Source organism: Nocardia alni (assembly GCF_019038435.1).
GTDB classification, from domain to species: domain Bacteria; phylum Actinomycetota; class Actinomycetes; order Mycobacteriales; family Mycobacteriaceae; genus Nocardia; species Nocardia alni.
Window position 1 is genome coordinate 1 of record NZ_JAGPOX010000035.1, and the last position, 57,671, is coordinate 57,671.

Here is a 57,671-nt window from a genome sequence, read left to right on the forward strand (position 1 = left end):
CTGCGCTGCCCCCTACCCACCCCCTATTACGTTGTGACACACAAACTTTCCGGTCGCGTGTCGGAGCGTCGATTTTCCCGTTGATGTGCGGGAATGCCGGACCGTGATCGGTGATGGATCGTCACTCGGGATGATCTGTCACGGTGTCAAGCGGGCAGGGCGGCGGTGCGAATGGCGTTGACAGCAGCCCGTATTCGCGTGGCTACCGCGTCGGGGTCGGAAGCGTCGAGTTTGCCGTCCAGGTGCAGGAAGGCCAGGCCGTGGACCAGAGCCCAGACGGCTGTCGACAGCGGGTCCACGGCGGAGTCGGGGGCCACCTGATGGACCAGGTTCGCGACGTATTCGCGGATCGCGGTGGTCGCGGCCTGGCGTTCGGGGCTGGTGGGGTCGCAGGGTTCGGAGAACATCGCGCGGAACAGGGCGGGATGGTCGAGCGCGAAGCGGACGTAAGCGATCGCTACGTCGGATACGTCGTTCGAGTTGGTCGGGGTCGGATGGGCCTCGGCCAGATATCCGGTCAATTCCCGGTAACCCTCGGCCGCGACCGCGGAGACCAGAGCGTCGCGGTCGGCGTAGTGGCGGTAGGGGGCGGTGGGCGATACGCCCGCCCGACGCGCGACGGCGCGCAGGGACAGGGCGGCGCTGCCGTTCTCCTCCAGCAGCTCCCGTGCGGCGCGGACACAGGCCGCGCGCAGGTCACCGTGGTGGTACGTATCACCCGGCTTCGGCATGACCCAACCCTCACCTATGTCGCCACTCGTACGCCTCACCGATGTAAGCGCCGTATACACCCTAACTCGGCAGCGCAGGCCGGCTGCGCCCGGCGAACTGTTCGCGCCGTCGCGTCTGCGCCCGGCCACCCCGCACGCAGGGGGCGGGATGCGGCGCAGGCTCAACGCGTGGGCGAAGCGCCTGCGCGAGCGAGTGTTCCGGCGATCGCCGTGGTGAGCGAATCCTGGAGGGTTTCAGCGAAGTCCATATGCATCGGCGCCAGGCTGGGGTCGGCCTGGTAGGCGGCGAGGACGCTGGCGGAATGGTGCGTGTGCCCCCACAGGGCGCCGGTGAGTATCAGGGCCGTGGCGCACAAGCGCCATGCGGCCTCGGCGTCCAGTTCCGGCAGGTGGCTGCCGACCAGCCCGGCCAGTGTGGTGTTGTTGTCGAACATCGCGCGCTTGTAGGCGGCGACGACCTCGACGGAGATCTTCTGCCCCAGGACGCCGGCCTGTGAGCTGAGCAGGTCGCACAGCATCCGCTCCGGCACGAGCGAGCGGGTGAGGGTCGCGGCGATCCGGTCACCACGCTCGCCGGGCGCGGCGGCGGGGTCGATCTCGTCGGTCAGCCGGCCGGACAGCTCGGCCAGCCATCGCTTCATGGCGCGATCGAGGAGTTCCAGCAGGATTGCTTCGCGGGACTCGAAGTAGCGCAACACATTCGACTTGGCCAGGCAGGCCCGCCGACTCAATTCGTTGAGACTGACCTCGGCCGCGGGCATGGACTCGAGCATCGTGGAGGCGGTGTCCAGAATCGTCCGGCGCCGAATCTCCCGTTGCTCCTCGCTGCGCGCGCGCTGAAAAGGCATGGGTTCATATTACAGACCAACGGTCTCTTGACAGCAGACCGCCGGTCTCTTACGGTGGCAGATACAAGAGACCGATGGTCTGTAATTAGGAGGAACCGTGAGCGAACAGTGGACCAGCGATGACATCCCCGGCCAGCAGGGGCGGCTCGCCGTGGTCACCGGCGCGAACACCGGGCTGGGATTCGAGACCGCCCGGCTGCTCGCCGAGCACGGCGCGTCGGTGGTGCTGGCGGTGCGGAACATCGAGAAGGGAAAGAGCGCCCTGGCCCGCATCGCCGACGCCGTCCCCGGCGCCGACGTCACGCTCCAGCAACTCGATCTGGGCTCGCTGGACTCCGTCCGTGCCGCGGCGGACGCGCTGCGCGCCGATCATCCGAGGATTGATCTGCTGATCAACAACGCCGGAGTGATGTACCCGCCGAAGCAGGCGACCCAGGACGGGTTCGAGTTGCAGTTCGGCACAAACCATTTGGGGCACTTCGCCCTCACCGGACTACTGCTCGACCATATCCTGCCGGTGCCGGGCTCGCGGGTGGTGACGGTCAGTAGCGTCGGGCACCGCATCCTGGCCCGGATCAACTTCGAGGATCTCCAGTTCGAGAGGTCCTACAGCCGCGTTCGCGCGTACGGCCAATCCAAGCTGGCGAATCTGATGTTCACCTACGAATTGCAGCGTCGACTGTCCGGCAAGGACTCCACCATCGCGGTCGCCGCCCACCCCGGCGCCTCCGACACCGAACTGATGCGCAACATGCCCGCGTTCGTCGCCCCCTTCACGCCGCTGATCGGCCAGAGCCCGGCGATGGGCGCCCTGCCCACGCTGCGCGCCGCCACCGACCCCGCCGCGGTCGGCGGCCAATACTACGGCCCCAACGGTCTTTTCGAGAGCAGGGGCTACCCTACGGTGGTCAAGTCCAGCCGTCGGTCCCACGACGAATCCATCCAGCGACGCCTCTGGACGGTCTCGGAAGAACTGACCGGGGTCACCTTTCCGGTCTGATCGTGGGTGGCGGCCCGGTCAGGCGATGCCGTAGTCCTTGATCTTGCGGTACATCGTCGCCCGGGAGATGCCCAGGGCACGCGCTGCGGCCGGTTTGTCCCCGTCGCTGTCCTGCAGACTGCGGACAATCGCGTCGCGTTCGAGTGCCTCCAGGCGGGTGAGGGTGCGCCGCGCCAGTGAATGGCATTCCGGCGGTAGTTTTTCCGCGGGGATCGTCCCGGATCGCTGGCGAGTCAGGGTGTCGGACAGCACTTGTCGGAGCTGGGCGACGTTGCCCGGCCACGGCAGGCGGGTCAGCTGGCGGAATGCGGTGGGCGACAGACGCACATCGGCATTGCGGGTGAGTTCGCGCAGCAGATGGGGTACCAGGTCGTCCAGATCGTCGATCCGATACCGCAGGGCGGGCACGGTCACGGTATGCATGAAGAAGGGCAGCAGCAGCGCCTCGGCAGCAGAGGCGTGGGTGGCCGAATTCATGGTGGCCGCGATCCAGCCTCGGCCCGCGCAGGACTGCAGCACCGCCGAAATCGGCTCGACGATCGATGCGGGCAGCCGATCGATATCGGCGAGCACGATATCGAAGTCGTCCGCCGCGGTCGCCGCGGTCAGCGCGGCGAGAATATCCTCGGGAGAGGTGCGGCGCCCGGCGCGCAGCACCGGCACCGTCCGGTCGGGCCGCGTGTGGTGTGCGACCATTTCGGCAAGTTTCGCACGGCCCGAACCGATTTCGCCATCGAGTGCCACCCACGCCCGGTCGCCGCAGCAGCGCTCGACCTGCTGGCAGCTGCGCCGCCAGGAGCTGCTGTGCCCGGCCAGGCCCGTGATCGGTGGGGCGTCCCGATGAACGGCGCCGTGCAACGCCGACTCGGCGACCAGGCCGACGTGGACGATCGCATCGATCCGATTGGGGCGCACACTGATCTGCTCGGCCATCGCGACCTTCGCGGTCCGCCCGCTCGGCAGCACGCAGACCGCCGCGCCCGTGCGCCCCAGTCGGCGCAGATCCGACGCGTGCTCCAGCAGTACATTCTGATCACCGGCATCCAGAGCCCGCCGCAGATACCGGTTCATCAGCATGATGTCGTCGCCGACCGCGATCACGCCTGCCGGATAGCGGCGGCATTGGCGCAGATACGCTTCCAGCAGCGCGGCCTCGGTCTCGGTGGCCAGCGCGCCCATCCGATCCTCGATCTGGCTGCCCGCCGTGCGAGCCAGGGCCAGTAGCAGCGGATCGGAACCGGTTGCCCAGCAGGTCAAGTCGAGCACACCGGCGACCTTGCCCGAGATCGGATCGCGGATCGGCGTTCCGGCACAGGCGAGTTGGCCCAGTGAGTCGAGGTAGTGCTCGCCGCCATGAATGAAGGTGGGCCGCCCGGTCTCCAGCGCGGTGCCGATACCGTTGGTGCCCACGAACTGTTCGGCGTAGCTGTAGCCGCGCGCCAACTGCACCTCGTCCAGCGCACGCATCATCACCGGTTCGGAGGCGACCCGTTCGAGCACCAGACCGTCGGCGGAGCTGAGGATGACGCTGACGGTGTGCGCGGCCAGATCCTCGGCCAGCTTGCGCACCACCGGCATCCCGGCGATCGCCAGCGGGGAGCCCGGATCGGGTTCGCGCAGGAAGTTCAGATCGACCCGGTCCGGATGCACGCGCAGGTCCATGGACCGATGCCACGAATCCAGGACGGTGGCGCCGACAACCGGTTCATCGGTGGACCCCTCTGCCAGGAACTGTGCACGGGCCTGACGGACCCGGACACTGCGATCGACTGCGCTCATCACCGTTCACCTCGTACTTACTCCCGTGTGACAGACGCTACGCCGTCTCAGTGTGAGACAGGTCTCATCCTGAGACGCGCAGGCGACCATGATTCCGGTGTCATGAATCACAGCCCGGATGAACCGGCCTGGAGGAGGACACCTTGAGCAGACAGAGTCTGAGCAAAGCCCACAAGAAGATCACCGAACTGTCCTGGGAACCGACCTTCGCGACGCCCGCCACGCGATTCGGTACCGACTACAGCTTCGACAAGGCGCCCAAGAAGGATCCGCTCAAGCAGATCCTGCGCTCCTACTTCCCGATGGAAGAGGAAAAGGACAACCGCGTTTTCGGCGCGATGGACGGCGCGATTCGCGGCAATATGTTCCGTCAGGTGCAGCAGCGCTGGATGGAATGGCAGAAGCTGTTCCTATCGATCATCCCGTTCCCGGAGATCTCCGCGGCACGGGCGATGCCCATGGCCATCGACGCGGTGCCGAATCCGCAGATCCACAACGGCCTGGCCGTGCAGATGATCGACGAGGTCCGGCACTCCACGATTCAGATGAACCTCAAGCGGCTCTACATGAATCACTACATCGACCCGGCCGGATTCGATATCAGCGAGAAGGGCTTCGCCAACAACTACGCCGGAACCATCGGCCGTCAGTTCGGCGAGGGATTCATCACCGGCGACGCCATCACCGCGGCCAACATCTATCTGACCGTGGTCGCCGAAACCGCCTTCACCAACACCCTTTTCGTGGCCATGCCCTCGGAGGCCGCGGCCAACGGCGACTATCTGCTGCCGACGGTGTTCCACTCGGTGCAGTCCGACGAATCGCGGCACATCTCCAATGGCTATTCGATCCTGCTGATGGCCCTGGCCGACGAGCGCAACCGCCAACTGCTGGAACGGGATCTGCGCTACGCGTGGTGGAACAACCACTGTGTGGTCGACGCCGCGATCGGCACCTTCATCGAGTACGGCACCAAGGACCGCCGCAAGGACCGCGACAGCTACGCCGAGATGTGGCGACGCTGGATCTACGACGACTATTACCGCAGCTACCTGATCCCGCTGGAGAAGTACGGGCTGAAGATTCCGCACGATCTGGTGGAGGAGGCGTGGAACCGCATCGTGCACAAGGGCTATGTGCACGAGGTCGCGCAGTTCTTCGCCACCGGCTGGCCGGTCAACTACTGGCGCATCGACCCGATGACCGACACGGACTTCGAATGGTTCGAGGAGAAGTACCCCGGCTGGTACAACAAATACGGCAAGTGGTGGGAAAACTACAACCGGCTGCGCTACCCCGGTAAGAACAAGCCGATCGCGTTCGAGGATGTGGACTACCAGTATCCGCACCGGTGCTGGACGTGCATGGTGCCGTGCCTGATTCGCCCGGACATGGTCACCGAGAAGGTCGACGGCCAGTGGCGTACCTACTGCTCGGAAACCTGCGCCTGGACCGACATCAAGGCCTTCCGCCCCGAGTACGAGGGCAGGCCGACACCGAATATGGGGCGGCTGACCGGATTCCGGGAATGGGAGACCCTGCACCACAACGAGGATCTCGCCGACATCATCGCCAAGCTCGGCTATGTGCGCGACGACGGCAAGACGCTCATCCCGCAGCCGCATCTGGATCTGGACGACGAGAAGAAGCTGTGGACGCTGGACGACGTGCGCGGCATCACCTTCCAGAGCCCGAACGTGCTGCTGAACGAGATGTCGGACGCCGAGCGGGCGGCGCATATCGCCGCCTACACCGCCGGTGGCCCCGGCGGGCGGCCCGCCCGGACACCCGCCTGAAAGACGGCCGGACCGCCTCCGGCCTGCCCGGTGGCGGCAGCGAGACGCACGCACGCCCCGCCACCGGGCCCCGCAGAAACGAGAGTCCCATGGGTGACACCCACCGCATCCGATTCGATCCGGTCGACCTCGAAATCGACGTGGACGAACAGGAGACTGTCCTGGATGCCGCTTTCCGGCAGGGCATTTCGCTGATGCACGGCTGCCGTGAGGGGCAGTGCTCGGCCTGTAAGTCGTTCCTGCTCGACGGCGACGTGCAGATGGACCGCTATTCCACCTTCGCGCTGGCCGACTACGAGAGCGAGGAAGGCTATGTGCTGCTGTGCAAGACGCACGTCTACAGCGATTGCACCATAGAGCTGATCAACTTCGACGAGGACGAGCTGCACAATGCCGTTCCGCTGCAACAGGTCCGGACTCGAATCACGGCGCTGACCCGGTTGACGCCCGACATCGTCTCGCTCGAGCTCACGCCGGTCGAGCCCGGGAACTACACCTTCAAACCCGGCCAGTACTCCGAGGTGCTGATTCCCGGTACCGACGAGCACCGGTCGTTCTCCATGGCGACGACCCCCTCGGCAGACGGCATCGAGTTCATCATCAAATGCTATGCGGGCGGACGCTTCTCAGCGCTGCTGACCGATGGTCTCGGCGTCGGGGACGAGCTGACGCTGCGCGGCCCGTACGGGTCGTTCACCATCAAACCCGGCCAGGTTCGCGACATCGTCTGCATCGGCGGCGGCGCGGGGATGGCGCCGATCCTGTCGCTGCTGCGACACCTGGCCGAGACCGGCAGCACGCGGGCCGTGCGGTTCTACTACGGGGCGCGCACCGCGGGCGACCTGTTCTACCTGCCCGAGATCATCGAGCTCGGAGGCAGTCTGCCCGAATTCCGCTTCGTGCCCGCGCTGTCGCAGGACACCACCGCCGACTGGCCCCGGATGGGGGTCATCGAGGGCGATTTCGGCTTCGTCACCGACGTGGTCGGCCGGCGCGAGACCGACCTGGAGGACACCGACGTCTATCTGTGCGGCCCACCGCCCATGGTCGACGCCGCACTCGCGCTGCTGGACGGCAAAGGCGTTGCCCGCGAACGCATCCATTTCGACAAGTTCACCACCGCGGTCACCGAACACTGAAAGTGAGTACCGACAGATGAGCGCATCCACCGCCGAACACGCGGCCCAGCCCAAAGCGCCACGCAGCTTCCCCAAGCCGCAGTTCACCGACGCCGAGGCCGGCGCGCTGGAGTTCCCGAGCTCGAACAGCCGCTCCTACAACTACTTCCAGCCCGCCAAGCTGCGGGCCACCACCTACGAGGACGTCACCTTCGACGTGCAGCCCGATCCGGACCGGCACCTCACGCAGGGCTGGATCTACGGATTCGCCGACGGCCCGGGCGGCTACCCGCAGGAGTGGACCGCCCTGAAGGCCACGGACTGGCATCGCTTCCGCGACCCGAACGAGGAGTGGGAGCAGACGATCTACCGCAACAACGCCAATGTGGTGCGGCAGACCCAGCAGAATCTCGACAACGCCAAACTGGCCTCGGCCTACGAGTCCTGGGCGCCGAGCTGGGTGCGGTTCATCGAACGCCATCTGGGCGCCTGGATGCATGCGGAGAACGGCCTGGGCCTGCATGTGTTCACCGCCGTGCAGCGCTCCGGTCCGACCAACATGATCAATAACGCGGTCGCGGTGAACAGCGCGCACAAGCTGCGTTTCGCCCAGGATCTGGCGCTGTACAATCTGGACCTCAGCGAATCGCTGTCCGGCTTCGACGGTTCGGTGCACCGCACGGTGTGGCACGAGGATCCGGTGTGGCAGGGCGTGCGCCGCAACGTCGAACTGCTCACCGCCGCAGGCGATTGGGCCGAGGCGGTCTTCGCCACCAACATCGTCTACGAACAGTTGGTGGGCGTGCTGTTCCGCAGCCACCTGGTGATGCAGATCTCCGCCCGCAACGGCGATTACGTGACCCCCGCACTGGTCGGCTCCGGCGAACACGACTACAACCGCGACCTGGCCTACACCCGGGCGCTGTTCACCCAGCTCGCCCACGACGACCGGCACGGCCCGCACAACCGGGAGGTCATGCACCGGTGGCTGGCCACCTGGGCGCCGCTGAGCCTGGCCGCGGCCCGTGAGCTGCAACCGATCTGGTCGCAGCCGCAGGAGCGCACGGTGCCGTTCGCGCAGTCGTTCGAGGCCGCGAAGGCCGGACTGCGCTCCGTGCTGGCCGATCTCGGCCTGGAATTCGATCTCGATCAGCAGAAGGAGTCCTGATGAGCGCCGGCGCAATGCAATTCGGTGTGGGTGTCGGATCGTCGAATATGTGCGGCGTCACCCTCATGAACAACCAGAACGGCTACGTCGTCGCGGAGGTGATGGGCGCCAAGGACGACGTCACGATCACCGAATATCCGTCGATGATCCGCGTCGACGGCGGCAACGTCCTGGTCTTCGATTTCGGCGAGATCACCGACGCGCTCGGCACACCGTTCGACCTGACCGACTTCGAGGAGATCATGTCCACCCACTACGGGCGGATGGTGCACTTCGACGACCGGACCATGCTGTTCGCCAACCCCGAGGACGCCGCCGAATACATCGATTTCGACCTGAAACCGGTCCAGTAGAACAACTCCAGAGATCAACGGAGACATCATGTACGAGAAGGACGGCGAGCGCTACTTCATCGTCGACGCGCACATCGCGCTGTGGGACGCGCGCCCGGCCAACCAGCGCAACATCCACGGCAAGCAGTTCATCGACTGCTTCTACGACTACCACCGCAATCTGAGCCCCGAATCGGAGCTGTGGCCGTACGAGGACTACCTGTACTACGGCCGCGAACGGCTGATGCGGGACCTGTTCGAGAACGGCCACGTGGACCACGCGATCTTCCAGCCCGCCCGGCTGAGCGAGTTCTACCACACCGGTTTCGGCCAGACCGAGGAGGCTTTCGCACTGGCGCAGGCACATCCGGACAAACTGACCTACAACCACAACTGGGATCCCCGCTACGGCGAGGAGGGACTCGCGCAGCTGCGCCGCGACGCCGAACGGTTCGGGCTCAAGGGCGTGAAGCTGTACACCGCCGAGTGGCACGGTGATTCGCGTGGCTACAAGCTCGACGATCCATGGACCTACCGTTATCTGGATGCTTGTCAGGAGCTGGGCATCACCAATATCCACGTCCACAAGGGCCCGACGATCCGTCCGCTGGACCGTGATTCGTTCGACGTCGCCGATGTCGACAAGGTCGCCACCGATTTCACGGAGCTGAACTTCATCGTCGAACACTGCGGTCTGCCCCGGCTGGAGGACTTCTGCTGGATCGCCACGCAGGAGCCCAACGTGCACGCCGGATTGGCGGTCGCGATGCCGTTCATCCACACGCGGCCACGGTATTTCGCGCAGATCATCGGCGAGCTGCTGTACTGGCTGGACGAGGATCGCATCCAGTTCTCCAGCGATTACGCGCTGTGGACGCCGAAGTGGCTGGTGGAGCGGTTCGTCGACTTCCAGATCCCGGAGGACATGACCGAATACACGCCGCTGACCGTGGCGCAGAAGAAGAAGATCCTGGGGCTCAATGCCGCTCGGATGTACGACATCGCGGTGCCCGCCGGGCTCGAGCTCGCGGACTCGGTGCCGGCATGATCGGATCAGAGCCGCTCGGGCACTGCGGACCAGACGCCGTCGCCGCCCGGGTCTGGGCGGCACTCGATACCGTGCACGACCCGGAACTGGGAGAATCGCTGGTGGTGCTGCGATTCGTCTCCGACGTCCGGGTCGATGAGGACGGGCGGGCATGGGTTCGGCTGCGGCTGCCGACATACTTCTGCGCGCCGAATTTCGCGTATCTGATGGTCGCCGATGCCCGCGACGCGGTAGGTTCGGCCGAGGGCGTCACGGCTGTCAGCATCGAATTGGTCGACCATTTCGCGGCACAGGAGATCAATGCCGGGGTCGCGGCCGCCACCGGCTTCGTCGGCAGTTTCCCGCACGAGGCCGCCGGCGAACTCGAAGAGTTGCGCACACGATTCCAGCGCAAGGTCTACCTCGCCGCGCTGGACCGCTCGATCCGCGCTCTGGGAGATCTGCCCGACACACCGGAGAGATTGCGGCTCGGCGATATTCCCGCCGGACCGGCACGGGATTCGCTGTGCCGCCGCCGGATCGCGATCGGGCTGGGCGCGGAGCCCGGCGATCGGCTGCTCGTCGACGAGTCCGGCGAACCGATCGCGGCAGCGGACGCCTCGACATACGTCCGCTTCGCCCACACCGTGCGGGTGAGCGTGGAGGGCAACGCACATTTCTGCCGCGGGCTGCTCGCCACGAGGTACGGCGCTACCGCGGTGAATACGGAACCGATGGGAGCACAACGATGAAGGCCGTGCGATTACCGGCGTACGAATCCAAGCCGGAACTGGTCGATGTACCCGACCCCCGCCTCGAGGGCCCGTTCGACGTGATCGTCCGGATCGGCGGCGCGGGCGTGTGCCGCACCGACCTGCACATCATCGAAGGCCAATGGGAGGCCAAAAGTGGTGTGACACTGCCCTATACGATCGGACACGAGAATGCCGGCTGGGTCGAGTCGGTAGGGTCCGCGGTCACCAATGTGGCCGTGGGTGATCCGGTGATCCTGCACCCGCTGATCACCTGCGGGCTGTGCCGGGCCTGCCGGGCCGGTGACGATGTGCATTGCGCGAGTTCGCAATTCCCTGGCATCGACACCGACGGTGGCTACGCCGAATACCTGCGCACCTCCGCGCGCGCGGTGGTCCGGCTGGACCGCACCCTGGCGCCCGCGGACGTGGCGGCCCTGGCGGACGCGGGGCTCACCGCGTACCACGCGGTGGCTAAGGCGGCTCGCCGGCTGCGGCCCGGCGATACCGCCGTGCTGATCGGCGCGGGCGGCCTCGGCCACATCGGCATTCAGGTGTTCACGGCGCTGTCCCCCGCGACGACCATCGTCGTGGACCGCTCCCCTGCCGCATTGGAGCTGGCGCGCACGATCGGCGCACGCCACACGGTGCTCGCCGACGGTACCGAGGTGGCGGCAGTGCGCGAACTGACCGGCGGCCAGGGCGCGGAGGCGGTGCTGGACTTCGTCGGCGAGGGCGGCGCGCTCGAGGCCGGTGTCGGCATGCTGCGCCGCGCGGGGAACTACTACGTCATCGGCTACGGCGGCGTGCTGTCTGTCCCGACCATCGACATCATCTCCGCCGAAATCAATTTCATCGGCAACCTGGTCGGCTCCTACAACGATCTGGTCGAGCTGATGGCGCTCGCGGCGCAGGACAAGGTGCGCCTGCACACCACGAAATACCCCCTCGCCGACTTCGATTCGGCGCTGCGCGATCTGGACGCCGGACAGGTCCGGGGCCGGGCGATCCTGGTCCCCTGATCGGGCCCGGCGACAAACACTGACGACAAGGTGCGTGCGACATGGCAAAAGAACTACGTTTCCGCGGCGAGGCCCGCGGTCTCCTCGAGGCGGGGGTCAACGCGTTGGCCGACGCGGTCAAGGTCACCCTGGGTCCCCGAGGCCGTAATGCGGTGCTGGAGAAACTCACCGGCGCCCCGACCATCACCAACGACGGTGTCACCATCGCCAAGGAGATCCAACTGCGCGATCCCTTCGCGAATATGGGCGCCCAGCTGGTGAAGGAGGTCGCCACCAAGACGAACGGTGTCGCGGGCGACGGCACGACCACCGCGACCGTGCTCGCGCAGGCGATGGTCCGGGAGGGGTTGCGCGCGGTGGAGGGCGGGGCGAATCCCGTTGCGCTCAAACGCGGCATCGAGCGGGCGACCGCCGCGGTCGTCGAGGTGCTGCGCGAGCGTGCGCGCCCGATCACCGGACTCGACGATCTGCGGCATGTCGCGATGTTGTCGGCCAACAACGACACCGAGATCGGCGACGTCATCGCCTCGGCCCTGGACCGGGTCGGCGTGAACGGCGTCGTCACCGTGGAGGAATGGCCGCAGCTCGGTCTGGAACTGAGCTACGTCGACGGCATCGAAATCGACCACGGTTATCTGTCACCGTATTTCGTGACCGACAAGGACCGGATGGAGGCGGTGCTCGACGACGCCTACGTGCTGCTCACCAACCAGAAGATCGCCACGGTGCAGACGCTGATGCCGGTACTCGAACAGGTACAGCGGACGGGGCGGCCACTGCTGGTGCTGTGCGAGAACATGGACGGTCCGGCGCTGAACATGCTGGTGACCAATACGGTTCACGACACCTTCCGCTCCGCGGTGGTGCGCGCGCCCGGTTTCGGCCATCGCCGGGTCGCCGAGCTCGAGGATCTGGCGGTCCTGCTCGGCGGTCGCGTGGTCAGCGACGAATCCGGCCTGGCGTTGGAGAACGTCCGCCTGGAGCACCTCGGGCGGGCGCGGAAGGTCACCGTCACCGAAGGCGCCACCACGCTCGTCGGCGGCGCGGGCACAGCGCAGGAGGCGCAGACCCGAATCGCCCAACTGCACAGGGAATTGGCACGCGCGGAGAACGAGCACGACAGGGACGGCTTGCAGCTGCGTATCGCCCGCCTGTCCGGCCGGGTGGCTGTGGTGCACGTCGGCGCGGCCACGGACGTGGAGCTGCGTGAAAAGCTGCACCGGGTCGAGGATTCGCTGTCCGCCACCCGCGCCGCGATCGAGGAGGGCGTAGTCGCGGGCGGTGGCACGGCGCTGCTGCAGGCACAGCCGGCGCTGGATCTGCTGGAGCTCACCGGCGATGCGGCCGAGGGCCGGGAGATCGTGCGGCGCGCGGTGGAGGAGCCGTTGCGCTGGATCGCGATCAACGCCGGATTCGATGGTGACGCGGCGGTCGTCAAGGTCGCGGAACTGCCTGTGGGACATGGCTTCAACGCGGTCACCGACGTCTACGGCGATATGTTCGCCGCCGGAGTGATCGATCCGCTGAAGGTCACCCGCTCGGCCCTGCAGAGCGCCGCGTCCATAGCAGCTCTGCTGCTGACCACCGAAACGCTCGTCGTCGAGGAGGTCGTGGTCAATCCCGGCTCGGTCATCGCCCCGGGCTTCGGCGACCTCGCCGAGGGCATGGTCCGTCCCTCGAACATCTACTGACTCGCACCGCCGGGCTGTGTGGCGGCAGCCCGGCACCGAGACGAACCCGGTCTACTCCCGCCAAGGGAGGATCTCGTGCGCCTTCGGGCCCTTCGACCGAGCCCAGGAGATCGCCGTTCACGTGCACCCGCATGCTCAGCTCGTACGACGAGCCCCGGCGGCGATCGGCGAGTTCGTCGGCGGTGACGAACAGGCTGCACTGTGATCACCGCACGACCAGCGACGGTCAGCAGCCCGCCATACAGGATCATCCCCCACGTCCATGCCCACCCGTGATCACCGCCACGACCACGAGGGCCCGAGCGCCGCCGGGGAGCTATCGGCCGGCCAGGAACCGATCGATCTGCGCCGCGGTCGGAGCCGTCGCCGGGCCGGACAGCCGCACTGCCAATGATGCCGCGGCGTTCGCGCGCTCGGCGGCTGTCGTCAGGTCCGCGCCCGCGAGCAGGGCCGCGGCGAGTACACCGCAGTGCGCGTCACCGGCACCATTAGTGTCTACCGGATCAACCGGAAATCCTTGAATCGCTTCAATTCTGCCGTCGCGGGCGAGCACGCAACCTGCCGCGCCATCCCGCACGACTACGGCCGGGCCGATCCGCCGAGGCGACGTCTCATTCCGCGGCCGTACCGCACTCGATTCCGCCAGGACCGCTTCCTTCTGGGCCTCGGTACCTTTCACGATGCTCGGATTCCCGGACACACTCGCGGCCGCCGCGCTCAGTTCCTCTGGCTCAGCGCCTTTCTCCGCTGACACGGCACCGATCCGCCGCATCAACGCGGTGGCGGCCGCCGCGAGGTCATTGTTGCCGCTCAGCGTACGAGCCTCTGCCGCATTGCAACTCAGCAGATCCGTACGGGCCAGCACGGTGGTCAGCGCCGCATCGTCGATCCGTCCCGCCAGCGGACCCGGATCGAACAAAACCGTGCCGCGCACGCCGGGCAGCCAGGCCAGCAGTGCGGCTCGGTTCGCCTCGTGCATCAGGCTGTATCCGCTGACGTACACCAGATCCTCTGGCGTGGTAACGATCTCGACGAGACGTTCGGGCGACAGCATGCCTTCCGCTCCGGTGCCGGTGACGAACGTGCGCTCCCCACTGTCGTCGACCAGCACCACACAGACGCCCGTGTCGACCCCGTCCAGCGGCGGCTGTGCGACGGTGATCCCCTCCTCGCGCAACGCCTCCCGTGCCTGATCGCCGAATCGGCCGGTACCGTGCGCGCCGGCGTAGACCACCCGCGCACCCGAACGCGCGGCGGCGGACATGACATTGAATCCACCGCCCGCCCACAGCCGCGCGTCTCGCGCCAGCACATCGCCGCCCGGTGAGGGCAGCTCGTCCACCGGCATGACCAGATCGATGATCACCTGACCGGTGTGCACGAGTCGGCCGCGCGGTGGATTCACGCCCGCACCTCGCTCGGGCTCGACGACACATCCTCGACCTCACCGGCCGCCTTCCGCCGGATCCCGCCGAACGCGGCGTACAACCCGGCCGCCAGGATGAAGGTGATCACCCAGCCCAGCCCGTTCTTCCCCAGCCAGCTGTCGGCGAACACCCCGCTGAACCAATGGTCCGAACTCGTTCCCGCCGTGGTGAACTGGTAACCGACCACAATCGCAACCGCCCACGAGATCAGCGCCTGCCAGCGCACGCCGCCAAGATACCAGTACCGGCCGCCGCGGCCCATGTCCATCAGCGCCGCGCTGTCATATCGCGTGCGCCGCAGCATATCCGTGACGAATACGCCCACCCAGGCGGTGATCGGCACCGCGAGCATGCTGATGAACGCGATGAACGGTCCGTAGAAGTTCCCGGCGACGAGCATGAAGTAGATCGAGCCGGCCGTGGTCACCACCACGTCGACCAGCACCGCGTACACCCGCGGAATACGCACGCCGAGAGTCAGTGTGGTGAGCCCGGCCGAATACACCGACAGGTGGTTGGACAGCAGCAGCCCGCCGAACGCCGCGATCAGGTATGGCACCGCCATCCACGCGGGCAGCATCGCGCGGATCGCGGCCACCGGATCGTCGGCGCTCGCCAGCGACGGATCGCCCGCCGCCAGCAGGCTGCCCAGCGAAATCAGCAGCACCAGCGGAATACCCGCGCCCGCGGCGGCCGAGGCGACCAGGGCGCCCGCGCGCACCTTCGGCGACTGATAGCGGGACATGTCCGCCGAGGCGTTGGCCCAGCCGATGCCGGTCCCCGCGGCGATCGTGCCGATCCCCGCGATCATCGCGCCCACCGGGGCGGGCGCCGCCGATCCGACCGCATGCCAGTCCACCCGGGTCACCAGCGTGATCCCGACGACGATATTCAACGCACCGAAAACCCATGTGGCCCAGCGTTGTACGGCCACCAGCACACGATGTCCCATACCCGACACCACGACGGTGAACGCGACGAACACCAGGATGCACGCGATGGTCAGCACCGGCGTCGCCTTCGCCTCCGACCGCGTGCCGAAAAGGATGGCGCACAACGACAACAGCGCGAACGCGGCGGTTGTCGTATTCACCGTCTCCCAGCCCAGCCGGGAAATCAACGACACCACGGTCGGTCCCGCATTACCCCGCACGCCGAAAACCGCACGGGACAGCGTCAATCCGGGCGCCCCACCCCGACGGCCGGCGATGGAGACCACGCCGACGATCGCGAACGACCCGACCGATCCGACCAGCGCCACGATCACCGCCTGCCAGAAGGCCAGCTTCTGAAAGGCGACCAGTGTCGCGCCCAGCGGCAGCGCGAGAATCCCGATATTGGCGGCGAACCATACCCAGAACAGCTGCATCGGCCGGCCATGCCGCTCGTTGTCCGGAACAGGTTCGATGCCACGGGTTTCCAGCGCGCCCTCGGCGGGCGCGGAGGCGACGACGGTGTCGCTCATGATGTCTCCTTAAACGGCCGCTGCGCGCAGCTCGAGCAGCCCGTCCACGACGGGTTCCAATGCCAGGTCGTTCACCTCGCGCACCCGCGCGATCAGGCCGGAGGGCAGTCCGGACACACCATGCTGGGCCCCGAGGATCGCCCCGCACATGGCCGCGATCGTGTCGGTATCCCCGCCCAGGCTCGCGGCCAGGGTCAACGCCTCCACCGGCCGGTCGCCCAGCGCCTCGGCCAGCGCGAACGCCGCGACGACGGATTCCTGCGCGGCGACCGAGGTGCCGATGACCTGCACGATCGCATCGGCGAGCACCGGCCTGTCCATGCCCCGTACCCATTCGCGAGCCCACCGGATGCGCGCGGCGATCTCGCCGCCCGCACTCCAGTTCCCGCGCAGGGCGCCGGCGACGGCGGCGCGTTCGGCATGATCCAACGCGGTGGACAGGTCCGCTCCGTCGATTCCGGCCGACACCGCGCCCGCGACCGCCGCGGCCCCGGCGATGCCGAGGCTCGTGTTATGCGTCAGGGAGCTGGCACCGACGACGGCGTCGACCAGGACGCCGAGGCCGGGCGGCGTGGCGATGGCGACGGGGGTGACCCGCATGGCCGCGCCGTTGGTCGTGCCGAATTTGCCCGCCTCCTGCGGCGGCACACCGGACTGCAGTAGTTCCAGGGCGCGCTTGGTGGACGGGCCGAGCAGATCCAGCAGCCCGCGCTGGATCATTCCGGCCTCCCAGTCCAGCAACGCCTTGGCGAAGATGTCCGGTTCGATGCGTCCGCCGCCGTCGATGAGCAGATGGGCGACCAGGACGGCCTGTTCGGTGTCGTCGGTGATCGTTCCGGCCGGAAGTCCGGGGGAGATCGGCTGGACGGCGGCGGCGTCCACCAGCGTGCGGACCTGCCCGTACCAGTCGGCGATCCGCTCGCGCGACATCGACTGGGTGGGCATGCCCAGCGCGTCGCCCAGGGCCAGGCCCCAGAACGCGCCGAGCGCGCGGTCGCGGGTATTCATCACGCCCCTCCGAAGGTGAGGTGGAACCGGAACCGGGCCGGATCCAGCAGGCTGACGACATGCTCGACCAGCGCGCCGTGCGCGTCCGTGCTGGTGCGGGTGGCGTGCAGGAAGACCTCGCCCGCGCGCCGCTCGAGCAGGACAGCGGTCTCGGCGGACAGGGCCTGCGTGCCGATCCACTGCTCACCGCCCTCGGCGCGCAGCCCGGCAGCCGCGAGGGTCGCGGTGAGCGAATCGTTCACCAGGCCACGCTCGGGCAGATCGGCCAGCACAGCGGTCGCGGGGATGAGCGAAACCTCGTAGGAGACCGGGCATTTCGCCGAATCACGTCGGCGTCGGCGCACCGCGACGAAGCCGTCGACGGCGAACCGCTCGGACAGCTCCGGATCGCTCACCCGCTCGATGCCGAGCAGTTCGGTGCTGACGGCGAAGCCGGAACCGGCCAGCGCCCGGGCCCAGCCGACCGACTGTTCGAGCTGTTTGCCATCGAAGGTGACGAACGAGCCGACGCCCGTCTGCGTCGCGATGAGCTCGCGGCGCTGCAATTCCGACAACGCGCCGCGCACCGTGCCGCGGCTGACCCGGTACCGCTGCGCCAGTTCGATCTCCCCCGGCAGCTGATCGCCGTGGCACAGGCGGCCCGATTGAATCTGCTGCTCGAGATCGGCCACCAGCCGATCCCGCTTACCTAACCGAACCTGTCCAGCCCTGTTCATACCTGTACAGTACGTCTATTCGGACTCAGCACACAAGTGGCAACAGGTTCGATCACGTCATGCCCGATGTAGCACGGGTCACTCCGGCACACCGACATCAGCGCGATTCCAGGAGTGACGGGTCGGACGTCGTACGCCTGAGCTGCTCGACCGACCTGGTCAACGCCTCAGCATGACCACTCGGGCCTGGGCCTGAACGTGGCCGATCACACCGGCGGACGCATCGGCTCCACGCCGAGTTCGGTCGAGTACTTCTCGTTCAGCTCCCCCCAGCCGTAGTTCATCGCTTCCGCGCCGACGATCGGTCCGATGGGAGATCCGGCGATCAGGAGGGCGGCGACGTCGAGGCAGATGTGCCACCCGGCCGCCATCATCGCCGCCGAGGCGCGGTCGGTCAGGTAGTGGGTGAGACGAAGGGTTGTGCCGTCGGCGGATTCGCTCAGCGCCCAGCGCAATTTCTCGGTACCCCAGGCGTATTCGAGGACATGCGGACGATCGGCGCGCGAAACCTCGCCCGGCAGCTCCATTTTCGTCTCGCCATCGCCCATGGTGAAGGTGACCGGACCGAGGGCGGTAAGGGAGCGATCGGCGGTGAAGGGCGCCCACTCCCGCAGCTCTTCCGGTTCGGTGAGCGCGGACCATATCGAGTCGAGCCCCTGCGGGAATTCCCGCGTGAACACCAGGGACCACTGTCCCCCATCGTCCACGAGTTCGACCGGATGTAGTGGACTGGGCCGATAGGTGCGACTGGTCATGAGGACGAATCCTTCCTGTCGAGGTGACGCCCGAGGGCGTCCAGATGGTTGTGCCACAGCCGCAGATACGGCGACAGCCAGCCGTCCAGCTCCCCGAACGGACCCGGCGCGAGCCGATAGATGCGACGCTGGGCCGCCACCTCACACGTGACGAACCCAGCCTCCCGCAACACCTTCAGATGCTTGGAGACCGTCGGCTGCGACACAGCCAGCCGGTCCACCAACTCACCCACGGTCGCGTCGCCACCACGCAACTGGTCGAGTATCCGCCGCCGCTGCGGCTCGGCGACCACGGTGAACGGATCGGCTGCCATACGCTCAATATACACACCCGCGTATATACGCACAACGGAATATAGTCAGCTGACGGAATCACCGTTCTCGGCGGCGGGCCATGAGACCGCTCAGAGCGGCGGTGTCGGTGGCGAGCGAGCCGCCGGAGTACGCCAGCGCGGCCAGCGATCGCTCGCCCGCTGCGGGGTTTCCCGAACCGCAGGCATCGGTCACCACGATCGGCAGATAGCCGAGATCCATGGCGTGACGCACGGTGGGCTCGATGCCGACCTCCAGCGCGATGCCCGCGATGGCGAAGGTGTCGATTCCGCAGTCGCGCAACGCGATATCGAGCGGAGTCGCCGTGAAGGCCGACATCGTGATCTTGTCGAAGGCCACCTCGTCCGGGCCCGGGGTCAGTTCCGGCGCCAGTTGGTATTGCGGTGACCCCTGCGGGAAGGGGGCGTGCAGCCGGCCGGGATCGTCCACCCGCTGCCACAGCATGGCCGTGCGCAGCTGCGATACACCCGCCAGCGCCATCGGGAGCGACATGTGCCGGGTGTAGAAAACGCGAAAGCCGTTGGCTCGTGCGGCCTCTCGCAGGCGTACGCAGGCGTCGACGACTTCGTCCCCGTCCGGGATCTGCCTCACGATCCCGACCTGCATGTCGTAGATCAACAGCGCCATGCGCGCCGGATCGCACGCGTCCTGGACCGTTTGCGCGATGTCGAGCCCGTTGGCATGCCGCATCACTTCGTCCTGTCGTAGGGCTCGGCCACGTCGACCGACTGATCCATCAGCGCCTCGATGGGCAGCGGCGCGGTCACCGGCACGTAGGTCCACTCCAGAAATCCCTTTTTCGTCAACGGAAAATCGTTGACGTAGCGCTGCGCCTCCGCGACGCTGTCGACCTCGAAGACGATCACGACACCCGGCTCGTCGGCACGCGCGTAGTTCTCCCGCACGATGCCCGCCTTCCAGAGCCGCCACACGTTGGCGACCTCCTGCGGCAGGTACGGGGTGATCGTCTCCATCGTCACGCCGGGCTTGAAACGATCGAACGTGATGACCTTCATCGGAATCGGACTCCATCTCCAGATATGCGATAAGTACGACATCTATCGAATCGGGATGATTACAGTGATACAAGAACGCACTTTTTGGTGAGTACCGGAGGCGAGCGGTGTCAGCGAAGCGTTACTTCTGCCCGGTGGAGGTCACCGTCGACCTCATCGGCGGCAAATGGAAGCCGGTAATCCTGGCCCACCTCAAGGAGGGAGTACGGCGATACGGCGAGCTACGTCGGCTGATGCCCTCCACCAGCGAGAAGATGCTCGTCCAACAACTGCGCGAGCTGGAATCCAGCGGCCTGGTCCGCCGCACGGTGTTCGAGACGGTGCCGCCCCAGGTGGAATACGACCTCACCGAGGATGGCTGGAGCCTGACCCCCGTCCTGACCGCCCTCTACGAGTGGGGCGAAAAGCGTTCCGCCCGAGAAGGAATCACCTTCAACTGACCGCCCCGGCCGGGACCCACACCTGTCCGCACGTTGACAGGATCTGAACGACCGCAACGTCAAGGCCGGACACTGCTCGATTCATACCCGAAAACGACCACGATCACATGAACCCACCCCCCGGTCGATCCGTATACACATCAGGCTACGACTTGTCTTTTTGCAGGTAAAACACCTTGACCTGCAAATACGCGGCAATTACGTAGTAAACTGGACCCCCTTCGGGGGCAAAGGAGGCTTCGCAATGTCATACCTGTCAGCTTCTCTGATCGCCACCACCGCAGCCCTGGGCCTCGCCCTGGCCGGCCCGGTAGCCCACGCCGACCCCCTCGGCGCCCCAGGCACCTCCTGCGGCCAAGACAAGGTCGTCACCGACAACCACACCTGCCAAGCATTCAACGCATCCTGCACCGGCTACGACATGATGCTGATCGGAAGAGTAGACCACCAGGGCCACTGCGTAATCCCCGGCGTCAACGGCACCCGCCCCTGACCTACGATCCCACATCTCGACCGAAGGGTCGACGAGACGCTCCGATCGGGTTGCAGCACAGATCATTCGGCGAGCAAAACGCACGGGGTGGTGAAGTCGTCCTACGCTTCTCGGACGCTTCACCACCCCGTGCGGGCCGTATGCACACGATTACATCGCATGCCGGTTACTGGCTGGGTTGCGGGACGTTGATGTGGCAGTCGGCGACCTTCGGGTTCATGCCCAGGTAGTTCAGTGGGCCGGCGATGATCGTTACCGCGATGGTTCCGGTGCTGGCGCAATTGGTGGGGGCGCTGTCGTAATAGTGGCGTTGCCAGCCGGCGATTGCGCCGATTATCAGCCATATCAATATCAGGGCCGAGACTATCCTGGCGATGGGGGATCTGACGTCGTACATGCGGCGGTTCTCTGCGTATGTTCTCATTTCAATCACTTCCGGAAGGTGTCTTTGACCTTTTCAGCCGTATCCTTCAGGTTGGCTTTTACCTGGTCGGCCTTGCCTTCGTACTGCTTACTCCGGTTTTTGGTGATCTTGCCGAATTGTTCCTTGGCCTGACCGGTGAGTTTGTCGGCCTTGTTCTTGGCCTTGGCTGTGAAGCCCACTGCGGTCACCTTTCGCTATTACCCGGCTGCTGGGCGCTGCCGGTTGTACCTGCAATAGCCCGCTTTCCGGTTCCCAAACACCGTCCACGCGATCCGAAGATCAGCAATGGAGAGTCGAGCTATCTTTCGCCTGCGATAGCCGAGATTTTCCGGCGGGCGGCCTCGAGGGCGTGCGTCTCGTTCGCGTACAGCAGGCCGTAGGTGAAACCGTTCTCGTCGCGGGCCGCGCTTGTCGCGGTCGCGGTTCGCCACAGGAATTCGCTCGATACGACGCTGTCGTTGTAGTCACCGAGTATGCGCTGGATCTTCTTGTAGTACTTGATGTTCGACTTCGCACGGATTCGCTTGCCGAACGGCTCGAGCAGTTCGGCGGCGTAGCGGGCGCGCTTGGCGGCCTTGCGCGCGCGGTGCATCGACTCGTGCCGTTGGTTGCGCAATGCGGTCACGAGCCTGCGGTCGGCCTTGGACGCGGCCCGCCGCGCCCGCCGCGCCCGCCGCACGAGCCGGCGCCCGCTGACCCGTCGTTCGAACGGCGGCTGCGTTTTCCAGGTCAGCAGGGTCGCGAGCAGTCGCAGGTAGCGCGGCGAGTCCATGGCCTCGGCGAGTGCGTTGCGGCTCGGAAGTTGCCGGGCCAGCAGGGTTGCGTCAATGCGCGCCACGACGGGGCCCAAGACGAGTTCGGGTGGTAGGTCGCGGATTTCGGCGGCCAGCCGGCGACGTTGTACATGACAATCACGCACGTCTCCGAGAAGTGCCGCATACCATTTCAATTCGTTGTCGATCTCGCCGATGACAGAGCGGTCCAGCAGTTTTCCGAATACGCGCAGCGTGCTGCGAAGTCGCCGGGTCGCGACACGGGTGTCGTGAATCGGCTCGTCACCCCGGCGCAGCGCGAGATCCCCGGCGAAGATCAGGTCGATCTGCCTGGTCATGTAGTCGTACAGGGCGCGCTCGGCCCCGGAGACGACGACCGGCGGCCCGGACGGCTCCGGCAGCGCACGCGACAGTTTGGAGGGATACGGCGAGTGACGGGCGCCCGCCGCGGCGAGCCTGTGCCTGAGTTTCGCCGGAACCTTGTCGGTGTGCGGGCCGAGTTCGACTTCGATCTCACGCCAGACGAGCATTTCATCGGGCTGATCGACCGGTATCGTGTCCACGCTGTCGTCATCCACCTCGACGATCACCCGACCGTCCGAATCGAGCACCCGGTGCCGGCGGCGCACCATGTGAATTGTGGCGACAGGCCCCAGCGGCTTGCCCAGCGCGACGCCGTTGACGATCGCGCCGAGTTCGTCCGGCAGCGCGTCCGACAGCCCGGCGGTGACCTCGACCCGGCCGTCACGGGCGGGGATCTTCAGTTGCCAGCCGCTTTCGTCGTCACCCTCACGGCGACGCAAAGTCAGATCGTGGGCGAACAGGTCCCGCTCGGAGGTGTCGAAGTAGGTGCTGGTCAGCTCGACAGGAATCTCCTCGATGCGGCTGTCCGCGACGAGATCGTCGAGCCTCGGGAGAGTGAAGGCGAAGTCGACTTCCCATTTGCTCTCACGTTCGAGTACATCCTTCATCGTCAGCGCATTCCCCGCATACCGCCGGTCAAACAGGGGACTCCGCCCGTTCACGCGACCAGGTCCGACCGCAAGGTATCGTTTGGAGTGGTTCGATCCTCTCCAGCAATCAGCCGGTGATCGCACCGCCGGCGAGAGGAGGACGTTTTGGGGTCACGCGATGCGGCCTTCGACACGATCGTGGCGACGACCGACTATCCGGTCTGTATCGTGACGACCGTGGCCGGGCAGGACATGGCCGGGTGCCTGGTAGGTTTCGCTGGACAGATGTCCATCGAGCCTCGCCGATTCCTGGTCGCGCTGTCCAAGAGCAATTACACCTATTCCGTCGCGCAACGAGCCGAGCACCTCGCTGTTCATCTGCCCGATAAGGACAATCTCGCGCTCGCGGAGCTGTTCGGCCGCGAGACCGGATCCGCCGTCGACAAGTTCGCCCATTGCGAATGGCGCGTCGGACCGCACGGCCTGCCCATCCTGACCGCCGCCGCGGCTTGGTTCACCGGCGCGATCCTGCAACGCCACGACTTCGGCGATCACGAGGGGACGCTGCTCGAGCTCACCGCCGCGGGGACGCCCGACCCGTCGGTCACCGGCCTGCGCTACCACGACGTCGCCGATCTCTCACCGGGCCATTCCGCGTGAGCGGACAGTAAGTCGGGCCGCCACAGCGAATACTCAGCGAACATACAGCGCTCGGTCGCTGTGTTCACTCTGTTCCGCGGCCCCTGTCACTGTCCCGGAGCAGAGAGTTCAAGATCGGTCCGATCTGGGCGGCGCCCCGTGGGTTGAGCATTCCAGCGTGGCGTTCATCGACCGGGATCTGCTGGATTCGGCCGGTGATGTGGCCGTGCCAGCTATCGGCCAGCTGGTCACGATGTGCCTCGCGGGAGGACAGGAACAGGACCGCGTCGCCGTCGTAGCGCTTCGGATCGTGCGGTACCGGCGTCAGGAAGTTCTCGCGGACGCGTTCGACCTGCTGAGCGGTCAGAATGTCCTCGGTGCTGAGGCGGTCGGTGAGCAGGGTCAGCAGTTGTTCGGGGTCCTCGATCGGCTCGGTGTCGCTCAGGCCGAGGAACTCGCGCCAGCCGCCGAGGAAGTCCGTCAATGCCCGCATGCCCTGCGGGTCGTCGGGGTCGGGTTCGAGCTCCAGCTTGTCTTCGACGGCCGCGTCCACCAGTACGAGCAGGCCGACGGTATGACCCAGTTGCTGGAGCCGCGCGGCCATGGTGTGCGCGATCTTCCCGCCCAGTGACCAGCCCAGCAGGTGGTACTCGGTGCCAGGGAACCTCGACACGATCTCCTGGACGTAGCGCTCGGCGTACGCGTCCACCGAGTCGCACCGGGGCGAGTCCTCGACGATGTAGGGGTCTTGCAGACCGTAGACGGGCCGATCGGGGTCCAGGTGCCCGGCCAGCGCCCCGTACACCCAGGCCAGACCGCCGCCGGGATGCACGCAGAACAACGGTGGCTTGTCGCCCGCCGAACGCAGCGGCGACAGCACGCCGAGCGAGACACTCAGGTCCGACCGCGGCTGCTCCAGGTACCGGGCCAGGGAGGCCGGCGTGGAATCGGAGAAGAGCAGTTGGTAGGGAACCGGAATTCCGGTGCGGGATCGCAGTTGCGATATCAATGTCATTGCCACCATGGAGTTTCCGCCCAGGGTGAAGAAGTCGTCGTCGGCACCGACCCGGTCCGCGCCGAGCACCTCGGCGAACACCGTGGCCACGACCTGTTCGAGGGCCGTCTCGGGCGCTCGATACGTCGTGACCATCCGTTGCGGCGCGGGAAGCGCGCGACGATCCACTTTCCCGCTCGCGGTCAACGGCAACTCCTGCAGGACGGTGATGCTCTCGGGAATCATGAACGACGGCAACCGTTTCGCCACCGCACGCCGCAGCGCGACCGGATCGGCCTCACGCCCCGCCAGGGGGGCGACGTAGGCGGCCACCCGCGTCGTGTCGTCGTCGGTGTGGGCGACGACGACGGCCTGGCGGATCTCGTCCAGATCGGCCAGCGCGGCTTCGATTTCGCCGAGTTCGAGGCGCTGGCCTCGAATCTTGATCTGGAAATCGCTGCGGCCCACGAACATCAGCACCGCGCGCTCGCCGACGGTCACCCACCGCACCAGATCGCCCGTGCGATACATCCGCGCTCCCGACGGATCGGACGGATCGGCGACCATCGACGCCGCCGTCGAGCCGGAGCGGCCGATATAGCCGCGTGCCACACCGGGGCCGGCCACATACAACTCACCCACCACGCCAGGCGGAACCGGACGCAACCACGCGTCGAGCACCGCCAGCCGGGCGCCCGGAATCGGCCCGCCCACCGAAACCGCTTCACCCGCATGCAGCTGCGCGCCAGCGGTCCAGATGGTGATCTCGCTGGGGCCGTAGAGGTTGTACAACCTTCGCTCACCAGCGGTATCGGTTCCCGACCACCGGGCCACCAGCGCGGGCGGGCAGGCTTCCGCACCGGTCAGTACCACCCGCAGGTCGTCGAGCCCGCCGGGATCGACCGTCAGTCCCACCGCCGGTGACAGGAAGGCATGCGTCACACCGCGAGTCCGCAGCAACTCGGTCAAGGGCTCGCCGGCGAAGACATCGCCCGGCGCGATGATCAATGCCGCCCCGGACGGCGTCGCCAGCAACAGCTCCAGGATCGCGGCATCGAAAGTCCTTGCGGCAACCGCCAGCACCCGGGAGCCGCCGTCGATCCCGTACTGCCGCTGAGCGGTCAGGACCGGATTCAGCCCGGCGTGCGTAACCGCGACTCCCTTGGGTGTGCCGGTCGAGCCCGAGGTGTAGACGACATATGCGGTGTTACCCAGGCGGATCGGGCCGTGCCGATCGGCATCGGTGACAGCGGCCCCGCTGATCCCGGAGAGGTCGAGCCGCTCCGGATCCACAACTCGCAGACCATCGGTATCGATTCCTGTCTCGCCATCGGTGAGCACGATCGTGGCGCCGCAATCGGTGAGGATGAACCGGTTGCGGTCGGCCGGATGAGCCGGATCGAGGGAGACGAACGCCGCACCGGTCTTCGCGACAGCCCATACCGCACGAACCCACGCCGCCGACCGTGAAATCGCCACCGCCACCACGGTTTCCGGTCCCGCGCCCAGCTCCAGCAGCGCCCGCGCACACCGATTCGACCAATCATCCATGTCCCGATACGTCCACTCGTGCACGGAATCGACGACCGCGGGGCGGTCCGGATGATCCGCGGCAGCCCGCGAGAACATCTCGGCCATGGTGATCAGCGACGGGCCCTCTCCCCCATCACCCCACTGCCGCAGCAGCGTTCGCTCATCCGATTCGAGAGCGCCGAGTTCACGCAACGCTGTCTCGGGATCGGCCACCACCGCACGCAGCACGCGCCCCAGCCGCTGTGTAAACGCCGCGATCGTGGAAGGCTCGAACAGGTCGAGGGCGAAGCCGATCCGCAGCGGCATGCCGCCGTCCGCCGCCGGCGCATCGGCGACGGTCACGGTGAGATCGAAACGCTCGACCTCGGTGCCGAGATCCATGGCCGTGACCCGGATTCCGGGCAACTGCGCCGACGCCTGGTCGAGATCGAGGTTCTGGAAGGCCAGCATCACCTGGAACAGCGGATGATGCGCCCGGCTGCGCGCCGGATCGACCGCCTCCACCACCCGTTCGAACGGAATGTCGCTGTGCGCGAACGCATCCACGTCCACCCGCCGCACCATACCCAGAAGATCCGCGAACGACCCCGACTCATCGACCTGTGCGCGCAACACCAACGTGTTGACGAACATTCCCACCAACCCGTCCAACGCCGCAGCACCGCGGCCCGCCACCGGCGTACCGACCGCGATGTCCCCGCTTCCGGACAACCGCGACAGTACAAGCGCCAATGCCGCATGAACTACCATGAACTCCGTCGCCTGGTGGGCTCGCGCGATCCGGCGAATGCCGGCTACCGTATCCGCCTCCACCTCATACGAGTACGTTCCGCCCCGCTGTGAGGCCACCGGCGGCCGCGGATGATCGAGCGGCAACTCCAGCACGTCCGGCAACCCCGCGAGCTGCCCGGTCCAATAACCGAGCTGACGAGCCAGCACACTGTCGGGATCGGACTCCTGCCCCAGGACCTCCCGCTGCCACAGCGTGTAATCGGCGTACTGCACCGGCAACGGCGCCCACATCGGCGCGTGCCCCGCTACGCGAGCGGCATACGCCAGCGACAGATCCCGCACCAACGGTCCCATCGACCAGCCATCGGCCGCACTGTGGTGCATCACCAGCACCAGCACGTGCTCGCGGGAACTGCTGCGCAACACGGTGACTCGCAACGGCGGCTCCACCGAGAGATCGAAGCCGCGCCGGATCTCCGCCGACACATCGTGGTCGAGCTCAGTCGAATCGACAGTCCGCGCCTCGATCGCCGAGGAGACCTCCTCGGCGGGCAGGACCCGCTGATACGGTGTGCCACCCTCGTCGGGAAACACCGTGCGCAGGCTCTCGTGTCGCGCGACCACATCACCGATGGCCGCGGTCAGCGCCGCGACATCCAGCTCACCGGCCAACCGCAACACCAACGGGATGTTGTAGGTCGCCGACGCCCCTTCGAGCCGGTTGATGAACCACATCCGCCACTGCGCGAACGACAAAGGCATGCGCGCCGGACGTTCCCGGACGGTCAGCCTCGACGACATCCAATCCCCGTCGGCCGCCCGGCCTGCGAGCGCCTGCACCAACCGGGCCACGGTGGGCGCCTGGAACACCTCCCGCACACCGACATCGACGCCCATCGCCTCGGCAACCCGGGAAGCCACCCGCGTCGCCGACACCGAATGCCCGCCCAGGGCGAAGAAATCGTCGTCCACACCGACCAGGTCTACGCCCAGCACCTCGGCGAACACCGCGGCCACGATCTCCTCGACCGGCGTGGCCGGGGCACGGTAGCCCGACTGCGCGACCTGTGGAGCCGGAAGCGCCCGGCGATCCACCTTCATGCTCGAGGTCATCGGCAACTCGTCCAGCACGGTCACCGTGTCGGGAACCATGTACGACGGCAACCGTTTCGCCACCGCGCGCCGCACCGCCACCGGGTCCACGGCGTGCCCGGGCGCCGGGGTGACATACGCGGCCAGCCGGACCGCGCCGCCGTCCTCGGAGCGCCGGGCGACGACGACGCTGTGCCGCACCTGGTCCGAACCGGCCAGCACCGCCTCGATCTCACCGAGTTCCAGACGCTGACCACGGATCTTGACCTGGAAGTCACTGCGGCCGAGGAACATCAGGCCCGCACGCCCGGGTACCCACCGCACCAGATCGCCCGTCCGATACATCCGCGATCCTTCCGGCCCGAGCGGATCGGCCACGAACGACGAGGCCGTCAAGCCGATCCGGTTCAGGTATCCGCGGCTCACACCGGCGCCGGCCACGTACAGCTCACCCACCGCACCCGGCGGCACCGGCCGCAACCACCCGTCCAGCACCGTCAGCCTGGTCCCCGCGACGGGGCCACTCAGCAGCACCGGCTGATCAGCACGCACCTCGGTGCCGGTCACCCAGATCGTCGTCTCGCTGGGCCCATATATGTTGTACAGCTTCCGAATTCCGGCGCTGTCGGTCCCAGACCAGCGTGCGGCCAACTCCGGCGGGCAAGCCTCGCCGGCGACCATCAATACCCGCAATCCGTCGAGTCGTCCGGGGTCCAGTGTGGCCGCCACGGTCGGCGTCACGCAGGCGTGCGTGATCCCCTCGGCGCGCATCAGCTCCGTCAGCATCCCACCGGCGAAGACGTCGTCCGGAGCGATGACCGACACCGCACCGGCGGGCGTCGCCAGCAGTATCTCCAGCATCGCGGCATCGAATGTGCGTGCGGCAACCACCAATACACGCGCATCGCCGTCGACTCCATAACGCCGCTGTGCGAGCGCGGCAAGCCCGGCCTGGGTGACGACCACGCCCTTGGGTTCGCCCGTCGAGCCCGAGGTGTACACGAGGTACGCGGGATTGGCCACCCGCACCGCGGCGAGCCGGTCACCATCGCGCACCGGAGCGTCGCTGTGGTCGCGCAGATCCGTCAATTCCGGATCGATGACCTGAATCCCGTCCGCGGCCAGCTCGGATGTCTCCAATCCCGCTGTGCCACCGGAGTTTTCCCGACCGGTCAACACGAGTGTGACGGCGGCGTCGCCGAGGATGAACCGATTCCGCTGCCAGGGATGCGCCGGATCGATCGACACGAAGGCGGCGCCGGTCTTGGCGACCGCCCATACCGCACACACCCACGCCGCAGACCTCGGAATCGCTATCGCTACAACTGATTCCGGTCCGATTCCGCAACCGATCAACATGCGCGCGCATCTATTCGACCACCGATCGAGGTCTCGATACGTCCACCGATCCGTTCCCTCGACGACCGCGAGCCGATCGGGGAAGTCGGCGGCGGACCGGGAAAACAGTTCGGCCAGGGTGAGCGGGGCCGGGCCCGCACCACCGTCACCCCACTGCGCCAACAACATTCGCTCATCCGGCCCGAGCAGATCCACATCGCGCAGCAGCATCGCGGGATCGGCCACCATGGCCTCGAGGACACGCCGCACTCGGAGCGCGAACGCGGCCATGGTGGACCGATCGAACAGGTCCAGGGCGTAGCCGAGGGTGACCGGGATATCGCCGTCGTCACCGGAGGTGGCGGCCACGGTGACGGTGAGGTCGAACTGCTCGACCCCGGCGTCGAGCTCCACCGCGGACGCCTCGATCTCCGCCAGCCGCGCGCCGGAGTACTCCGCGTCGAGATTCTGGAACGCCAGCATGACCTGGAACAGCGGATGGCGGGCCTCGGACCGGGGCGGATCCAAGACCTCCACCACTCGTTCGAAGGGGACGTCGGCGTGCGAGAAGGCCGCCAGATCCACCTCCCGCACGTGATCCAGCAGCTGGGTGAACGATCCTGTCTCGTCGAGCCGTGTGCGCAGTACCACCGTGTTGACGAACACGCCGACCAGCTCATCCAGCGCGGCGGCCCCGCGACCCGCGATCGGAGTGCCGATCGCGATGTCCGCGGCGCCGGCCAGTCTCGACAGCAACACCGCCAGCGCCGAGTGGACGACCATGAACACCGTCACCCCATGGGCCGCGGCCACCGCGCGTGCCCCGGCCATCAGTTCGGCATCCAGGACGAACGAGTGGGTGCCGCCGCGTCGTGAGGCAACCAACGGCCGCGGACGGTCGGCAGGCAGCTCCAGCCGGTCCGGCAATCCTGCCAAATGCTCTGTCCAGTAGGCGAGTTGACGTGCGAGCGTGCTGCTCGGATCGGACTCCTCGCCCAGCATCTCCCGCTGCCACAGCGTATAATCCACGTACTGCACCGGCAACGGCTCCCACTGCGGAACCCGCCCGGACCGGCGCGCGGCGTACGCGAGCGACAGATCGCGCGCCAACGGCGCGATCGACCATCCATCGGCGGCGATGTGGTGCATCACCAGCACGAGGATATGTTCACCGGAACCACTGTCCAGCAGCGTGATTCGCACCGGAATCTCGCTCGACAGATCGAAACCGCGGTGCACGAGTCCGGTCACCATGTCGATCAGATGTTCGGGGTCCACGGGCCGGATATCTACCGATATCGCATCGATCGGCAGGACGCGCTGGAACGGCGTCCCCGCTTCGTCGGGGAACACCGTGCGCAGGCTCTCGTGCCGCGCCACCACATCACCAAGCGCGGCGATCAGCGCCTCGGTGTCCAGTTCTCCGGTCAATCGCAGGACCAGCGGAATGTTGTACGTGCCTCGCGCGCCGTCGAATCGGTTGACGAACCACATGCGCCACTGGGCCGGCGACAACGGAACTCGAGCCGGCCGCTCCCGGACCATCAGCGCCGCCTCCGGCAGACCGCCGGATCCGGCGTCCAGCAGGCGGGCCAGCCGCGCGGGCGTCGGGGCCCCGAAGACCTCCCGTACCCCGATCCGGACGCCCACCGCCGAGGCAACCCGCGACGCCACCCGCATCGCCGAGAGCGAATGCCCACCCAGAGCGAAGAAATCGTCATCGGCGCCGACCCGGTCCAGGCCGAGTAGATCCGCGAACACCTCGGCCACGATCCGTTCGGTCGGCGTGGACGGTTCGGCGTACGCACGCGCGAGCCGGATCGGCTCCGGCAGGGCCGCGCGATCCAGCTTGCCGTTGGAGGTCAGTGGCAGTTCGGGCAGGACCGCGTAGGCATCGGGCACCATGTGCGCGGGCAGGCGGAGCCGGGCAGCGGTCAGCACCTGTTCGGGATCGACCTCGTTTCCGACGAGATATCCGGTGAGGCTGCCGTTTTCCGCGTCGTGCACGACGACGGCCCGGGTCACTCCGGGCTGCTCGGCCAGCACCGCCTCGATCTCGCCCGGCTCGACCCGCTGACCGCGAATCTTGATCTGGAAGTCGTTGCGCCCCAAGTATTCCAGCGTGCCGTCTGCCGCCCAGCGCACCAGATCGCCGGTCCGGTACAGGCGGGAACCACTGCGACCGAACGGATTCGCGACGAATGCGGCGGCGCTCCGGCCCGGCCGGTTCAGGTAGCCTCGCGCCTGCTGCACGCCGCCGATATACAGTTCGCCTGCCACGCCCACCGGCACCGGGCGCAGCCACCCGTCCAGTACGAGGGCCTCGACGCCGCGGATCGGCCCGCCGATGGTCAGCGGCCCTTCGGATGCCATCGGATCGCTGATGGCGACCATGACTATGGTCTCGGTCGGCCCATACCCGTTGTGCATCCGGCGTCCCGGCGACCAGGCCGCCACCAGCTCACCGGTGACCGCCTCCCCACCGGCAACAAGTACGCGCAGCGAATCGAGTCCGGCGGGCGACATGGTCCCGAGCACGCTCGGTGTCAGGAACGCATGCGAAACATGCTGCTGCCGAACGATATCCGCCAGCATGTCGCCGGCGAAGACATCCGGTGGCGAAACCACCAGCGCGGCGCCGTTCGGATGGGCCATCAGCACTTCGAGCAGCACGGCGTCGAATCCGGGCGCGGATACGGCCAGTACCCGGGCATCCGAGTCCACCGAGTACCGGTCCCGTTGTTCGGCGGTGAAGTTCGCCAAGCCCTCGTGGGTGATCACGACACCCTTCGGAATGCCCGTCGATCCGGACGTGTACAACACGTACGCGGCGTGTGCCACCCTCAGCGGGTGAATACGCTCGGCATCGGTCACCGCCGCTGGGGAATACGCCGCCAGCCGTGCGGGCAGATCCGGCTCGTCGAGCAGCAACCGATCGACGGCATCCGGCACGATACCCACCGCGTCCCCGACCGACAGCGCGAGGCGCACACCGGAGTCGGCGATCATCCCGGCGACACGCACATCCGGATAACGCGGGTCGATCGGTACGAATGCGGCGCCGGTCTTCGCCACCGCCCATAGCCCGGCGAAGAATTCGACACCGCGCGGCATCACCAGTGCGATCGCATCGCCAGGTCCGGCGCCGCGACCGATCAGCAACCGCGCGAGCCTGTTCGAATACTCGTCCAGTTCCGCGTAGCTCAGCGTCGTCGTGCCCGATATCAGCGCGGGCGCGGCGGGATTCACGGCGGCGCCTGCGGCGAGCAGGTCCGCCAACGGCCGTGGCGCCTCTGCCCGAGCGCCCCGCATCGGAGCCAGGCGGGCTTGTTCGGCTGCGGGCAACGGGTCGATCGCACCGACTCCCGACGACGGTTGGGCGAGCATCCTATCCAGCACGCGCACAAGGATGTTCGCGCATTCCAGCATCCATCCCGAGGTGAATGTGCCGGATCGGTACTGCAACTGCGCGCGCAGCGGTTCACCCTTGCCGACGACCAACGCGAGGGGATAGTGCGAGGAGTCGTTGGATCGCATGTCCTCGATGCGCATGCCGTCGATCGCCGCGGCCCGGGCCGCCAGCGCGGCCTCGTCCACGGGATACGACTCGAATACAACCATCGTGTCGAACAGTGCCGGAATACCCAGTGCGGCATGGATATCGGTCAGCCCGGTGTGGTGGTGGCCCAGCAGCTCCGCCTGCTCGGCCTGAATCCGGTGCAGCACATCGGCGATCGGCTCACCCGGAGCGAATCGGACGCGCACCGGAATGGTGTTGATGTACAGGCCGACCGCCGACTCGATGTCGTCGAGCTCACCCGGCCGGCCGGATACCGTCGCGCCGAACACGACATCGCCGCGTCCGGTGAGATACCCCACGACGATCGCCCACGCCACCTGGACCACGGTGTTCACCGTGACCCCGGCAGCCGATGCCCACTGCGTCATCCGCGCGGCGGTCCGCGGATCCAGATCCACATCCACACGGCTCATTCGGGCCGTCGATTCCCGGGATGCGGTCTGCGGGGCGACGAGCGTCGCCTCGGCGCCGTCGAGCGCGCGGCGCCACATCCGCAGCGACGCATCCGCATCCTGGCGGTACAGCCAATCGAGATAGGACCGATACGAGTTCGTGGGGAGTGCGACAGTCGTATCGTCGGGGGCCGCGTACGCCGCCAGGAGGGTTTGCAGCAGCAACGGTATCGACCACCCGTCGAACAGCACGTGGTGGTTCGAGATCAGCAGCGTGGATCGTTCCTGTGTGACGGTGATCAGGGTGAAACGCAGCAGCGGCGCCGTCTCGATATCGAATGGCTCGGCCTGATCGCGTTCGAGCACCCTCGCCAGCGCCGATTCCTGCTCCGAATCCGCTACCGCGCGCAGATCGACCTCGCGCCACGGCATCTCGACACCCTCGGAGACGATCTGTACGAGATCTCCCCCGGCGCTCGTGCCGAACGCAGCTCGCAGATTCGGATACCGTCGCAGCAGAACGTCAGCCGCGCGGCGCAGTCGTCCGGCGTCCACCCGGCCGGACAGCGTGAGCGCGAGTTGCACCGCGTACACGTCCACCGCCGACTCCGCCAGCCGGGCGTGGAACAGCAGCCCGCTCTGTAGCGGGGACATCGGCCAGACGTCGGTCAGGCGCGGGTAGCGCGCCTCCCATGCCTCGACATCGGTCAATGTCGTTCGCACCAGCGGGAAATCGGACGGGGTATGCCCGCCTCGGTGCGGGTGATTCGCCATGGTGCGCAGCGCATCGACCCATAGCCCCGCGAGTTCTCCGATGTCCGCGTCATCCAGAAGGGCGCCCGGGTAACCGAAGGTGGCCGACAGACATCCCTGCGTGACAACGGCATTGATGTCGACCACCGCAGTCGCCGGAGCGCTGCCGTCCTCGTCGGCAGCCGGTGCGCCGAGTTCGTCGGTGAGCGAGAACTCCGATGATGCCGCCGCCGTGGACGATCGGCCCGTCGGCAACTGGCCTAGATAGTTGAACGCGATCTGCCCGGGAATCCGGTCGGGCAGTTCGCGCGCGGTCTCGGGGTTGAGATAGCGCAGCATGCCGTAGCCGATGCCGTGGTCCGGGACGGCGCGCAGCTGTTCCTTCGCCCGCTTGATCGCCGTCTCGGTCGCCGTCCCACCGGCGAGAGCGTCGTCGAGATCGACCTCCGCGAGGTCGATCCGGACCGGGTACATCGTTGTGAACCAGCCTGCGGTGGTGGTCAGATCCGCGCCCGCCAGCGCCTGTTCCTCCCGCCCGTGTCCCTCCAGCCGCAACAGCGTCGATGCCTCGCGCACGCCACGGACCTCCCGCCACCGCATCACCGCCAATGCCAGCGCGGCGACCAGCACGTCCTGCACATCGCCGTGGAAGGCCGTGGGCACCCGGGTGATCAGGGCCTCGGTGATCTCGGTGGAGACCTGTACCCGGTGTCGCCGTACGGTGTTCGTGATATCGCGACCTGGATCGAGCGCGCGCGAACCCAGGAGGGGGTCGCTTCCGTCGACGATCCGTTGCCACAGGGGCAGTTCCGCGACCCGTCGCGGCGAGCGAGCCTCCTCGAGCAGTCCGTGTGCCCACCGGCGCATCGACGTTCCTGTGGGCGGCAATGCCGCCGCACCACCGCCGCGCCCCCATCCCGCCGTGAGATCGGGGATCAGGATCCGCCACGACACGCCGTCCACCACCAGGTGGTGTGCGACGACGATCAGGTAACCGGTCCGCGTCCTATCGGCGGGATCCAGCCAGACGACCTGCAATACAACACCATTGGCCAGGTCCAGACGCCCCAGCGCCGCATCGACCTCTGCGGCGGCGAGACGTTCGCGCGCCTGCGGGTCGATGTCCGGATCCAGCGGAACCCGGCGAACCAGGGATTCGGCATCGACTGTCCCTCGCGGCCGTGTCTCGAGCTGCCAGCCTTCGCCGTCGTGCCACAGCCGGGCACGCAGCATGTCGTGCCGGTCGATCACCGCGGCCAGCGCCGCCACCAGTCCGGGATGATCCAGCCCGACGGGGGTACTGAGCGCCAAAGTCTGGTTCAGCCGCTGGAATTCGCCACGCTCCACCATCCAGCGCACGATCGGCGTCAACGGCAGATCCCCGACACCGCCCCCCGGCAGCTCTGCCAACTGTCTTGCGGACCCGGCAGATTCGGCCACGCTCGCCAGCCCGGCCACCGTGCGTGCCTCGAACACTTGGCGCGGGGTGAACACGACACCGCGCTCCTTCGCCCGCGCCACCACCTGGATGGACACGATGCTGTCGCCGCCGAGGGCGAAGAAGTCGTCGTCGAGGCCCACCCGCTGCTTCCCGAGGACCTCGGCGAACACCGCGGCGACGATCTCTTCGACCGGGGTCGACGGAGCGCGGTACCCCACCCGCGTGATCTGCGGTGCGGGCAATGCTCGCCGGTCGACCTTCCCGCTCGTGGTCATCGGCAACTCGTCCAGCACGGTGACGGAGTCGGGAACCATGAACGACGGCAACCGTTCGGCCACCGCCCGTCTGATCGCCACCGGCTCGATGTCGTACCCCGGCGCCGGGGTGAGGTAGGCGGCCAACCGCGCCGCATCCTGGTCCCCCGTCCGGTGCGTGACGACGACCGCGTGCCGCACCTCGTCCAGATCGGCCAGCACGGACTCGATTTCACCGAGTTCGAGACGCTGGCCACGAATCTTGACCTGAAAGTCCCCGCGGCCCACGTAGATCAGCACGCCGCCTTCGCCCCTGGGCGCCCACCGCACGCGATCGCCCGTCCGGTACATCCGCCACCCGGCTGGGCCGTACGGATCGGCGACCATCGATGCCGCCGTCAGCCCGGTCCGGTTCACATACCCGCGTCCGACACCCGCACCGGCCACATACAGTTCACCCACCACGCCCGGTGGCACCGGTTGCAACCGGTCATCGAGCACCATCAGCCGCACGCCCGGAATCGGCCCGCCCAGTGAGACCGGTTCACCGGCGCGCAATTCGGTGTCACTCACCCAGATCGTGGCCTCGCTGGGCCCGTACAGGTTGTACACCTTGCGGACTCCGCGCGCGTCGGTACCGGTCCAGCGCTCCACCACGGCAGTCGGGCATGCCTCGGCGACGGCCAACGCCATCCGTAGGTCGTCCAGGCCGTGCGGGTCGATGGTGAGCCACACCGTCGGCGTCAGGGCCGCATGCGTAACCCGCTCGGTGCGAAGGAATTCCGCCAGCGGCACGCCCGCGACGACATCGGCCGGAGCCACGACCAGCGCGGCGCCCGCGGGTACCGCCAACAGCAGTTCGAGGATCGCGGCATCGAAAGTCCGTGCGGCAACGGCCGCCACGCGCGCCTGCGCATCCGGCAGATAGCGCCTGCCCAGCGCGGAGGCTACCGCGGACAGCCCCGCGTGGGCGACCGCCACCCCCTTCGGCACACCCGTCGATCCCGAGGTGTAGACGATGTAAGCGGTATTGCCCGACCGCACAGCGCCGCGCCGATCGGCGTCGGTGACGGCGCCGCCGTCACCGGTCCGGACATCGAGCCCGTCCACATCGATCATCCGGGTGCCGGGCCGCGCGAATTCGACTGCGTTCGCGGTATTTTCACCACTGACCAGAACGATCGAAGGCGTACTGTCGGCAAGCACGAGCCGGTTGCGCTCGGCTGGATGCGCCGGATCGACGGATACGAACGCCGCACCGGTCTTCGCCACGGCCCACACGGCCAGCACCCATGCCGCCGACCGCGGAACAGCGATCGCCACAACGGTTTCCGGCCCGGCGCCGGCGTCGATCAGCGCACGCGCGCATCGGTTCGACCACGCGTCCACCTCCTGGTACGTCCATTGCTGTCCGGCATGCGCGACCGCGGGACGATCCGGAAAGATGAGCGCGGCCTGTTCGAGCAGATCGGCCAGGGTCGTGGGCGCCGAGCCCGCACCGCCGTCACCCCACTGCCGCAACAACACTCGTTCGCCAGGCTCGAGCAGATCGAATTCGCGCAATCCGAACGCCGGATCGGCGACCGCCGCCCGCAGCACGCGCCCCAACCGGTTCGCGAACGCCTCGATCGTTGGTCTGTCGAACAGGTCCAGGGCGTAGCCGATGGTGATCGACAGCCCGCCCGGTCCGTCGCCGGTGTGCGGAAGATCGGCGATCTCGAGCGTGAGATCGAATCGTTCGACTCCGGTGTCGAGGTTCACGGGCGTGGTGTCGATCCCCGGCAACGCGACCGTCACGGGATCCAACTCGAGGTTCTGGAATGCCAGCATGACCTGGAACAGCGGATGGTGTGCCCGGCTGCGCGCCGGATCGACGACCTCCACCACTCGTTCGAACGGTACGTCGGCGTGCGCGAACGCATCCACGTCCGCCCGCCGCACCTGCTCCAGCAGGTCGCCGAACGTCCCGGCCTCATCGGTCCGCGCCCGCAACACCAGCGTGTTGACGAACATGCCGACCAACCCGTCCAACGCCGCCGCGCCCCGTCCCGCGACCGGAGTACCGACCGCGATATCCGGACTCCCCGACAACCGCGACAACACCACGACCAGCGCCGCGTGCACCACCATGAACGCCGTGGCCCGATGCGCCCGGGCCACCGCGTTCACTCCGGCCGCCGTCTCACCGTCCACCACACACGAATATCTGCCGCCGCGCTGCGAGGCTACCGCCGGACGCGGACGATCGGCCGGCAGTTCCAGCAGATCCGGCAGCCCCGCCAACTGCTCGGTCCAGTAGCCGAGCTGCGTGGCGAGCGCACTACCGGGATCGGACTCCTCCCCCAGAATCTCCCTCTGCCACAACGTGTAATCGGCGTACTGCACCGGCAACGGCGCCCACTGCGGCGCACGCCCCTCCCGCCGCGCGGCATACGCCGCGCACAGATCGCGCATCAAGGGCGCCACCGACCAGCCGTCAGCGGCAATGTGATGCATGACAACGATCAGCATGTGCTCGTCGAAAGAACTCTGCAACAGGGCAACTCGCACCGGTGGCTCGTCCGACAGATCGAATGCCCGCCGTGCGGTTTCCGCCGCCGTATGTTCGAGCGCACCGGATTCGACGATGCTCGTCTCGATGGTCGCCACAGCGTGGTCGACCGGAAGTATGCGCTGGTACGGAATTCCCGCTTCGTCGGGGAACACCGTGCGCAGGCTCTCGTGCCGTGCCACCACATCACCGAACGCGGCGGACAGCGCCGCGGTATCCAACGGCCCGCTCAGTCGCAGCAGCAGCGGTACGTTGTAAGCCACCGATTCCGGTTCGAATCGGTTGATGAACCACATCCGCCACTGCGCGAACGACAACGGTATTCGTGCCGGTCGGTCCCGCGGAATCAATGTCCGACCGAGGTTCCCCGTGCTCCCGTTCGAACGTTTCGTCACCAGGCGGGCAAGCCCGGCGGCCGTGGGCGCGTCGAACACATCCCGCACGCTCACCTCGGAGCCCGTCCTCGTCGCCAGCCGTGCGGCCACCCGGGTCGCCGACAGCGAATGCCCGCTGAGAGCGAAGAAATCGTCGTCGACACCCACCCGAGCGACGCCCAGTACCTCCGTGAACGCCTCGACGACGATCTCCTCGGCGGGTGTCGCGGGGGTTCGATACGCCGCGGTGCTCACCTGCGGAGCGGGCAGGGCGCGCCGATCCACCTTTCCGCCGGGCGTCAGCGGCAACGCGTCCAGCACCACGATCGCCGCCGGAACCATGAACTCCGGCAACCGATCCGCCACGAATCCGCGGATCTCACCTATCCGGCCCTCGACACCGGGGCCGTTCGCGTATGCCGCGAAGGAACTCACGGGGCCGGCGTGCCGCCGACGGCCGATCGGATCGGCTTCACCAGCATGATCGAGAACGACGTAGGCGACCAATTGTTTGTCCGCCGCCGCCATTTCCCGCGCCGAGGCCGCATCACGGGCGACGACGACCGCCTGCGACACCGCGGGATGCGATGCCAGCGCCGCCTCGATCTCGCCCGGCTCGATCCGGTACCCGCGAATCTTCACCTGATCATCGGCACGGCCCGCGAATTCCAAAACCCCTTCGCGGGTCCAGCGCACCAGATCTCCGGTCCGGTACATCCGCTCACCACTGCCGAACGGACACGCCACGAACCGCTGCGCGGTCAACCCCGGCCGTCCCAGATACCCCCGCGCCAACTGCGCACCGGATACGCACAATTCGCCCACGACGCCGACCGGCACCGGACGCAGCCACGAATCCACCACGAACGCGCGGACATTCGCCACCGGACTGCCGATGGGCACCCGCTCGTCCGGGCCCCACCGACGCGAGGCGGCAACCTCGAACGTCGACACGCACACCGTGTTCTCGGTGGGGCCGTACGCGTTGGCCACGGCGACCCCGGGCCAACGCCGCAGGAACCGCGCCACCGCGACCGGACCCAGTGCATCACCACCGGTCACGACCTGACGCAGGGTATCGGCATCCGATTCGTCCTCGGCGGCCGCCAGCACCTCGAACAACGCCGTCGTCGCGAACACCGTCGTCACACCGTGCCGGGAAACGGTACGCAACAGGGCGGACAGATCGAACCGATCTCCCGGCGCGACAATGGTCGTCGCACCGGCCAGCAAGGTCGGCCACAGCTCGTATGCCGACGCGTCGAACGACATCGACGAATGCAGCAGCACCCGCGCACCGTGACCACCCGGCCATCCGTGCACGGCCATGTTCACCACGGCGCGGTGTTCCACCACAACGCCTTTGGGACGGCCGGTCGAGCCGGAGGTATAAATCACGTACGCGGCATCGGCCGGTATCGGCGCAGGCAGGTCGGAACGGCCGGAGGCATCGGTGTCACGGCCGTCGAGTTCCACCGTATCCAGGCACAACGATTCCCGTTCCCCCAGTGGCAGATTCGCGGCGGTGGCCACGGTGGTCAGCACGAGCCGCGGCTCGGCGTCGGCGAGAACGAATTCGATACGGCTGCCGGGATAACCGGGATCGATCGGCAGATAGGCGCCGCCGGACTTCACGACCGCCAGTACCGCCGTCACCAGGTCCGCCGAACGCGGCATGGCCACGGCAACCACCGATCCGCGCCCGACACCCTTCGCGACCAGCAGGTGCGCCAAGCGATTTGCCCGCCGATCCAGCTGCCGATAGGTCAGGACGCCGTCGTCGTGAACGAGGGCCACCGCGTCCGGTGTCGTCGCCGCCCACTTTTCGAACAGTCCCGACACCGTTGCGTCGTCCGGCAGTGGCGTCGCGACGTCGTGCCGTGCCCGGATCAGCTGCGCACGTTCGCCGGGCCCGAGAATATCGATACGATTCAGCGGGATTCGCGGATCGGTGACGACGGTGCGCAGCAGCCGCAGATAGCGAGCGGCGATCTCCTCCACGGTGGCGCGGTCGAACAGGTCGGTGGCGTATTCGATGCGGCCCGCGAGCAGCGGGTCGGCGGCCGTACGCGGGTCGGCGAGTTCGACCATGTCGATGTGCAGGTCGAACTTGGCTGTGCCGGTGGCCGTCCGGATGAGCTCCACGCCCAGATCCGCCAGACGCAAGTCGGGCAGCGCACTGTCCTGGAGTGCGAACGACACCTGGAACAACGGATGATAGGCCGGAGAACGGGTGGGATTCAGCAACTCGACCAGTCGCTCGAAGGGAGCGTCCTGATTCTCGTAGGCGGTCAGTGCTTTCCGGCGAACCTGGCTCAGCACCTCGTCGAAGCTCGGATTCCCCGAGAGATCGACCCGCAATATCCACGTGTTGACGAAGAATCCGACGAGATCCTGGAGGGCCGCATTCGTACGCCCCGCGATCGGGCCACCGATGGACAGGTCCGTACCGGCGCCCAACTGCGACAACAACACCGCCAGCGCCGACTGCAACAGCATCGACACCGTCACCTGATGATCGCCCGCGCATCGGTGCAGCGCCTCCCGCAGCGAACCGTCGAGAGCGAACTCGACAGCCTCGCCGCGATGACTCGCCACCGCAGGACGCGGGCGGTCGGCCGGTAGCCCGATCGGCTGCGGCGCACCGGCCAATTCCTTTTCCCAGTAACGGAATTGAGCACCCAGTACGCTGTCCGGGTCCGACTCCTCGCCCAGCACCGCGCGCTGCCACAGCGTGTAATCGGCGTACTGTACCGGCAGCGGCTCCCAGCGCGGCGCCCGTTCGCCCCGCCGCGCGACGTACGCGGCCGACAGATCCCGCACCAGCGGCGCCATCGACCAGCCGTCCGCGGCGATATGGTGCAGGACCACCACCAGCACGTGGTCATCGGAACCGATGCGCAGCAGTGTGACTCGCAGTGGCGGTTCCACCGCCACGTCGAATCCCGTACGCACCAGGCCGGTCACCGTCCGGTCGAGTTCATCGGGATCGACCGCACCGGCCTCGATGGTCACGGCAGCCTGCTCGACGGGCAGAATCCGCTGGAACGGAACCCCTTCCACGTCCGGGAACACCGTGCGCAGGCTCTCGTGCCGGGTCACCACGTCTGTCAGCGCCGCGGACAACGCGGCCGGATCCAGCGCGCCCCGCAGGCGCAACACCACAGGAACGTTGTAGACCGGTGAGCCCGGTTCGAATCGGTTGGCGAACCACATTCGCAGCTGCGCGAAGGACAACGGCACCTGCGCCGGTCGCTCCTGTGGCCCCAACTCCGTACCGGGTCGCTCACGGCTGTCCACCGATCGCTCGGCGACGACAGCGGCCAATCGCCGGACGGTGGGCGCGTCGAACACGTCACGGACCCGCACGTCGGCACCCGCCACAGCGGCCACCCGCGAGGCCATCCTGGTGGCCGACAGCGAATGTCCGCCGAGGGCGAAGAAATCGTCGTCGACACCCACCCGGGCGATCCCCAGCACATCGGTGAACACCGACGCGACGATTTCCTCCCATGGTGTGGCGGGAGCCCGATAGGTCGCGGTGATCAGCTGCGGCGCCGGCAGTGCGCGCCGATCGACCTTCCCGCTCGACGTCGACGGGATCTCCTCCAGCACCACGATCGCCGCGGGCACCATGAACTCCGGCAGTCTGCCGGTGACGAACTCGCGAATCGCGTCGGCCCGCAACGCGGTACCGTCATCCGCGCCGGCGGCCGGGACTGCTCGATCGGTCGTGTGCTGATCGAGGACGACGTACGCGACGATGTATTTATCGGACGCGGTCATCGCCGCCCCGGAGCCGGATGTCGTCTCGCGGGCGATGACCACGGCCCTGGTCACGGACGGATGAGCGATCAGGGCGGCCTCGATCTCCCCGGGTTCGATGCGATATCCACGAATCTTGACCTGATCATCGGTGCGTCCGACGAATTCCAGCACTCCCTCACGGGTCCAGCGGACCAGATCTCCGGTCCGATACATCCGATCACCGGTCTCGAACGGACACGCCACGAACCGCTCCGCGGACAAGCCCGGCCGCCCCAGATACCCGCGCGCCAATTGCGCTCCGGCGACATACAATTCACCGATGACACCGGGCGGCACCGGAATCAGACCGCGCCCCAGCACATATGGCCGCACATTCGTCACCGGATCGCCGATCGGCACCCGCTCCCGATCGGCCCAGGCCCGCGACTCGGGAAGCTCGAATACCGACACACAGACCGTGTTCTCCGTCGGCCCATACGCATTGGCCACCGCGACACCCGGCCATCGCCGCAGGAACCGCGCCACCGCAACCGGCCCCAGCGCGTCGCCACCGGTGACGACCTGACGCAGCGCCCCGGCGTCCACCTCCGGCTCGGCCGCCGCCAGCACCTCGAACAGCGCGGTCGTCGCGAACATGGTCGTCACACGATGGCGAGACACGGTGCGGGACAACGACGACAGATCCAACTGATCCATGGCCGCCACGACGATCGTCGCCCCACCCAGCAGTGCGGGCCACAGTTCGTACGCCGACGCGTCGAACGCCACCGACGACAGCAACAGCACCCGCTCACCGTGACCGCCCGGCCACCCGTACACCGCCATGTTCATCACGGCACGGTGCTCGACCACAACACCTTTCGGCCGCCCGGTCGATCCCGACGTATAGATCACATACGCGGCATCAGCAGAACGCGGTGTGCGCGAGAGAGGGCCGGGAAGCCGACCGGCCAATTCTCGCGCGGTCGCGGGGGCATCGAGTTCGAGGACGGCGACGTCGCGGTCGCCCAAAGGCAGGTCGATGTCCGTGGTGGTCAAGACCAGCCGCGGGACGGCGTCGCTCAGCAGGAATTCGATGCGATGAGCTGGATAAGCGGGGTCGATCGGCAGATATGCGCCACCCGCCTTGACGACCGCCAGCAGAGCGATGACCAACTCGGGCGAACGCCGCAGCGCGACCGCCGCCACGATGTCCGGGCCGATGCCCCGGTCGATCAGCATGCGGGCCAGCCGATTCGACTGCTCGTCCAGATCTCGGAAGGTCAGCCGCGTATCCTCGGACACGACCGCGACCGCCTCCGGCGATCGAGCCACCCACCGAGCGAACATCCCCGGGATCGTCGCAGGGTCCACTATGGCTGCCGACGAGTTCCCTTGCACCAGTAGCTGTTTGCGCTCCGCATCACTCAACAGGTCGATCCCGGCGATCCTGCGGGTCGGATCGGCGGTGAGCGCACCCAGCAGGCGCACATAACGTGCGGCTATCCCCTCGACGGTGGTGCGGTCGAACAGGTCGGTGGCGTATTCGATCCGGCCCGTCATCCCCGGGCTCGCCTCGGCCGTCTCGGGAGTGTCGACCACGTCGATGTGCAGATCGAATTTCGCGGTGCCTGTGCCGGTCGGGACATGCCGCACATCCAGATCACCCAGGCGCAGGTCGGGCAGGAGATTGTTCTGCAGCGCGAACGACACCTGGAACAGTGGGTGATAGGCCCGCGAACGGGCGGGATGCAGGAGTTCAACCAACCGCTCGAACGGGGCATCCTGATTCTCGTAGCCGGTCAGGGCCTTCCTGCGCACCTGGTCGAGCACCTGCTCGAAGCGCGGATCGCCCGACAGGTCCACCCGCAGCACCCAGGTGTTGACGAAGAACCCCACCAGCTCGTGCAGCGCCTCGTCGGTGCGCCCGGCGATTGGACCACCGATGCAGATGTCCTCGCCGGCGCCGAGATGTGACAGCAGCACCGCCAGCGCCGACTGCAACAGCATCGACACGGTCATCCGGTGGCTCCGGGCCAGGCGGTCGACCGACTCCCGCAGACCCGCGTCGAGGGTGAATTCGACCGTATCACCGCGATAGCTGGCCACCGCCGGTCGCGGACGATCGAACGGCAACCTGATCGGCTGCGGCGCATCCGCCAATTCGTTTTCCCAGTAATGGAATTGAGCCGTCAGCACACCGCTCGGGTCGGACTCGTCGCCCAGCACCGCACGCTGCCACAGCGTGTAATCGGCATACTGCACCGGCAGAGGCGTCCACTGCGGCGCGTGCCCCGACCGCCGCGCCGCGTACGCGGCCGACAGGTCCCGTATCAGCGGCGTGACCGACCATCCGTCGGCGGCAATGTGATGCGCCACCATCACCAGGACATGGTCGTCGAAGCCGGTGCGCAGCAGAGTAGCCCGGAACGACGGCTCGGCATGCAGTCGGAATCCCCGGCGCACCAACGCGGTTATGGTCGGTTCGAGTTCGCCCGGCTCGACCGTCTCGCTCTCGAGGGTCCTCGCGGCCTTCTCCACGGGCAGGATCCGCTGGAACGGCACGCCCCGCTCGTCCGGGAACACCGTGCGCAGGCTCTCGTGCCGTGCCACCACGTCGGCGATCGCGTCGGTCAGGGCACCGACATCCAGGACGCCGGTCAACCGCAGAACCATCGGCATGTTGTAAGTCGCCGATTCGTCCTCTAGCTGACTGAGGAACCACATCCGCCACTGCGCGAACGACAACGGCACTCGCTCGGGCCGCTCCCATACCGCCAGCTTCGGACGTGGTTCGGGATCGGCGGTGCGCTCGGCCATCAGGCGAGCCAACCGGGCAGCGGTGGGCGCGTCGAACAGATCCCGCACGACCACCTGGACACCCGTGAGCGTGGCCACTCGCGAGGCCACCCTGGTCGCCGACAGCGAATGCCCGCCGAGGGCGAAGAAGTCGTCGTCGACGCCGACTCGTTCCGCTCCCAATACCTCGGCGAACACCGCGACGACGATCTCTTCGCCCGGGGTCGACGCGGCCCGGTACTCCGAGACCACCGGGCGTGGCGAGGGCAGTGCGCGGCGGTCCACCTTGCCGCTGGGCGCTAGCGGCAAGCTGTCCAGCACCACGATCGCCACCGGTACCATGAACTCCGGCAACCGATCCGCCGCGAACTGCCGAATCTCGGCCACCTGCGCGTCCACTCCGGGATCGTCCGCCCGGCGATCCAGGACGAGGTAGCCGACCAACTGCTTGTCCACCGCACTCACGGAACCCTCGGCGCCGGAGCCGATCTCACGAGCTGCCACCGCCGCCTGCGCCACCGAGGGGTGCGCGGCCAGAACCGTCTCGACCTCACCCGGCTCGATCCGATAGCCGCGGATCTTCACCTGCTGGTCGGCGCGGGCCACGAACTCCAGGACCCCGTCGCGGGTCCAGCGCACCACATCCCCTGTCCGGTATACGCGCTCACCGGTCGAATACGGATGGGCCACGAACCGTTCGGCGGTCAATCCCGGCCGGGCACGGTAACCCCGTGCCAATTGCGCTCCGGCCACATACAATTCGCCGGTCACACCCACCGGCACCGGCCGCAATCGCGAATCGAGCACGAACGTCCGCACATTCCCGACCGGTACTCCGATCGGCACGCTCCCCCGGCCTGATCGGGCCGCCGAATCGGTGATCGTGTACCGCGACACACACACCGTGTTCTCGGTGGGTCCGTACACGTTGGCCACGTCGATCTCGGGCCACCTGTCCCGGAAGCGCGCCGCCGCAACGGGACTCAAGGCATCACCCCCGGTGCCCACCCGGCTCACCGAGCCGAGGTCGAACTCGGGCGCGGCGGTCGCCAGCACCTCGAACAACGGTGTCGTCGCGAACAGCGTGCTCACGCGGTCCCGCACCAGGGTTCGGCTCAGGTCCGTGATGTCGGTACGGCCGGGCGCCGCGATGACCACCGTCGCCCCCGCCAGGAGCGCGGGCCACAACTCGTACGCCGACGCGTCGAACGCCATGGACGAGTGCAGCAGCATTCGCTCCCCGACCCCGCCGGGCCAGCCGTGCACGGCCATGTTCACCACGGCACGGTGTTCGACCACAACGCCTTTCGGCCGTCCGGTCGATCCCGACGTGTAGATCACGTACGCCGCGTCACCGGGCGACGCCGGCTCGGTACGCGGCGGGGTCCCACGACGCCGGGCGGCGAGATCCACCGTATCGAGGCATAGATACGCCTGCTGCCCGAGCGGAAGGCTCGCCGCGGTATCCGTGGTAGTGAGCACCAAACGCGGCGCGGCGTCCTGGAGTACGGATTCGATTCGGCGAGCGGGATACCCGGGGTCGATCGGCAGGTACGCACCGCCGGCCTTCAGAATGGCCAGCAAGGCGACCACCAACTCCACCGAGCGCGGCAAGGCGACGGCCACAACAGTTTCGCGAGTCACGCCGTGCCGACGCAGCAGCCCCGCCAAGGCGTCCGCCCGGGTGTCCAGCTCCGCGTAGGTCAATTGCTCGTCACCGAGCCGCAGCGCGATCGTGGCCGGTGAGGCTGTCACGCGTTCGCGGAACATCTCCACGACCGTGGTCTCCCGCACCGCGCCGGCCGATGACATCGGTTGCGCCAGAAGCTGTTCGCGCTCGGAATCCGTCAGCAGATCGATATCGATGATGGTCCCGGCCGGGTCGGCGCAGAACGCGCGCAGGATGCGCAGGTAGCGATCGGCGATGTCCGCGACGGTGGTTCGATCGAACAGATCGGTGGCGTATTCGATCCGGCCCGCCAACTCCGCGGGATTCCCGGCGGTGGCCGGTACGTCGATCAGGTCGACATGCAGGTCGTCCTTGGCGGTTCCAGTGAAGGCCGGCACGTACTCGACCTCGAGGCCGGGCAGATCGAGGGTGGGCACGACGTCGTTCTGCAGCGTCAGCGACACCTGGAACAGCGGGTGATGAGCCGTCGATCGGACAGGGTTGATCAACTCGACCAGCCGCTCGAAGGGCGCGTCCTGATTCTCGTAGGCGGCCAGCGCTTTCCGGCGAACCTGCTCGAGCACCTGGCCGGCACTCGGATGCCCGGACAGATCCACCCGCAGCACCCACGTGTTGACGAAGAACCCCACCAGTTCGTGCGACGCCTCGTCGGTGCGCCCGGCGACGGGACCGCCGACGCACACATCCGCCTCGGCGCCAAGACGGAACAGCAGCACCGCCAGCGCCGCCTGCAACACCATCGACATCGTCACCTGATGTTCCCGGGCGAACCGGGACAGCGACTCCCGCAACGAATTGTCAACGGCGAACACGACGACGTCACCGCGGTAACTCACCGCCGGCGGGCGCGCGCGATCCACCGGCAACCGAATCGGCTGGGGCGCACCCGCCAATTCCCTTTCCCAGTACCGAAGTTGAGCCGCGAGCGCGCTGCCGGAGTCGGATTCGGAATCCAGTACCTCGCGCTGCCACAGCGTGTAGTCCGCGTACTGCACCGGCAGCGGAGCCGACTGCGGCTCCCGCCCCGACCGCCGCGCCGCATAGGCCAGCGACAGGTCCCGCACCAGCGGAGACATCGACCAGCCGTCCGCGGCGATGTGGTGCACCACCAGCACCAGGACGTGCTCATGCTCATCGCAACGCAACAGCGTCGCCCGCAGCGGCAACTCGACCGCCAGGTCGAATCCACGCCGGATCAGCTCGTTCACCGTATCGTCCAGGCGTGCCCGGGCGACGTCGTCCACATCGATCACCGGCATGGCCGCCGCGACCGGCAGGATCTGCTGGAAGGGCACACCGTCGACGTCGGGGTAGCGGGTCCGCAGCGTCTCGTGGCGGGCCACCACGTCGCCGAGGGCCGCGGTCAGCGCGCCGGTATCCAGCGGTCCGGTCAATCGGAGCACGAGCGGAATGTTGTAGGCCGGTGAGCCGGGTTCCAGCCGGTTGATGAACCACATGCGCAGCTGGGCGAACGACAGCGGCACCCGCGCCGGGCGTTCCCGGACCACCAGCGGTGAACGCGCGGGCGCGGCCGAGCGGTCTGCCAGTAGCCGGACCAGTCGAGCTGCGGTGGGTGCGTCGAACACGTCCCGCACACCCACCTCGACGCCCGTCGCCGCGGCCACGCGCGCGGCCACCTGCGTCGCCGAGATGGAATGCCCTCCGCGGGCGAAGAAGTCGTCGTCGGCCCCCACCCGCTCGATGCCGAGCGCCTCGGCGAACACCGCGGTCACGATCTCCTCGACCGGCGTGGACGCGGCCCGGTGATCCGCGACTTCTGGCGGCGGGGCGGGCAGCGCGCGGCGATCCACCTTGCCGCTGGGCAACAGGGGCAACTCGCCCAGGACGGTAACGACGTCGGGAACCATGTACGACGGCAACCGCCGACCGATCGCCTGCCGGACCGCGACCGGATCGATGCCGCGCTCCGGCGCCGCGATCACGTAGGCGATCAACCGGACGTTCTGCGGGTCGGCGCCGGTGAAGGTGGTCGCGACGGCATGGCGCACCCCGTCGACATCGGCCAGAGCGGCTTCCACCTCGCCGAGTTCCAGACGCTGACCGCGGATCTTGACCTGGGAATCGGCGCGCCCCACGAGCATCAGGACTCCGCGTTCGGGTAGCCACCGCACCAGATCGCCGGTCCGATACATCCGCGATCCCGCCGGCCCGAACGGATCGGCCACGTACGACGTGACGGTCGCCTCCAGCCGACCGAGATATCCGCGCGCCACCGCCGGTCCCGCTACGCACAGCTCGCCCACCGAACCGGGCGGCGACGGTCGCAACCAACGATCCAGGACCGCCAGCCGCACGCCCGGCATCGGCGATCCCAGCGAGATCGACTCCTCGACAGTCAATTCCGCGTCGCTCACCCAGATCGTCGTCTCACTGGGCCCGTACATGTTGAACAGCCGCCGGGTCCCGGCGGCGTCGGTGCCCGACCACCGCGATACCAGCGCCGGTGGGCAGGCCTCGGAGCCGGTCAGCACGACCTGTAGGTCGTCGAGTCCGTCGGGCTCCACCGACATGCCCACCATCGGTGACAGAAAGGCATGCGTAATGCGTTGAGCCCGTAGAAAATCGGCCAGCTGCGGTCCGGCGAACACGTCCGCGGGGGCGACGATCAGTGCGGCGCCCGCCCGTACCGCCAGGAGCAGTTCCAGAATCGCCGCGTCGAAAGTTCGTGCGGCGACGGCCGATACCCGTGACTCCTCGGTCGTCCGGTAGTGCCGATGCTGAGCGGTCGCGACGGCGGACAGTCCGGCGTGGGTCACCGCGACACCCTTCGGTGTGCCGGTCGATCCCGAGGTGTACACGACGTAGGCGGTGTTGTCCGGCCGCACCGCGCGGTGCCGGTCGGCATCAGTGACGCCCGAAGCACTGTGCGCGGAAAGATCGATGCGGTCCGGGTCGATCATCCTGACTCCGGGAACATCCAACTGTGTTGTCTCTGTGTCGATCTCCCCGTCGACCACCAGCAGAGTAGCGCCGCAATCGCTGAGCAGGAACCGATTACGTTCCGCCGGCTGCGCGGGATCCACGGAGACGAACGCGGCTCCGGTCTTGGCGACGGCCCACACCGCCCGCACCCACTGCACCGAACGCGTCATCGCGATCGCCACCACGGTCTCCGGGCCCGCGCCGCAGCCGATCAACGCTCGCGCGCATCGATTCGACCACTCGTCCAACTCCCGATACGTCCACTCGCGGCCGGAGCCCGCCACCGCGGGCCGATCCGGGCAGGCGGTCGCGGACCGGGAGAACATCTCGGTCAGCGTGCTGCGCTCCGGACCGGCGCCGCCGTCACCCCACCCGCGCAGCAGCTGTCGCTCGACAGGATCGAGCAGATCGACCGCACATATCCGAATCTCGCTGTTCGCGTTCACACTCTGCAGGAAGCGGTCCAGAAAGCGAAGAAATCCGTGGTGCTGACGCAGGAGATCCCCGGCGGTGTACACGGCCGGGTTCGCGAAGAAATCGACGCGGGTACTCTCCCCGCCGACGGCCGGATAGACGTTCACCGACAGGTCCGAGATGAGCCCCGGGCTCAGGACCCGCAGCCGTCCGACGACGTCGCCGAGGATGATCTTCGTATCGAGGATCATCAGGTCCACCATCGGGCCGAATGCCTGATGCGGATGCCGGGCAACCGATTCCGAGTCCCGCAGCATGTCCTCGTGCCGATACCGTTGCCGCCGAAGAACATCGACCAATTCGTGCTGCACCGCCCCGATCAGCGACCCGATGGTCGCATCGGGCGTCAGCGCGATCCGCAGTGGCACGATATTGGCGACCATTCCGCCGGAACGGCGCATGGAGGCCGTGACTCGCGCGTCGACCGGAAGGCTCAGCACCACATCGTCACTGCCGGTCATCCGAGCCAGGTACAGGCCGAACGCGGCGAGGATCGGGGCCGCCGGACCGACCGAGAGATTGTCGACGACGGCACGCAACGCCTTGTTGCTGTCGGCGTGCAGTTCGGTACCGACCGACCGGGGATGTTCCCGGGCGATCGCGGACCGATCGGCGAGAGTGACCGGTTCGGGCAGTCGCGCCAGATACTCCGACCAGAACGCCCGGTCCTGTCCGAAGCGCTCCGAGACGCGATACTGCTCGTCCGCGGCGACGATCTCGCCCAGCCTTCGAATCCGTTGTTCGCCAGGCATTCCGCCCGCGACGGCGGCGGTATAGATATCCGCACTGCGGGACAGGATGTTCATCGCGGCCATGCCGTCCAGCGCGATGTGGTGAGCACGCAGATACCACAGCCGATGCCGCTCGCCGACGCGCACGACCGCGCCCGCGACCAGCGGGCCACGTCGCAGATCGATCGGTTGGCGGTAGTCCTCTCGCATCCAGTCCACCGCCGCGCCGACGGGATCAGGTTCCGATCCGAAGTCCATGAACCGCACCGCGTCGTCCGGGACCTCGTTCAGTACCTGCGTGGACTGCCCGTTCGCCTCGACGACCCGCATGCGTGCGATCTCGAACTCGTCCAGTGCCCGCCGATACGACTCGATCAGCAGCTCGGTGTCGATGTCGCCCACCAGATCCACGTAGAGCGCGTTCGCCATCGGGGTCTCGCCGATCACCTGCTGCATGAGCCGGATCGCGCGCTGCGCCGCGGTCAATGGGTATGTGGATGTTCGCTGGTCGGGCATGTTGCCTCCCTGAAGATGCAACGATCACAGCTCTACCGCGCTAGCGCTCGGCTCCACCGGGACCGTTCCGTGGTCTATCGCTCGGTCACTGCGCCGCGTCACATCTCGCGTGCTTTGTCCCCGAGAATGGCCAGCGACTCCAGGCCGGCGAGTACGGCCGACTCGGGTATCCCGAAGTCGATGAGGCAGGCGATCTCGTTCGCTCCGGCTTCGCGCAGGCGCTCGACCGTCGACAGCGCGGAATCGGGCGTGCCGAACAGCCCGTTGGTCCGGTAGTACCGCTCGAAGGCGAAGTCCAGCACCTTGTTTCGGGATCGGTCGTCGAGGCTGTCCAGGGCGGGCAGACCCCGGCGCCACAGGTCGACAGAGTCTTCCAGATAGCTCCGGAACGGTCCGCGGACCGTCTGGCGCACCTGGTCCTGCGTCGGCGCGACGAAGGTGTGCAGCATGACCGAGACGGTGCCGCCGTCGGCGTCGTGGCCGTGCCGGGCGCGCGCCTTGCGATAGGCGGTGAGTTTCTCGGCGAGTTCGTCGATATCCTGGAAGAGCAAGGCCGTCAGCACATTCGCGCCCAGTTCGCCCGCCATCTCGAAGCGCTCCACGCTCCCGCTGCAGGTCACCCAGGTCGGCAGGTCCGCCTGGACCGGCTGAGGGAAGATGCGTACCGACCGCGTCTCCCCCACGCCGTTCGGCAGCGAGACCGACTCACCGCGCCACAGCCTCTGCACGGTGTCCATGCCGGAACGGGTGACATCGACCCGGGTCCGGTAGTTGTCCCGGCCCAGGACGAAGTCGTCGGGATTCCAGCCGGTGGCGAACGCGACGTCGACGCGACCGTGCGACAGATTGTCGACCACCGACCAATCCTCGGCCACCCGCACCGGATTGTGCAGGGGCAGAACCACACTGCCCGCCCTGATCCGTACCTGCCGGGTGGTCGCCGCCAATGCCGCCCCGAGCACGGCGGGGTTCGGATACAGGCCGCCGAACGTGTGGAAGTGGCGCTCGGGCACCCAGATCGACTTGAAGCCGTGCGCATCGGCGAAGCGGGCGCTGTCCAGCAGCAGCCGGTAGCGATCGGTATCGCTGTGCCGCGCATCGCTGGCGAAGAAGAACAGCCCGAATTCGATTGTCCCACTCCGTTTCGAGGGCGCCACGAGAGGCTCGGCGGCCGGAGTGACGAAGTCCGGAGCCGTATCGGCCTGCCGGACGACCGCATCGGCCAGATCGGCGATGGACATGTCGCCGTAGACGTCCTCGACGGATATCTCCGTCCCGAACCGGTCTTCCAGGAGCGTCAGCAGTTCGGCGGCCTTCACCGAATCCAGGCCGAGGGCGGTGAGCGATGTGTGCGGTTCGACCGAATCGCGTCCCAGGCGCCGACGCACCCATTCGAGAAGAAACTCCATGGGTTTCGCGTCGTGTGACGACCCGATCATACCGACCTCGATTCGAATTCACTCACATAAACCCGGCGCAGATGCGATCGGCGTATTTTGCCGCTCGTGGTCTTCGGCACCTGGCCCTTGTCGACGAATATCACCTGATGCAGTGCGACAGCGTGCTCGCGACTGATCACCGACCGGATCGAATCCTCCAGTCCGGCGGCGGGATCGTCCGCCCCGTCCTTATCGATTTCCTGTACGACGATCAGGCGTTCCTCACCGTCTATCTCGGTGGAGAACGCGGCACAGCCACCGCGGCGCAACGCCGGATGGTGGGACTCGATGCTCCACTCGATATCCTGCGGGAACAGATTCCGACCGTTGATTATCATCACCTCTTTGAGCCGCCCGCAGATGACGAGATTCCCGTCGGTCATGAATCCGAGATCGCCGGTGCGCAGATACGCCGCTTCCTCTCCGACGATGCGCGCCGCGAAGGTGCGCTCGGTCTCGTCCGGCTTGTTCCAGTAGCCCGAGGTGACGCTCGCTCCGGACAGCCAGATTTCCCCGACGCGCCCGGGTTCCGACCGCCGGCCGCTCGCCGGATCCACCAGGGCGACGGCGCCGACACCGACGGACCCCAGGTCGACCAGCTCCCGACCACCCGTCTCGGTGACGATTCGCCCCTGCTCCAGGGCCTCGTTCGAGATCGAACGCGTGCGCATCCCCACACCCAGCGGTCCGCCGCTGACGTACAACGTGGCCTCGGCCAGGCCGTAGGCGGGAAATAGGCTCTCGGGCCGAAATCCGCTCACCGCGAATTTATCGGCGAAATTCCTCAGGACCGTCGGATTGACCGGTTCGGCCCCGACCACCGCGACGTCCCAGTGAGACAAGTCCAGCCGCTCCGCATCCGCGCGCGAGATGCGCTCGGTACAGATTCCGTATGCCAGATTCGGCCCTCCTGCTATGGTGTTCACATTCTCCGATATCGTCCGCAGCCAGACGAGCGGATCACGCAGGAACGTCATCGGCGCCATGAGCGTGACGGGGTATCCGGTGAAAAGCGGCGATAGAATCCCCAGAATCAATCCCATATCGTGCGACGGCGGCAGCCAGAACACAGCCGAACTGTCTGCGGACTGTTCGAACACGAGCCGCTGACACGCGATATTGTGAATGAGATTGCGGTGACGAACCACGACGCCCTTCGGGCTCCCCGTCGAGCCCGAGGTGTATTGCAGATACGCGATGTCGTCCGGCGCGGGTAGCGGCTCGGGCGTCGGTGTCGCACCCCCGGCAGCGGGCGTCGCACTGTCGATCACCCTCGCGTCCGGCCACCCCAGCAGATCGTGGGCCACCGGGGCCGCCGACCGCGGCGCGATGACGGCGACAGCGGCGCTGTCCCGCGCGATCGCCGCCACCGTCTCGGCATGCCGCTGCGAGGTCGGCACGTACAACGGCACCGCGACCCGCCGGATCAGCAGGCACGCGAAGACCGCGTGCACCATGTCCAGGCCCGGCGGGCACAGCAGCAGGATCCGGTCGCCGGGCGCGGTGACCTCCTGTACCCGCGCCGCCAGATCCAGGACGCGGTCCAGCAGTAGTCGGTAGGTCTCGTCCTCCCGCCGGCCTCCGGTGTGCAGAAAGCGGTAGCCGATCCTCGTCGGCTGTTCGACGGCTCGCGTCCAAAGGATATCCACGAGTGTTCGCGGGTGCTGCTGCGGTTGCTCACGTTTCATCGGCATCCCCTCGGGTCACCTATGATTCGACAGATCGCACCGAACGGATGTCTACAGGTATTGACGGCGCTGCGGCAGCTGCTCACGTTTCATCGGCATCCTTCGGATCACCTATCACCGGCAATCACAGAGGTTCTCACGCCAGAGCGCGTGAATCAGCCTGCACGCGAACAAGACTGACCTCGAGTGGCGGATCTCGTCAACACAGGGCGTGACAGGACCCTCCGGCGGTGCGCACCACAGAATGTGGCGCTCGACAGCCGCGCGACCAGACCACCCAGTCAACAGTCATAGCTCCACACTATGACAACTCCGGGTTCACACCCCTGATCCCGAGTGCGTGTCGACTGGGGCTTCCATTTTGTCACCGGGTGCCATTATGCTGTTGGTCACTCAACCATCGTTCGTAAACAGGAGCCCCGATCATGAGCGAGCCCACGACGGCGCATGCGGCGCCGGTTGATCGGTTCGATCCGGCCAGCGCCTATGTCCTCGCACCGACGGTGTCGCTGCGCCCGGAACCGTTCGGGGCGCTGGTGTACGACTTCACCACCCGGCGCCTGTCGTTCCTCAAGACACCGCAGCTGGTCACCGTGGTCCGCGAGCTGGGCGACCGGGAAGACGCGGTCGCGGCGATCACGGCGGCGGGCGTACCGCTCGCCGAGCACGACAAGTATCTGGGCGCACTCGCCGACCTGTATCGGGCGGGGACGATCCTGCGACGCAACAGTGAAGGGCAGCAATGAAACTCGTAGAACATTTCAAGCACGGGTTGGACGCGCCGATCTGCCTGACCTGGGAGCTCACCTACGCCTGCAATCTGGCCTGCTCGCACTGCCTCTCATCGTCCGGGCGGCGCGACCCCCGCGAACTCACGACGGCACAGTGCCAGTCGGTCATCGACGAGCTACAGCGGATGCAGGTGTTCTATGTGAACATCGGCGGGGGTGAACCGACTGTACGGCAGGACTTCTGGGACCTGCTGCACTACGCCGTCGATCACCAGGTCGGAGTCAAGTTCTCCACCAACGGGGTTCGGATCACGCGGGAGCGGGCCGAGCAGATCGCGGCCACCGACTATGTCGACGTGCAGATTTCGATCGATGGCGCGACCGCGGAGGTGAACGACGCCGTGCGCGGCCCGGGTTCGTTCGCGACGGCGTACCGGGCCATGGAGAATCTGGCGACGGCCGGGGTCGAGGGCTTCAAGATCTCGGTGGTGATGACCCGCGACAACGTGGGCCAGATGGACGAGTTCAAGGCCATCGCGGACCGATTCGGCGCACAGTTGCGGCTCACCCGGCTGCGGCCGTCGGGCCGTGGCGCGGATGTCTGGCACGAGCTGCATCCGACCGCCGAGCAGCAGCGGAGTATCTACGACTGGCTGGTCGACCACGGCGAGGGTGTACTGACCGGGGATTCGTTCTTCCACCTCAACGCGCTGGGATCCAGCCCTATCCCCGGGCTGAACCTGTGCGGCGCGGGGCGAGTGGTGTGCCTGATCGATCCCGTCGGGGACGTCTACGCGTGCCCCTTCGCCATTCACGACGAGTTCCTGGCCGGGAATGTGCGCGATCCGGGCGGTTTCGAATCCGTCTGGCGTACTTCGGAGCTGTTCGCCGAGCTGCGCCAACCGCAAACCGGTGGCGCGTGCACCTCCTGCTCGGCCTACGACGCCTGCCAGGGCGGGTGCATGGCGGCGAAGTTCTTCACCGGGCTGCCGCTGGACGGTCCCGACCCGGAATGCGTGCGCGGCAACGCCGTTCCCGTCGCCCCGGGTATCGACCGGCCGATGCCCGACAAGGACCACTCGCGCAAGTCCCGCTCACGCCGGACCGTATCGCTCGGGATGCCCGGCCCGAAAATTCCCATGACAGTGCCCGACCGGGCGTGCAATACCGATCCCATCGCCGGACTGCGTTAGACGAAGGATTCACATTCAATGGCAAGCACACGAGACTGGTTCGAGTCGGTCGCAGAGGCACAGCGCCGGGCGAAGAAACGCGTTCCCCGGTCCGTCTACCTGGCGCTGCTGGCCGGATCCGAGGCCGGGGTGACCCTCGACGACAACGCCGCGGCGTTCGCCGAACTCGGCATGCGCCCGCACATCGCCGACCTGCACGCCACCCGGGACCTGTCGACAACCGTTCTCGGGCAGCAGATCTCCATGCCGGTCATCTGCTCACCGACCGGCGTTCAGGCCGTGGACCCCGAGGGTGAGGTGGGCGTCGCGCGGGGCGCGGCACAATCCGGGACCGCGCTCGGGTTGTCCTCCTTCGGATCCAAGCCCATCGAGGAGGTCGTCGCCGCGAACGAAAAGACCTTCTTCCAGGTGTACTGGCTGGGTTCCAAGGACGCGATGGTCTCCCGGCTCGACCGCGCCCGGGAAGCCGGCGCCAAGGGCCTGATCGTCACCCTGGACTGGGTTTTCGCGACCCAGCGCGACTGGGGCAGCCCCGCGCTGCCCGAGCGCATCGACCTGAAGACCGCGATCTCGTTCGCCCCGCAGGTCCTCGCCCGGCCCGGCTGGCTGCTGCGCTTCGCCCGCTCGGGAAAACTGCCCGATCTCACCACACCCAACCTGGTGCCCCGCGGCGATCAGGGCCCGACGTTCTTCGGCGCGTACGGCGAATGGATGGGCACTCCCCCGCCCACCTGGGACGATCTGGCCTGGCTGCGGCAACAGTGGGACGGCCCGCTGCTCATCAAGGGCATCTCCCGGCCCGACGACGCCAAGCGCGCCGTCGACGTCGGCGCCACCGCGATCTCGGTATCCAATCACGGTGGGAACAACCTGGATTCGACACCGGCCACGATCCGCATGCTGCCCAGCATCGCCAATACCGTTGGCGGGCAGATCGAAATCCTCCTCGACGGCGGCGTTCGCCGCGGTAGCGACGTGGT

At 67.3% G+C, this 57,671-nt stretch carries 32 protein-coding genes (1 of these 32 running past the window's edge); 15 read left to right on the forward strand and 17 right to left on the reverse strand.

What is annotated here, in order from left to right:
- Positions 1 to 146 precede the first annotated feature (146 nt).
- Positions 147 to 731: a TetR/AcrR family transcriptional regulator gene (locus JZ791_RS15745; RefSeq protein WP_216895505.1), complete on the reverse strand. Its 585-nt coding sequence runs from the start codon at positions 729 to 731 to the stop codon at positions 147 to 149.
- A 161-nt stretch (positions 732 to 892) separates the two neighbouring features.
- Entirely contained in the window at positions 893 to 1,579 is a 687-nt protein-coding gene (locus tag JZ791_RS15750; RefSeq protein ID WP_216895507.1) for a TetR/AcrR family transcriptional regulator, read from the reverse strand.
- A 97-nt stretch (positions 1,580 to 1,676) separates the two neighbouring features.
- On the opposite strand from JZ791_RS15750, the gene JZ791_RS15755 reads away from it, so the two are divergent.
- Positions 1,677 to 2,579 carry an SDR family NAD(P)-dependent oxidoreductase gene (locus JZ791_RS15755; RefSeq protein ID WP_216895509.1) on the forward strand — a complete coding sequence of 301 codons (903 nt, stop codon included), beginning with the start codon at positions 1,677 to 1,679 and terminating at the stop codon, positions 2,577 to 2,579.
- 18 nt (positions 2,580 to 2,597) lie between these two features.
- On the opposite strand, the gene JZ791_RS15760 is transcribed toward JZ791_RS15755, so the two are convergent.
- Positions 2,598 to 4,358 (reverse strand): sigma-54-dependent Fis family transcriptional regulator, encoded by a 1,761-nt coding sequence (locus tag JZ791_RS15760; RefSeq protein WP_216895510.1) that lies wholly within the window; start codon positions 4,356 to 4,358, stop codon positions 2,598 to 2,600.
- A gap of 143 nt (positions 4,359 to 4,501) precedes the next feature.
- Between JZ791_RS15760 and JZ791_RS15765 the strand changes: the two genes are divergently transcribed.
- The 8 genes from JZ791_RS15765 to groL all read left to right on the forward strand — a co-directional run bounded on the left by JZ791_RS15765 (position 4,502) and on the right by groL (position 13,264).
- Positions 4,502 to 6,154 (forward strand): ferritin family protein, encoded by a 1,653-nt coding sequence (locus JZ791_RS15765; protein WP_216895511.1) that lies wholly within the window; start codon positions 4,502 to 4,504, stop codon positions 6,152 to 6,154.
- Positions 6,155 to 6,243: 89 nt separating this feature from the next.
- Positions 6,244 to 7,293, forward strand: a complete 1,050-nt coding sequence (locus JZ791_RS15770; protein WP_216895512.1) for a 2Fe-2S iron-sulfur cluster-binding protein — start codon at positions 6,244 to 6,246, stop codon at positions 7,291 to 7,293.
- A gap of 16 nt (positions 7,294 to 7,309) precedes the next feature.
- On the forward strand, positions 7,310 to 8,440 hold the full coding sequence (locus JZ791_RS15775; RefSeq protein WP_216895513.1) for an aromatic/alkene monooxygenase hydroxylase subunit beta: 1,131 nt from the start codon (positions 7,310 to 7,312) through the stop codon (positions 8,438 to 8,440).
- The gene (mimD, locus tag JZ791_RS15780) at positions 8,440 to 8,793 is read left to right on the forward strand and encodes a propane 2-monooxygenase effector subunit MimD (RefSeq protein WP_254205785.1); all 354 of its coding nucleotides are present in this window, start codon (positions 8,440 to 8,442) and stop codon (positions 8,791 to 8,793) included. Before JZ791_RS15775 ends, mimD begins: the two co-directional genes overlap by 1 nt.
- A 28-nt stretch (positions 8,794 to 8,821) precedes the next feature.
- A complete protein-coding gene (locus JZ791_RS15785; RefSeq protein ID WP_216895515.1) occupies positions 8,822 to 9,820 on the forward strand; it encodes an amidohydrolase family protein in 999 nt (332 codons plus the stop codon).
- The gene (locus JZ791_RS15790) at positions 9,817 to 10,551 is read left to right on the forward strand and encodes a metal-sulfur cluster assembly factor (RefSeq protein WP_216895517.1); all 735 of its coding nucleotides are present in this window, start codon (positions 9,817 to 9,819) and stop codon (positions 10,549 to 10,551) included. Before JZ791_RS15785 ends, JZ791_RS15790 begins: the two co-directional genes overlap by 4 nt.
- Complete coding sequence (locus JZ791_RS15795; protein ID WP_216895520.1) at positions 10,548 to 11,573, forward strand: NAD(P)-dependent alcohol dehydrogenase; 1,026 nt, start codon at positions 10,548 to 10,550, stop codon at positions 11,571 to 11,573. The genes JZ791_RS15790 and JZ791_RS15795 overlap by 4 nt, the downstream gene beginning before the upstream one ends.
- 41 nt (positions 11,574 to 11,614) lie before the next feature.
- Positions 11,615 to 13,264 (forward strand): chaperonin GroEL, encoded by a 1,650-nt coding sequence (gene groL, locus JZ791_RS15800; protein ID WP_216895521.1) that lies wholly within the window; start codon positions 11,615 to 11,617, stop codon positions 13,262 to 13,264.
- 316 nt (positions 13,265 to 13,580) lie between these two features.
- On the opposite strand, the gene JZ791_RS46500 is transcribed toward groL, so the two are convergent.
- The 8 genes from JZ791_RS46500 to JZ791_RS15840 form a co-directional block, all read right to left on the reverse strand.
- Positions 13,581 to 14,669, reverse strand: a complete 1,089-nt coding sequence (locus JZ791_RS46500) for a PfkB family carbohydrate kinase (RefSeq protein ID WP_216895523.1) — start codon at positions 14,667 to 14,669, stop codon at positions 13,581 to 13,583.
- Entirely contained in the window at positions 14,666 to 16,156 is a 1,491-nt protein-coding gene (locus JZ791_RS15810) for a purine-cytosine permease family protein (protein WP_216895525.1), read from the reverse strand. The genes JZ791_RS46500 and JZ791_RS15810 overlap by 4 nt, the downstream gene beginning before the upstream one ends.
- A gap of 9 nt (positions 16,157 to 16,165) precedes the next feature.
- Positions 16,166 to 17,164 (reverse strand): ADP-ribosylglycohydrolase family protein, encoded by a 999-nt coding sequence (locus JZ791_RS15815; RefSeq protein ID WP_216895527.1) that lies wholly within the window; start codon positions 17,162 to 17,164, stop codon positions 16,166 to 16,168.
- A complete protein-coding gene (locus tag JZ791_RS15820; RefSeq protein ID WP_216895529.1) occupies positions 17,164 to 17,880 on the reverse strand; it encodes a GntR family transcriptional regulator in 717 nt (238 codons plus the stop codon). Before JZ791_RS15820 ends, JZ791_RS15815 begins: the two co-directional genes overlap by 1 nt.
- 206 nt (positions 17,881 to 18,086) lie before the next feature.
- On the reverse strand, positions 18,087 to 18,635 hold the full coding sequence (locus tag JZ791_RS15825; RefSeq protein WP_216895531.1) for an SRPBCC family protein: 549 nt from the start codon (positions 18,633 to 18,635) through the stop codon (positions 18,087 to 18,089).
- Positions 18,632 to 18,949, reverse strand: coding sequence for an ArsR/SmtB family transcription factor (locus JZ791_RS15830; protein ID WP_216895533.1), 318 nt, complete (start codon positions 18,947 to 18,949; stop codon positions 18,632 to 18,634). Before JZ791_RS15830 ends, JZ791_RS15825 begins: the two co-directional genes overlap by 4 nt.
- A 58-nt stretch (positions 18,950 to 19,007) precedes the next feature.
- Positions 19,008 to 19,658: a cysteine hydrolase family protein gene (locus JZ791_RS15835; RefSeq protein ID WP_216895535.1), complete on the reverse strand. Its 651-nt coding sequence runs from the start codon at positions 19,656 to 19,658 to the stop codon at positions 19,008 to 19,010.
- Positions 19,658 to 19,984, reverse strand: coding sequence for a hypothetical protein (locus JZ791_RS15840; protein ID WP_216895537.1), 327 nt, complete (start codon positions 19,982 to 19,984; stop codon positions 19,658 to 19,660). The genes JZ791_RS15835 and JZ791_RS15840 overlap by 1 nt, the downstream gene beginning before the upstream one ends.
- Positions 19,985 to 20,091: 107 nt before the next feature.
- Between JZ791_RS15840 and JZ791_RS15845 the strand changes: the two genes are divergently transcribed.
- Both JZ791_RS15845 and JZ791_RS15850 read left to right on the forward strand, forming a co-directional pair.
- Entirely contained in the window at positions 20,092 to 20,424 is a 333-nt protein-coding gene (locus tag JZ791_RS15845) for a winged helix-turn-helix transcriptional regulator (protein ID WP_216895539.1), read from the forward strand.
- A gap of 244 nt (positions 20,425 to 20,668) precedes the next feature.
- Positions 20,669 to 20,917, forward strand: coding sequence for a hypothetical protein (locus JZ791_RS15850; RefSeq protein ID WP_216895541.1), 249 nt, complete (start codon positions 20,669 to 20,671; stop codon positions 20,915 to 20,917).
- A 166-nt stretch (positions 20,918 to 21,083) separates the two neighbouring features.
- Here the strand turns inward: JZ791_RS15850 and JZ791_RS15855 are convergent, their stop codons facing one another.
- The 3 genes from JZ791_RS15855 to JZ791_RS15865 form a co-directional block, all read right to left on the reverse strand.
- Complete coding sequence (locus JZ791_RS15855; RefSeq protein ID WP_216895587.1) at positions 21,084 to 21,314, reverse strand: hypothetical protein; 231 nt, start codon at positions 21,312 to 21,314, stop codon at positions 21,084 to 21,086.
- Positions 21,315 to 21,346: 32 nt separating this feature from the next.
- A complete protein-coding gene (locus JZ791_RS15860) occupies positions 21,347 to 21,520 on the reverse strand; it encodes a CsbD family protein (protein ID WP_216895543.1) in 174 nt (57 codons plus the stop codon).
- A 119-nt stretch (positions 21,521 to 21,639) separates the two neighbouring features.
- Positions 21,640 to 23,085, reverse strand: coding sequence for a CYTH and CHAD domain-containing protein (locus JZ791_RS15865; RefSeq protein WP_216895545.1), 1,446 nt, complete (start codon positions 23,083 to 23,085; stop codon positions 21,640 to 21,642).
- A gap of 147 nt (positions 23,086 to 23,232) precedes the next feature.
- Here JZ791_RS15865 and JZ791_RS15870 point away from each other — a divergent pair, with 147 nt between their 5' ends.
- Positions 23,233 to 23,727: a flavin reductase family protein gene (locus tag JZ791_RS15870; RefSeq protein ID WP_216895547.1), complete on the forward strand. Its 495-nt coding sequence runs from the start codon at positions 23,233 to 23,235 to the stop codon at positions 23,725 to 23,727.
- Between the two features lie 64 nt (positions 23,728 to 23,791).
- On the opposite strand, the gene JZ791_RS15875 is transcribed toward JZ791_RS15870, so the two are convergent.
- The 3 genes from JZ791_RS15875 to JZ791_RS15885 form a co-directional block, all read right to left on the reverse strand.
- Positions 23,792 to 51,640 (reverse strand): non-ribosomal peptide synthetase, encoded by a 27,849-nt coding sequence (locus JZ791_RS15875; RefSeq protein WP_216895549.1) that lies wholly within the window; start codon positions 51,638 to 51,640, stop codon positions 23,792 to 23,794.
- A 98-nt stretch (positions 51,641 to 51,738) separates the two neighbouring features.
- Positions 51,739 to 53,049, reverse strand: a complete 1,311-nt coding sequence (locus tag JZ791_RS15880) for a MupA/Atu3671 family FMN-dependent luciferase-like monooxygenase (RefSeq protein ID WP_254205787.1) — start codon at positions 53,047 to 53,049, stop codon at positions 51,739 to 51,741.
- Positions 53,050 to 53,075: 26 nt separating this feature from the next.
- Positions 53,076 to 54,767 (reverse strand): fatty acyl-AMP ligase, encoded by a 1,692-nt coding sequence (locus JZ791_RS15885; RefSeq protein ID WP_216895553.1) that lies wholly within the window; start codon positions 54,765 to 54,767, stop codon positions 53,076 to 53,078.
- Positions 54,768 to 55,192: 425 nt separating this feature from the next.
- Between JZ791_RS15885 and mftB the strand changes: the two genes are divergently transcribed.
- The 3 genes in view from mftB to mftD are tightly spaced (at most 18 nt apart) and all read left to right on the forward strand, a layout consistent with a single transcriptional unit that may run on beyond the window.
- Positions 55,193 to 55,513, forward strand: coding sequence for a mycofactocin biosynthesis chaperone MftB (gene mftB / locus JZ791_RS15890; RefSeq protein ID WP_216895555.1), 321 nt, complete (start codon positions 55,193 to 55,195; stop codon positions 55,511 to 55,513).
- Complete coding sequence (gene mftC, locus JZ791_RS15895; protein WP_216895557.1) at positions 55,510 to 56,691, forward strand: mycofactocin radical SAM maturase; 1,182 nt, start codon at positions 55,510 to 55,512, stop codon at positions 56,689 to 56,691. The genes mftB and mftC overlap by 4 nt, the downstream gene beginning before the upstream one ends.
- 18 nt (positions 56,692 to 56,709) lie before the next feature.
- A protein-coding gene (mftD, locus tag JZ791_RS15900) for a pre-mycofactocin synthase MftD (RefSeq protein ID WP_216895559.1) crosses the window boundary here: on the forward strand, positions 56,710 to 57,671 show its 5' portion. The gene runs 211 nt beyond the window's last position; only the first 962 of its 1,173 coding nucleotides appear in the window; it begins with the start codon at positions 56,710 to 56,712; its stop codon lies off the right edge, out of view.

Excerpts from the sequence above, each read along its gene's own strand:
- JZ791_RS15785 (WP_216895515.1), top strand. The coding sequence starts at position 8,822 with ATGTACGAGAAGGACGGCGAGCGCTACTTCATCGTCGACGCGCACATC.
- mftC (WP_216895557.1), top strand. The coding sequence starts at position 55,510 with ATGAAACTCGTAGAACATTTCAAGCACGGGTTGGACGCGCCGATCTGC.
- JZ791_RS15855 (WP_216895587.1), bottom strand. The coding sequence starts at position 21,314 with ATGTACGACGTCAGATCCCCCATCGCCAGGATAGTCTCGGCCCTGATA.
- groL (WP_216895521.1), top strand. The coding sequence starts at position 11,615 with ATGGCAAAAGAACTACGTTTCCGCGGCGAGGCCCGCGGTCTCCTCGAG.
- JZ791_RS15775 (WP_216895513.1), top strand. The coding sequence starts at position 7,310 with ATGAGCGCATCCACCGCCGAACACGCGGCCCAGCCCAAAGCGCCACGC.
- JZ791_RS15750 (WP_216895507.1), bottom strand. The coding sequence starts at position 1,579 with ATGCCTTTTCAGCGCGCGCGCAGCGAGGAGCAACGGGAGATTCGGCGC.
- JZ791_RS15880 (WP_254205787.1), bottom strand. The coding sequence starts at position 53,049 with ATGGAGTTTCTTCTCGAATGGGTGCGTCGGCGCCTGGGACGCGATTCG.
- mftB (WP_216895555.1), top strand. The coding sequence starts at position 55,193 with ATGAGCGAGCCCACGACGGCGCATGCGGCGCCGGTTGATCGGTTCGAT.
- JZ791_RS15770 (WP_216895512.1), top strand. The coding sequence starts at position 6,244 with ATGGGTGACACCCACCGCATCCGATTCGATCCGGTCGACCTCGAAATC.
- JZ791_RS15825 (WP_216895531.1), bottom strand. The coding sequence starts at position 18,635 with ATGACCAGTCGCACCTATCGGCCCAGTCCACTACATCCGGTCGAACTC.
- JZ791_RS15875 (WP_216895549.1), bottom strand. The coding sequence starts at position 51,640 with ATGCCCGACCAGCGAACATCCACATACCCATTGACCGCGGCGCAGCGC.
- JZ791_RS15885 (WP_216895553.1), bottom strand. The coding sequence starts at position 54,767 with ATGAAACGTGAGCAACCGCAGCAGCACCCGCGAACACTCGTGGATATC.
- JZ791_RS15835 (WP_216895535.1), bottom strand. The coding sequence starts at position 19,658 with ATGCGGCATGCCAACGGGCTCGACATCGCGCAAACGGTCCAGGACGCG.
- JZ791_RS15830 (WP_216895533.1), bottom strand. The coding sequence starts at position 18,949 with ATGGCAGCCGATCCGTTCACCGTGGTCGCCGAGCCGCAGCGGCGGCGG.
- JZ791_RS15790 (WP_216895517.1), top strand. The coding sequence starts at position 9,817 with ATGATCGGATCAGAGCCGCTCGGGCACTGCGGACCAGACGCCGTCGCC.
- JZ791_RS15745 (WP_216895505.1), bottom strand. The coding sequence starts at position 731 with ATGCCGAAGCCGGGTGATACGTACCACCACGGTGACCTGCGCGCGGCC.
- mimD (WP_254205785.1), top strand. The coding sequence starts at position 8,440 with ATGAGCGCCGGCGCAATGCAATTCGGTGTGGGTGTCGGATCGTCGAAT.
- JZ791_RS15795 (WP_216895520.1), top strand. The coding sequence starts at position 10,548 with ATGAAGGCCGTGCGATTACCGGCGTACGAATCCAAGCCGGAACTGGTC.
- JZ791_RS15810 (WP_216895525.1), bottom strand. The coding sequence starts at position 16,156 with ATGAGCGACACCGTCGTCGCCTCCGCGCCCGCCGAGGGCGCGCTGGAA.
- JZ791_RS15840 (WP_216895537.1), bottom strand. The coding sequence starts at position 19,984 with ATGAAGGTCATCACGTTCGATCGTTTCAAGCCCGGCGTGACGATGGAG.
- JZ791_RS15760 (WP_216895510.1), bottom strand. The coding sequence starts at position 4,358 with ATGAGCGCAGTCGATCGCAGTGTCCGGGTCCGTCAGGCCCGTGCACAG.
- JZ791_RS15865 (WP_216895545.1), bottom strand. The coding sequence starts at position 23,085 with ATGAAGGATGTACTCGAACGTGAGAGCAAATGGGAAGTCGACTTCGCC.
- JZ791_RS15850 (WP_216895541.1), top strand. The coding sequence starts at position 20,669 with ATGTCATACCTGTCAGCTTCTCTGATCGCCACCACCGCAGCCCTGGGC.
- JZ791_RS15820 (WP_216895529.1), bottom strand. The coding sequence starts at position 17,880 with ATGAACAGGGCTGGACAGGTTCGGTTAGGTAAGCGGGATCGGCTGGTG.
- JZ791_RS15815 (WP_216895527.1), bottom strand. The coding sequence starts at position 17,164 with ATGAATACCCGCGACCGCGCGCTCGGCGCGTTCTGGGGCCTGGCCCTG.